The following is a 52,318-nucleotide window of genomic DNA, read 5'->3' as shown; positions in this document are numbered from 1 at the left end:
CGCTACGCTACATCCAGGCTACAACACCCTCAAAGTAGCCTGGATGTAGCGTAGCGAAATCCAGGGAAATTCAGTTTGATGCGGTTGCCTTGGGTTTTCGCTTTTGCGATCCGCCCTTCCACGTCGTCTCGGGATGACGGCAAGTAGAACTGCATACTGGGCGCTTGAGGAATTAAGCGGTAGGGCATAAATTTGCCGTAATGCTGATTTGAGATCGCAGATGGCTATAGAATATTGCAACAAGGCTGGATATGTCGCGGACTATGGGTGTTTTAGCGTGACTGGAAACCCGGATTTCGCTTTGCTTCATCCAGGCTACATTGGGTAAGAAAATTTTAAGACTGGCGTCCCCAAGGGGATTCGAACCCCTGTTACCGCCGTGAAAGGGCGATGTCCTAGGCCTCTAGACGATGGGGACATATTTAAGAGCGTTGCATTCTATCGTTTTTGTATGTGTCTGGCTACTATTTTCATCATTTAAAATGGAGCTAGGCGGGATCGAACCGCCGACCCCTTGCATGCCATGCAAGTGCTCTCCCAGCTGAGCTATAGCCCCGAGAGCAGCGATTCTAGGTCTGTACTTCTAAGCTGTCAAGTTGATCCCTCCAAAAACCAGACATAGGGTCTCAGGTAAGGTCAGATACCTTTATGAGGGCTCGGTTGCGAAAGTTGCGGCATGCCAAACGTGACTAACAGTACCACCTTCATTACAATAGGGTTTTTTCAAGGATAGGGAGAGGCTCATGCAAAACATCAGAATTGCATTAATGGCAGGTGTATTGTATGGCTTAGCGGGATGTTCTTCGTATAAAAGTGTCGAGTACCCTGCGGCAATTCCCGGAGGTTATTACAACGCCTATTATAATAAAAATGCTGTTATTTTATACAAAAGACCCAGCGCTAAGTTTGGTTGTTGGCTGGCTCCTGTGGGCTGGGACTGTGTTCGTCGTTAGACAATTTTGTCAGAAAATCGCGCAAACGTTTTAACGTTTTCTCCTTACCTAATAATTGCAATGTGAGATCGATAGAGGGTGATTGTGTACCCCCGGTCACTGCAATTCTGAGCGGCTGAGCAACTTTGCCCATTTTTAAGCCACTGGATTCTGCCACCTCAACAATAGCTGCATGTAAATTTTCTTTATCCCACGTTTGAATGCACGATAACGCATCAAGTAAGGCTTCATATATCACGCCAGAGTCAGGATTTAATTCTTTTTTTATCGCGACTTGATCATATTCTAAATTGTCTTCAAAAAAGAATCGGCTGCGTTCGACCATTTCTACTAGGGTTTTAACCCGTTCCCGTTGAGCTACTACAACATCTACCAATTTTGGGCCATGGGCCGTGTTGATGTCCAACCGATTAAAGTGCCACGCTAATTCAGTTGCAATATAGTCGGGGGAAGATGTTTTTATATAGTGTTGGTTCAGCCAAATTAATTTTTCTGGATTGAAAGTAGCCGCTGAGCGACTGATAGTGTCTAACGTAAACAGCTCAATCATTTCTGCTTTAGTGAAAATTTCTTGATCCCCATGAGACCATCCTAATCGCACCAAGTAATTTAATAAGGCTTCCGGTAGATAGCCCTCGTCTCGATATTGTAATACGCTCACAGCGCCATGACGCTTGGAAAGCCTTTTCCCATCTGCTCCTAAAATCATGGGAACGTGCGCATAAAGAGGTGGCGTGGCGCCAAGAGCATTGAAAATGTTTATTTGTCTTGGGGTATTGTTGATATGATCATCGCCTCGAATCACGTGGGTGATCTTCATGTCTAAGTCATCAATGACGACCGAAAAATTATAAGTGGGCATGCCATCGGTGCGCGCAATGATTAAGTCATCCAGCTCTGAATTTTGCACCGAAATGCAGCCGCGTACTTGATCATCAAAGGTGACTGTCCCTGATTCTGGATTACGAAAACGTATTACAAAAGGTTGATTAGATTCGGTAGGTTGAAGATTGCGGCAGAATGCGTCATACCTAGGTTTTTCTTTTTTGGAAGTTTGTTCTTCTCTCAGTTGCTCTAATCTTTCTTTTGAGCAATAGCAACGATACGCTTTATTTTCTTTTAACAGCTGGTCAATGATTTCCTGATACCTATCCATACGCTTTGTTTGATAGAAAGGTCCCTCATTATAATCTAGCCCTAGCCACTCCATCCCTTCTAATATTGCCACAACCGCTTGCTCCGTAGAACGCTCGCGATCGGTATCTTCTATTCGCAGAATAAAATCACCCTGGTGATTTTTGGCGTACAACCAAGAAAAAAGAGCGGTTCTCGCTCCACCAATATGCAAATAGCCCGTGGGACTGGGCGCGAAACGTGTTCTAACAGTCATGTTACTCTCTTACTAGGGTATTTAATCACTTAAGAAGAGTATACAATTTAAAGAAGGATCAACAAAGGCCAATCATATGGATGTCTTCACCCAAATTCTCGCTTTTATCATCACAGTGCTGGTGCTGGTTTCCATCCATGAGGCGGGACATTTTGTAGTTGCAAAACTACTTGGAATGAAAGTCCTACGCTTTTCTGTCGGTTTCGGTAAAGCCATCTTTAAGTTCCACGATAAAAAAGGGACGGAATATGTCATTGCCTTCATTCCCTTGGGAGGCTATGTCAAATTATTAGATGAAAGAGAAGTCGCGGTTCCGGAGGCTGAAAAACATTTAGCGTTTAATCGTCAACCTCTATGGGCAAGGACGCTAGTAGTTCTAGCGGGTCCCATGACCAACCTGTTATTTGCCATTTTAGCCTTTTGGCTGATGTTTATGGTGGGCATTGAATCGCTTCGGCCTGTTGTGGGCAGCGTCCAGCCTAATTCAATTGCTGCGCGTGCGGGCCTGCAACCAGGCGATGAAATAATCAAAGTCGACGGAACACCTACTTTAACTATGCAGCAGGTGGTGATGCGCGTCGTGGAACGGCTTGGGGAAAAGGATTCAATGGATATTGAAGCAATTAGTGCGCTCACGCATTTACCCGTTCACTATAATTTGAACTTGCAAAACTGGGTGGTAAATCAGTTAAATCCAGCGCCCTTAACCAGCCTAGGAATCGAACCACTTCGCCCAGAAATTCCTGCAATAATTGGAACTATTGCCCCGCAAAGTCCAGCGCAGGTGGCGGGTTTGCTACCGAAAGATAAAATTTTAACCCTCAATAATCAGCGCATTGCAAATTGGTATGATTTGGTGGCGATGATTCATGCCAATCCAGGTAAAACAGTTACTGTGACTTATGCGCGGAATAATAAGAGCGAAAGTAAACGCATAACAATTCAGAAAAAAAGTGCAGGATTACGCTATGTGGGTTCGATCGGAGTCAAGCCGCCACCCATTAGTATTCCTGCCAATATGATTACCCTTAGGAAATATCCTCCGTTCCCTGCATTAGGTGTTGCCACCAATGAGACCTGGCAATTTCTAGTATTTAATTTTGTCGTACTTAAAAAAATGATTATGGGGCAGGTTTCTTTAAGTAGCTTGGGCGGTCCCATCACGATTTTCCAAACGGCTGACGACGCTTTTCGTCAAGGCGCGAGTGTGTTTCTGGGATTTTTAGCTCTAATTAGCGTTATGTTAGCCTTCATCAACGTCCTTCCGATCCCCGGATTAGATGGAGGGCATCTGCTTAATTTTTTAATCGAATTTATTATCAGACGCCCGCTATCGCTACGGTTTGAGATGATTAGCGTTCAGGTAGGCATATTTTTGCTTATTATGCTAATGGTATTAGCCACCTTTAACGATATCCTGAGGCTATTTGGCGGTAGTCCGCCTTCTTAGACAGCCGCTTTTGTATGCATAAACCTTCCTCCCCTGTGAGAAATTTGCTCTTCTCTTTGTCAGAGAAATAGCGTTTATAAAAGGTTCATGATGTATAAAATATAATTTCTTTCATAACTGATTGAATTATAAGTTTTTTATTCAGCCCCCTATCTTTTGCGGTATTTTGTCCTCAGAAAAATGGCTTTTTTGGTATTGTTGCCTAAAATTAATTTGCTAGAGTATTTATTCTTTTAAGACAATTCATGTGGTTACAGGATGTAGCTACTGATCAAGGAGGATCAACATGAAGCGTGCAATTAGTAATATTATCACGTTCATTTTTCTAGGTTTTCTGCTCATTGGGTTACTGGGTGTATTTCAAAATATAGTCCAAGATATTCATCAATCCTTTGCTCAGCAACAACCTAAATACCACGTTTTAGCATATGATAGAGCGTGATCAAGTTCTTGCACATGCTGGCGTAAAAGGTTTGTAGGCACTTTTTCGTCAGCAGAATGCAGGTGCGCTTTTGCATGTTGGCCTCTATATGCTAACATCCCGTGTTCATAACTTTCCGCAGTAATTACCAATAAGTTTGTTTCTTAATGAATGATATAAGTGACTTGAATAATCGCCCAAGTTTGCGAGCCTATCTCGTCTATGCGCTAGCGGCTGCATTTCTTTTTTATGAGATGGCACTTCAAGCTTCACCCAGTGTGATGACCCACTCATTGATGCGCGATCTGAGTTTAGATGCAGCTGGCCTAGGAGTTATGGCGAGTTTTTATTTTTACTCTTATACATTTATGCAAATCCCTGCCGGCCTTTTGTTCGATCGCTATAATGCCCGCATCCTTATAACCTTAGCTGTATTTGTATGCTCCTTGGGGGCTTTTTTCTTTGGCACTACCACTACTGCAACATTGGCAGCATCGGGGCGCTTTTTAATGGGGGTGGGTTCCTCCTTTGCCTTTATCAGTGTTCTCGTAATAGCTGCACGCTGGTTTCCAGTGCGGTATTTTGCTTTCTTGGTAGGTGTTGCCCAACTCTTGGCTGCAGTAGGCGCAATGGGGGGTGAAGTACCTCTTGCTGCGGCGGTCACACACTTTGGGTGGCGACAAACCATTACTTTCCTTTCTTTAATCGGCTTCGTTTTAACCGTGCTGATCTGGTTAGTTATTCGTAATCAGCCTAAAACTACGCTAAACAAAGTGATGCCTCCCGTCGAGGGGGTAGTTAAAAGCTTGCAACATATAATGGGCAGTTCTCAAACATGGTGGGTGGCTTTATATGCTTTTTGTAGCTGGGCGCCGATCACTGCCTTTGCTGAGTTGTGGGGAGTCCCTTATTTAATGACGGTGTACCACATAAGCAATACCCTTGCAGCAACGGCAATAGCCATGACTTGGCTAGGGCTGGGAATAGCCAGCCCTATTTTGGGGTGGTTGTCAGATCGCTTAGGCCTTAGAGGGGCGTTGTTAGGAACTTGCGCGGGATTAGGCTTAATCACTACCGTTCTAATACTCTATATACCGTACTTACCTTTAAGTTTAATGTTCGTCCTATTATTTGGATTTGGCATTGCAACGGCGGGCCAGATACTCACCTTTGCTATCGTGAAAGATAATAATAAACCCAGCGTGACCGCCGCAGCAATGGGATTTAATAATATGGCAGTCGTCGCTGGTGGCGCCCTTTTTCAACCCCTGGTCGGTATTTTATTACGTCAGTACTGGGAAGGAAGTATGTATAACAATGTGCAGGTATATTCGGCGCATTCTTACAGAATAGCGTTAATCGTTATTCCACTTTGTTTCTTTATTGCGTGGATTGTCAGTGCTTTTTTTATTAAAGAAACTTATTGCAAGCCAAAATTTACAGAATAAAATGTTTTATCTCGCAAAGGAGCTGTTTATGAAATCTAAATTATCCATACTTTGTTTTGCTGTTGGTCTTTTTACGGTAGGTAATGCATTGGCTACCACCGCCGATATGAATACCAGTAAGACGATGAATACTTCTAAGGCCACTCTTTCATTTGACCAAATTAAAATGGCTGCAGAAAGCGGCGATTCTGATGCGCAATATGCGCTGGGGTACATGTATTATTATGGCAAGGGGGGCGCGCCTAAAGATAGTGGTCAGGCCAAAATATGGATTGGAAAATCCGCAGCTCAAAAACAACCTCAAGCGATTAAAGCTCTGGCTTTAATGACGGCACAGCAGAAATCAGCTCCTGCCTCTACCCCACAACAAACCGTTACACCCAATATGCCAGATAAGACGGCGGCACAAGAAAACAGCGCTGCACCGGAAAGCAAAAATAGTCCCGCTCAGCAAGCGACTGCCGATGCTCGCAATCAAAATATGACCTTGGTTGACATGCGTAAGAAAGAGGTTGAAGAAGAGATTGCAACTGCGGCTCCAACAGGAGGGGAAGGGTATACCGTGCAGTTATTAGGATCTTCTGATCGCGTTCAAATTGCAAAACTTGTTAGAGAGCATCATCTGGGAAATGCAGCGAAAATATATAAAACCACCTTTAAAAACAAAGATTGGTTCGTGTTAATTTATGGTCAATTCAAAACCCAATCCGAAGCAAAGATGGAAGCGAAACGATTAGAAACTGAATTAGCTTTAAAACCTTGGGTTAAACCCTTTGCAAGTGTCAAACGTTTCAATTTAATTGCTGCCTCTTAACATTTAGGAGTTGCAGATTAAAAGGGGCCTCCTCCGCGAATGGGTTGGATAGATGGTAATTTATGCGAGAGAGGGTGATCCCGGATTTCGCTTCGCTCGTCCAGGCTACGATTATAGTAGCCTTGATGCAGCGTAGAGAAATCAAGGTTTCGTAGAGGGGACTTCTGGCTGCTGAATAATGAGTGCCGAGGGTGGGACTCGAACCCACACGGCGTTACCACCACCAAATTTTGAGTCTGGCGCGTCTACCAATTCCGCCACCCCGGCAAGGAAGGGTGAGTATAACAAAGGCTACTTAATAAACAAGTCTGTGATTTCCATGTAATCTCCTGCGGGATATATTGGTAAACAATACCCACATATTGTATAGTTTTTTGCCGTAAAAAAGTGGTGTTTATGAAAACGAGTGATTTTAATTTTATTTTACCTGACGAACTGATAGCGCGTTATCCACTGAATCATCGATCTGAAAGTAGACTCTTGTGTTTAAATCAGAATCGCGGGATTAACCATCATATCTTTTCAGAGCTGCCTACACTTTTGAATGATGATGACGTACTCATATTCAACAATACCCGGGTCATACCTGCACGTTTATATGCTCAAAAAAAGACGGGGGGCAAGGTGGAGATTCTCGTCGAGCGTATCTTGGAAAATGCAATGGCTTATGCACATGTAAAAGCAAATAAGTCTTTGAAGCTACCGTGCACTGTTGTATTACAAAATGAAGTTGAAGTGACTATTTTAGAGCGCAGTGATAGTTTATTTAAATTACAGTTTCATACCGATCAGTGCTTGCAGGATTTGCTGAGTGAAGTAGGCACGATTCCCTTGCCTGGCTATTTACAGCGACAGGCTGAAGAAATTGATAAAGATCGTTATCAAACCGTTTACGCTGCGCAAAGTGGTGCGGTGGCTGCCCCGACTGCTGGACTTCATTTTGATCAGTTGTTGCTGAATGAGTTGCAACAGAGAGGGATAAAGTTTGGCTTTATCACCTTGCATGTAGGAGCGGGCACGTTCAAACCGGTAATGGTTGAACAGATTGAAGATCATAAAATGCACCATGAAATTTTTGAAATTCCTCCTGATGTCTGTGAATTGGTGAATGAGTGTAAAACCAAAAATGGCAGAATTATTGCTGTGGGGACAACAGCAGTTCGTGCATTAGAAAGCGCTATGCAGGGTAAAGACAATTTAGAGCCCTGCTCAGGCGAAACCAATATTTTTATTTATCCCGGTTATCATTTTCGCTGTGTCGATTCATTGATCACTAACTTTCACTTACCCAGGTCAACATTGCTGATGTTGGTATGTGCTTTTGGAGGCTACGAAGAGGTCATGACCACTTACCAAGCTGCCATAAGTTCAGGTTACCGATTTTACAGTTATGGTGATGCGATGTTCATCAGGAATAATAGTTAGTGCAAATCAGCGAGGCTCAGAACAAAGTGAGTAAGAAAATGAAATTTGAGGTATTGGCAGAGGCGGGTAGTGCGAGACGTGGTCGATTAACGTTTGAAAATGGTACCGTGGAAACACCTGCATTTATGCCCGTAGGGACTTATGGTACCGTAAAAGCAATGACTCCTGAGGAGGTGTCTGCAAGTGGTGCACAAATTCTTTTAGGAAATACGTTTCATTTAATGTTGCGCCCAGGAACAGACATAATAAGTGCTCATGGCGATTTGCATGATTTTATGCACTGGAAAGGCCCTATTTTGACTGACTCTGGTGGGTTCCAAGTATTTAGCTTATGTAAATTACGCAAGCTGACGGAAGAGGGTGTTTCATTCCAATCCCCTGTCAATGGCGACAGAGTCATGTTAACGCCGGAAAAATCTATGGAAGTGCAGCGTTTACTCGGATCAGATATTGTGATGGTATTTGATGAATGTACCCCTTATCCCGCGACTCATGAGGAGGCGCTCTGCTCCATGGAAATGTCGTTACGGTGGGCTAGACGGAGTAAGGTAGCGCACCACGATAATAATTCAGCTTTGTTTGGCATAGTGCAGGGAGGTGTTTATCCCGAATTAAGAAGTCAATCAATTGATGAATTGGTAAGAATTGGTTTTGATGGTTATGCAATTGGAGGCCTGTCGGTTGGAGAGACGAAGGCGGAAATGCTGCATGTCTTGAATGATCTTATGCCAAAGATGCCTCAAAACAAACCTCGTTACTTAATGGGGGTGGGAACTCCTCAAGATTTAATTGAGGGAGTATTAAGAGGGGTGGATATGTTCGATTGCGTTTTACCCACTCGTAATGCGCGCAATGGACACCTATTTACCTCAACTGGCGTCGTACGCATTCGAAATACACAGTATAAGGCTGATCTGGGTCCTCTTGATGCTAATTGCGATTGTTATACGTGTCTAAATTACACGCGTGCCTACCTGCACCATTTAGACAAATGTCGGGAGATTTTGGGGGCCAGGCTTAACACCATTCATAATTTGCGTTATTATCAAAGGTTAATGTTTGATTTGCAGAGGGCGATCGAACAAGGTAAATTAGCCTCTTTCCAGCAGGAAGTGGCGTGTATTGGAGATTAATATTCTATGACTCTTTTAAATCTTTTAGGTGTTTCAGATGCATTGGCTGCGACTTCCGCTAATGCTGGGGCAAATGGTGGCTTAGCCTCCTTCCTTCCCATGATTGCTATATTTTTTGTGGGCGCTTATTTTTTGATGATTCGTCCTCAAAATAAACGTGTAAAAGCGCATCGCAAGCTAATGTCTGAATTATCTAAAGGTGATGAAGTCGTCACTGCAGGTGGCCTTATTGGCAAGATTGCAAAAATGACAGACGAATTTGTTACCATTTCCATTGCAGAAAATGTTGATATCAACATCCAAAAATCATCTATTGCAAATGTTCTTCCAAAAGGAACAATAAAGTCTATCGAGTAACGCCAACCTCGAAAGACAAAGTAGGTTAATAGTAAGGAAAATCATGCAAAGACAGTATCCAATTTGGAAGTATGTGGCTTTCGCCCTCATTTTGGTGTTTGGTATTATCTATTCGGTACCCAATTTATTTGGTGATGATCCTGCGGTGCAGATATCTTCTCCTAATACGACTGCTTTGCCTGCTGACTTATCGAACCAGGTAAAACAGATTCTAGAGACAGGACATTTGCCTTACCAATCTATAAAACAGGAAGGTGATAACTTACTCATTCGATTTACTAATCCGGATACCCAATTAAAAGCGAGAGATATCCTTAAGGGTACCCTGAATGAGCAATATGTCGTTGCACTTAACCTTGCTCCCCGGACACCTAAAATACTTCAAATGTTTGGCGCTCAGCCGATGAAGTTAGGATTAGATTTGCGTGGAGGCGTCCACTTATTGGTCCATGTCGATGCAGATTCCTTAGTTAAAACACGTCTGGAAGGTGAAACTCATACATTCACTAATGAGTTGAGACAAGACAATATTAGATATACTTCTGTTAACCTTGATTCATTACCTGATTCAACGCTCGCTATAAACATCCAATTTCCTGATGAAAAGTCGTTGAATGAAGCTTATTCATCATTACCCCGAAAGTTTTCTGATTATTTAATTACGAAGAAAAAAGAAGATGGTTTTGTGTTGAGAGCAACGCTCACCGAAGACGCTATTAAAAAGATCACTGATTTTGCAGTGGATCAAAATATGACGATTCTTAATAATCGTGTTAATGAGTTGGGCGTAAGTGAAGCGGTAGTTCAACGCCAAGGTCGGGATCATGTAAGTGTGGATTTGCCCGGCGTACAAGATACTGCCCGAGCCAAAGATCTTTTAGGCAAAACAGCTACTTTGAAATTTCAAATGGTAGAAACTGAGCATGATGCTTCTGGTAGCGCTCCAATGGGTTCAAAGTTATATGACTACGATGGCCGACCTATTTTATTAAAGAATCAAGTCATATTAAGTGGTAGTTCAATTACCTATGCTACCTCTGCTTTTGGGGAAGATGGTCGTCCTAATGTTCAAGTTAGATTGGGCGGCGGCGGCGAAAGTCTTTTCCATCGAGTGACAGCAGATAATGTCGGCAAGCCAATGGCAGTGGTATATGTCGAATCTAAATCAAATTCTAAACTAATCAATGGCAAGCTGGTGGTAGTGCGACACCAAGTCGAAAAAGTCATTAATGTGGCAACGATTCAAAGTGCGTTGGGTAATAATTTTCAAATAACAGGGCTATCTAGTGAAAAATATGCTGAAAATTTGGCATTGCTACTGCGTTCAGGCGCACTTACTGCACCCGTGGATATTGCGCAAGAACAAACGGTAGGCCCTAGCTTAGGCGCTGCTAATATTGAAAAAGGCATCTTATCCTTGGTTGTAGGTACGTCGCTCGTATTCTTATTTATGATACTTTATTATCGGCTCTTTGGTTTATTTGCCGATCTTGCGTTACTTTTAAACGTGGTATTTATTGTGGCTATTCTTTCACTATTGGGCGGGACACTTACCTTGCCTGGTATAGCAGGTATCGTGTTAACGGTAGGTATGTCTGTGGATGCCAATGTGCTAATTAATGAAAGAATTCGTGAAGAATTGCGCAATGGAATGAGCCCCATTTCCAGTATTAGGGCAGGCTACGAGCGAGCTTTCTCAACGATCGTGGACGCTAACGTCACTACGTTAATTGTGGCTGTAGTTCTGTTTGCGCTGGGTAGTGGTTCTGTAAAAAGTTTCGCAGTAACCTTAACCATAGGTTTGGCAACTTCTATGGTAACAGCCATTTATTTTACGCGTTCCCTTGTTAATTTTTTCTATATGAATAAAAAACAAGTTAAACGTCTTTCCATTGGTATTTAAATAGTCAGGGCTAAATAATGGAATTTTTCAAATCTAATACCAACATCGATTTTATGGGTCAGCGTGTTTATGCGGCCATATTTTCAGTATTATTGTGTGCCTTTTCTCTGGGCGCCCTCATCGTCAATGGTCTAAATCTGGGTTTAGATTTTACAGGCGGAACGCAGCTTGAAGTAAGTTATCCGGCTGCAGCTGATCTAAATTTAATTCGTGAGCAATTATCGGGCGCGGGATTTCAAGATGCTATTGTGCAAGCCTATGGGACATCTAAAGATGTTTTAATCAGGATTTCTTCTCAGCCCAATGCAAATCAAGAACAGATAAAAGCACGTATGTTAAAGGTGTTGCCGGGAGCTACGCTACGTCAGGTTGAATATATTGGTGCTCAGGTGGGCAAAACTTTAATTACGAATGGTGTTCTTGCAATTTTGGTCTCCTTACTTGGTACCATGCTTTATATTGCGCTGCGTTTTGAATATCGCTTTGCGATAAGTGCAGCAGTAGCATTAATTCATGACCCAATTTTAATTTTAGGGGTCTTTGCATTTTTTGGAATTGAATTTAATTTAATTGCATTAGCGGCAATATTAACAATTATTGGCTATTCTCTTAACGATACTATCGTCGTATATGATCGCGTCCGTGAAAATTTCAGGCGGGTACGTAAAGCATCTGCCACTGATATTATGAATTTATCCATCAATCAAACGCTATCACGGACCATCATGACTTCAGGGCTAACACTCTTAGTGGTAATTTCGCTATTTATTTTTGGCGGAGAAATGTTGAGAGGATTTTCGTTAGCGTTGATAATAGGTATTGTGGTGGGAACATATTCATCCATTTACGTGGCAGGTTCGCTTGCTGTGGCCATGGGTTTAGACCGTAAGCATCTATTACCGCAAGCTCGACCTATTGATGATCATCCCTGATCTCTCATTAAAACTGATTATTTAAGATAAGTTTGGGCTATTGGGTGAATCATTTGTAGTAAGCCTTTAAAGACTTTGGGATTACCTGCAATTAGATCGCCTTGCGATAAATAATTTTCTTCACCTGAGAAATCGCAAACTAGACCGCCTGCTTCTTTAATCATCAATACACCCGCGGCCATGTCCCATTGTTGTAATCCCAATTCCCAAAACCCATCAAAGCGTCCTGCCGCCACATAAGCTAGATCTAAAGCCGCTGAACCTGCGCGACGTATACCGCTTACTTGAGGTAATATATGTTCGAAAATTTTCATATACAGAGGGATGTGGTGCAAGTTTTTGAAGGGAAATCCTGTTCCAAGTAAACTTCTTTCAATTTTGATATTACTACTGACTCTTATGCGTCGATCATTTAAGCGTGCCCCTTCGCCACGACTGGCCACAAATAATTCATTGCGTATTGGATCATAAATCACACCGTGTTCCATTTTACCTTTGTATTGAAAAGCGATCGAAATCGCAAAATGTGGAATACCATGAATAAAATTGGTTGTTCCATCCAGCGGATCGATGATCCAAGTAAAATCTTCATTGCCTTCCTGAACACCACTTTCTTCCGCGATAAACTTATGATCTGGGTAGGTCTTCTTAAGGGTTTGAATAATTTCTTTTTCTGCAGCCTTGTCGACTTCAGTGACAAAATCATTTTTATCTTTTTCAGAAATTTGGTGGGCGTCTAGACGGCCAATGGACCGGACAATGACTCGACTTGCATTTCGAGCGGCAGCAATAGCGATGTTGAGTATGGGTTGCATAGGTTACCTAGGGTTCGTTTGATGTGGAATAGCAGTATTCTAAATTAGCTTAACCAAATTACGAACAAAAACCTATCAATTTTTATACTGTTTTTGCTTTATTACACCATGATTACTGTTGCTGATCATTTTTTTGCGTAAGTAGTAAAGCAGGTATTTGTTTTGTCACAAACGTATTGACCTGAGTATATTTGTGAGCGGTATGGGCAGTAGTTTTTGTAGAGATCAAAGGCGGGTGATTGGAATATACTGTGCCGCCATGCTGATTTTTGTATTCGTAGATGTGACCATACGCCAGGGCAGGCAATAAAAGCCCACAAGCAAATATAAAATAGGACTTCATGATTCTCCTCAAGAGTTAACGTTAACTATTCTGCCACTTTTTAGCGCTTATTTAGAGGCTAGCAACAATCCATATGGGCTGGACAGTTCATTATTCTAACAAAGCCATGCTTTAATAAAATACCGTATCAAAGTGGCGATAAAATACTGAGGATATTTCCCTGTATGGATAACGGCAAACATCCAGATTATGCTTGCCAAAACAATGAGGAGTCTGCATGTTTTACCGGATAATAGTATTAGTTTTGATGTTGCTATTTTTGGCAGGGTGTAAAATGCTAGACCTAAATGATCCCAATAATGATGCTTCTGCGGCAAAAGCGAATGTTAATTTAGGATTTGCATTTTTAAAGCAAGGCTTCGCAAAAGAGGCGAAACAAAAATTCTTGTACGCAAAAAAACTGGACGTTTATGAACCCGCGGTGTGGTATGGAATCGCATATTGGTATGAGGTCGTAGGAAACTATGCTGCAGCAAGAAGCCATTATGAAAAAGCAATTTCACTTAATCCTTTGGGTGGAGCGGCACATAATAATTTCGGGGCCTTTTTGTGTCGGATTAAACAATATGAAGTGGCCATGCAGCAATTTGATCTAGCAGTTAAAGATGATAATTATCTGGATATGGGTGTTGCTTATGAAAATGCAGGCATTTGCGCTTTACATATCAAAGATAAAAACTGCGCCCGAGAATATTTTATTAAGGCGCTTAAGTTTGATAGCGCCTTAGTTTACTCCAAACTATATCTGGGTCAACGTGCTAAAGTCTCACTTTGATAACTTATCGTAGTAGCGTTGCAGCTTGTTACTAACGGTAGCATCGCAAAGTGCCACGCCCACCGCTTTTATAATTGGATGAGGATTTTTCTTTGCGGGTACAAGAGCGACTTGGGTTAGTAAAGTCGTCATTTCATCCGGTAGTTTGAGGTTTATTTGAACTATTTGTCCTAAGTAAAATGCTTGCTCAATTGTTTCGATATATAAACCACCCCCCTTTAAGAAGGGGATGTAAACTTCAGCTAGATGTTCCCAAGAGGGAATGGTAAGTCTAATCAACGTATCATCTATCATTATAATCCTACACTATTGTTCCAAGTCGAAAAATTGGCAGATAGAGTGCCAATACAAAACTGCCAATAATAAGCGCTAAAAAAAGCATAATCAGTGGTTCAGCAAGGGCAGTCATCGCATTAAGAGATGTTTCTAAGTCTTCTTCATAAAGAAAGGCTATTCGTTTGAGAATGTCTTGAATATTGCCAGATTCTTCTCCTACTAAAATCATTTGCCCAACCATAGTGGGAAATATTTTCTGTGCATTAAAGAGGCTATAAAGACTATGACCTGAAGTAACGCCACTCCGTAATGCAAGGAATGCACATTTGAAATAATGGTTATTGGCTACTGCGGCAGTTATTTCCAAACATTCAATCAGGGGCATTCCCGCCGATAGGGTGGTGGCCAAGGTTATCATTGTTCTGGTGATAATCGCTTTTTGTACTATTTTGCCAAATATAGGTATTTTTAGGCTCCAGAGATCGACGCAGCGGTTAAATTTTGGGGAGTGATGCGATAAGAATACAAGACCGGCTATGCAAACGGCGACTGCTAGGAAAATTAATGTACCGTTATGTGCCATGGTGCGTGATAACAAAATAATACTCTGGGTAAACCAGGGCAATTCGGCCTCAAAAGATTTAAATAAATTTTCAAACTGAGGGACTATAAATACTAATAATGCTGTGGTCACTATTGTCGCAGTGATAGAGACAAATAGTGGGTAGTACATCATTTTAATAATACGATTTTTGAGTGTTGCAATTTTTTGCAGATAAAGCGTCAGAATTTTAAGCATACTTTCTAGAGTGCCTGATTTTTCACCTGCTGCGATTAAATTGATGAACAGTGGATTGAAGTAATCAGGATGGAGAGAAAGTGATACATGCAAGAGGTTACCTGCTGAAATATTATCTTTTATCTTGCTAAGAATTGTTTTGAAATAAAAGTTAGTATGGCCCTGGGCAATAATTTCTAACGCGCGCACAAGGGGGATTTTTGCAGCAATTAAATCACTTAAATATTGGCTGAATAAAACAATCTCTTTAGCCTTTATGGTTTTATTGAGTCTCAATAACGATGGCAGCTTTTTGCGAGCTTTAATAAGTTTTACATTGCGTAGTCGAAGTTCTGTTTGTAAATTCTTAAAACTAGCGGCGATAGACGTACCTTTAATAAGGTGGCCCAAATCGTTGAGTCCTTTCCATGAATAAGTATGAATATTTTCGTGTTTTGTTTTCATTTAGTGTAGCTGCTCGCCCCTAGAAGCGTCCTAGCCAACTAATCACTGTGGGTGAGTAGTTGCCATTTAGTTTTTTAAATTAATAACCCGATTTACTTCTTCTATACTCGTATGCCCAGCCTTAATTGTTTGCATGGCGCTGGCTGCTAGGTTGAGAATATTTTCATTGCCAGCTTGCTCTGCTAATTGAACAGAATCCTTGCCGGCAATAATTAATTCACTCATTTTTTGCGATATTGGCAGCAATTCATAAATACCGATACGACCTTTATAACCCTGATTACATTCTCTGCAGCCCCTTGCTGTGTAAATCACTTCATTACCCGTTGTGTTAGTCATCAAAACCCCAGAGGTGGCTCTAGAAATGTTAATGACCTCTTTACACTGCAGACATAAACGACGCACTAAACGTTGTGCAATAATTAATTTGATTGAGCTCGCTATATTAAAAGGTGCAACGCCCATGCTGGCTAAGCGGGTTAAGGTTTCTACCGCGCTATTAGTATGTAATGTAGTGAAAACGAGATGACCAGTTTGTGATGCCTTCATAGCGACTTCTGCTGTTTCACGATCTCGAACTTCTCCTACCATAATGATGTCAGGATCTTGACGTAAAAAAGCGCGTAAAGTAGCGGCAAAGGTGAGATTGATTTTGGGATTTACTTGGACCTGATTTATTCCTTGTAAATACATTTCAATTGGATCTTCCACGGTACAAATGTTAACACCTTCTTTATTTAGCATTTCTAATGCGGTATAGAGCGTTATAGTTTTGCCGCTACCGGTAGGGCCAGTCACAAGGATAAGCCCTTGTGGATGAGAGAGCGCTTGGAGAAATAACTCTTTTTGATTTGCGTCCATTCCTAAGCCTTCGACATTTAATCTTTCATGAGATGATTCGAGTATTCTTACTACAGATTTTTCCCCATAAAGAGCGGGACAGGTATTTAAACGAAAGTAAATGATTCTATTTTTGGGAAGTGACAATTGGAATCGACCATCTTGGGGAATGCGACGTTCAGTAATATCTAGGTTGGCCATAACCTTTAACCGTGCTGTTAAGAAGCGAGATAAATGAATGTGTTCACGCCTCACTTCATACAAGATGCCATCAATACGATATCGGATACGATAAAATTTTTCATAGGTTTCAAAATGTATATCTGATGCTTTTTGGGCTATTGCTTCTAATAAAATGTGATTGAGGTATTTAACTAAGGGGGAAGAGTCATAATTGATTTCGGATAAATCATTAAGTGATTGTGTTTCCGCCGTGGGTAAAGCAATGCTTTCTTCCAGCTCATTATTTTTAAGTTGAAATTGATGACTGTAGATCTGCTCAATTATCTTGGTTAGTTTGTCGGTTTCGACCACCAACATGATGGCTACCATACCCGTAATAAAGTTTATTTCGCTAACATCGAATGCGGTGGGATCTGAAACAGCGAGTAATAAATACGTTCCGCTAACAAAAAGTGGCAACACCAAATATTTATGAATGTGGCGAGCACTTAGAATGGTCGTTGGCATTACGTTAAGATCATAGCTATTTAAATCAAAGAGGGGCAAGCCAAAATAATTGGCAGTGGCTTCTGCAAGTTGGAGGTAACTTAAATAGTTACATTGCCCAAGGTAGACAATAAAGGGTATTTTTTTCTTTAATGACTCTATTAAAGTGGAATGAATAACTTGTTCAGTTAGATAGCCCATCTTAACTAGGTAAGATGCTATTCCATTCAATACAATATTTTCACGTCTCATTTAAATTTATTCTATTTTTTTGGTATAAAAGAGAGTGGGTATCTTTAGAGTCTAAAAATAGCGAAATCGCTAACTATTTTGCCATGCCATCATCTACCCCTTTACCAGACGCTGTCCAGGAAATAACCCCGTTTGAAGCGGTTGGAGTGAGAATATATTTTTGATCAGCAGTCAGGCCATTAACGGCATTGGGTTCGGCAACTACAACTCCCTTTGATACATATATTTTTTTAATGGCGCTGGCTTTATTGGGGGGTGTATTAATGGCGGCAGGTATTCCATTGTTAGGCATATCACCTGATGAACAATTATTAAAGGATCCATTGATATTGTAGCAATGCACTACCCCTAGTTTATAAGGTGCCGTAGCGCTTATTAGTTCGCTGTAGTGAGACCTTTTTGTATAATCAATATAAGAAGGAATAGCAATTGCTGCGACAATTGCGATAATAGCAATGGTCACCATCAGCTCTAATAAAGTGAAACCTTGTTCTTTTAGTGATGAAGAGGCTTGGTGGATCATTTGTGCTCCTTTTAAATCCGCGGTCTTATTAAGATGAAAATTATAACATAGCATTGCTTGGTAGCTATATTGGGATTTACCCTATAGTGATAGTATCTACGCCCCCACCAAAATGATTAGTTGGCTAGGCCGCTTCTAGGGGCAAGTAGTTACTAGTGATACAATGAGGCTCTGCCTAGGGTTGACACATATGTTTGATAGTAAAAAAATTCGTTTTGTATTAGTTAATACCACACATCCAGGAAATATTGGAGCCAGTGCAAGAGCCATAAAAAATATGGGCTTTAACGATCTTTGGCTGGTTAATCCTTTAAAATACCCTCATTCAGAAGCCACGGCACGTTCCTCGGGCGCTGAAGATTTATTAGAGAATGCAAGGGTGGTTTCTTCATTACAAGAAGCTGTTTCGGATTGCAATCTCATTTGTGGGACTAGCTCCAGGAGCCGTTCTCTAACGATTCCCTTAATTACTCCTCGGGAATGTGCTGAAAAAACGGTTGAACACCTTGGTAAAGGCAGCACCGTAGCAATTATATTTGGTCAGGAACGTATGGGTTTAACTAATGATGAACTTTCTATGTGTCATTATCATCTGACTATACCCTGTAATCTTAACTTTCCCTCGCTCAATCTTGCAGCTGCAGTACAGATTATTGCTTACGAGCTGAACCTTGGCATTAGTGCATTCGATTTGCCCATCAAACCCAGCGAACCTCTGGTAAATGCGGAGGATATGGAAAAATTTTATGGCCATTTAGAGAGCATGCTAATTAATATTCAATTCTTAAACCCCAGTAATCCTAGACAAATGATGCGAAAATTAAAGCGATTGTTCAATCGTGCCTCTCTGGAAAAGAATGAGATGAATATTTTACGTGGGATTTTATCAACCATCGATAAGGTGACTAAAGTTTAACTGCTTTGCCATTGTCTGAATTTTATAACTTCATAATTCGACTGAGTAACTCATTTTTGTTAAAATAAGTGCTTTTTTGCTGGGGAATTCATGAGAAAACCGATTTATCTTGATTATATGGCGACGACGCCTGTAGATAATCGCGTCGTTGCAAAAATGGTGATGTGTTTAGATAAAGAGGGTGTTTTTGGTAATCCTGCGTCTACTTCCCACCTCTTTGGATGGGAAGCGAAAGAATGGGTGGAAGGAGCGCGCTCACAGGTCGCTAATCTCGTTAAGGCAAGCGAGCAAGAAATTATCTGGACGTCGGGAGCTACAGAATCAAATAACTTAGCGCTAAAAGGCGCGGCATTTTTTTATCAAAGAAAAGGTCGGCACATCATTACCAGTGCGATCGAACATAAATCGGTATTAGATTCGATAAAATATCTAGAAGAACAAAAATTTGAAATTACTTATTTATCTCCAGACCGAAATGGGATCATTCATCCCGAACAAGTAAAAGCGGCGATTCGACCCGATACTATTTTGCTTTCTATCATGCATGTTAACAATGAAATGGGTGTTATTCAGAATCTAAAAGCAATGAGTGAAATTACGCAATCTCAGGGAATTATTTTTCATGTTGATGCAGCTCAAAGCTTAGGCAAAATCCCTATTAACCTGCAAGATCTAGCGATAGATTTAATGTCATTTTCGGCCCACAAAATTTATGGCCCTAAAGGCATGGGCGCCTTGTACGTGAGACGAAAACCTCGCGTACGTTTACAACCTTTAATACACGGGGGCGGGCATGAATCATCGCTTCGATCTGGCACCTTGCCAACGCATCAGATTGTGGGGATGGGGGAGGCTTGTGAGATTGCTAGTAAGGAAATGCAGACTGAAGCTATTAGAATTCGAGCGCTTCGTGACAGACTTTGGCAAGGCATTAACAGCTTAGGTCATGTTTATCTGAATGGTGATTATGAAGCGCGAATACCTGGAAATTTAAGTGCTAGTTTTGATTTTGTTGAAGGGGAATCGCTACTCGTAGGGTTGTGTGATCTCGCTATCTCCTCGGGCGCTGCTTGTAATTCAGCGACCATAGAGCCCTCCTATGTTTTGCGAGCAATGGGAATTCGTGATGAGTTAGCAAATAGTACGATTCGATTCAGTCTCGGTAGATATACAACAGAAGAAGAAATCGATTTGGCGATTTACCAGGTGCGCAAAGTAGTCACCCATCTTCGTGAAATTTCACCGATTGGGGAATTATGAGATATAGCGAGGCAATTTTAGCGCATTTTAATCATCCTAAAAATGTCGGGGTGTTTGCCCCTGATGAGCAAAACGTGGCGAGGGCAGCAGTCGGTAGTTATGAGAACGGTGCCGTCGTTCATTTGCAATTGAAAATCCTTCAAGACAAAATTATGGGTGCAAAATTTAAAGCCTATGGAACGGCGCCGCTTATAGCTACTTGTTCATATCTCACGGAATGGGTCACTTATAAAACTATTGCAGAGGCGGGAGAACTGGATAGTGGTGCTTTAATGCGTGCCCTGGAAATTCCTGAACTTAAAATACATTGTGCCATAATAGCGCAGGATGCATTAAAAGCGGCTATTTCAGATTATTCTAAACAGAATAAAAAATAGCAGGCCTTGTATTTACTCGTGCTTACTACAAGCACACAGCATAGTGGTTACGCCTTTGCTACCCAGCATTTGAACAGCAAAACCAGCAGAAAATGCGAATTGCTTTGCAATTATTCGGAACCTACTTATAATCGCGAATCTATTAAGTAAACTAAATAAATAGAGAGAGAAATATGGCTATAGAAAGAACACTATCTATCATTAAACCCGATGGCGTTTCTAATAATCTAATTGGTGAAATTTATCGTCGCTTTGAAAAAGACGGTTTGAGAATTGTTGCCGCTAAAATGAAGCATCTCGATCAAAATGAAGCTGAAGCGTTTTATGCTGTTCATAAAGAACGTCCATTTTATAATGATCTCGTTAAGTTTATGATTTCTGGTCCTGTGATGATTCAAGTGCTTGAAGGTGAAGATGCTGTCAACCGTAATCGCGAACTTATGGGTGCCACTGATCCTAAACAAGCGGAACCAGGGACTATTCGACGCGATCTTGCGAAATCTATTGATGAAAATACAGTGCACGGCTCAGACAGCCAAGAAAATGCGCAGCAAGAAATTGCTTTCTTTTTTAAGTCGGATGAAATTTGTAGTGGCTAAAGTCAATCTGCTTGATCTGTCACGCAAAAAAATGGAAGAGTTTCTGCTCCAAATGGGGGAGAAACCCTTTCGTTCCGCGCAGATTATCAAATGGATTCACCAGATGGGTCTTGACGATTTTGAGGGCATGACCAATTTAAGTAAATCTTTGCGTCAAAAATTGGCAGAGTGCACCACGATAACTTTGCCAGAGGTAGTGTGGGATCAAGCTTCTTCGGACGGTACTCATAAATGGTTGATCCGTTTATTTGATGGTAATTGTATCGAAACTGTTTTTATTCCCGAAAAAAATCGTGGCACGCTCTGTATATCATCCCAAGTTGGCTGTGCTCTAAATTGCAGTTTTTGTTCAACAGGTAAACAGGGATTTAGCCGAAATCTCTCCGTTGCTGAAATTATTGGACAATTATGGATTGCCTATCGCATGCTCTCTCAAGATAAGACGACTAAAGACCGAGTGATTACCAATGTTGTTATGATGGGTATGGGTGAACCTCTGTTGAATTTTGACAATGTCATTGATGCTATGGAATTGATGCAAGATGACCTTGCTTATAATTTGTCTAAGTATCGTGTAACAGTAAGTACTTCTGGATTAATACCTCAAATGGAACGTTTGAAAGCCCTAACGAATGTGGCGCTTGCGGTTTCCTTACATGCGCCGAATGATGAATTACGCAATGAGCTAGTTCCAATTAATAAAAAATATCCCTTAGACCAGCTGATGGAAATGTGTCGCAACTATTATGAAGATGAACCAAGGCGTGTCGTGACTTTTGAGTACGTAATGCTAGAAAACATTAATGATACTGAAATGCATGCAAAACAATTAGTGCGATTGTTGCGCAATGTTCCTTGCAAAATGAATCTGATCCCTTTTAATCCTTTTCCTAACACCGACTATCGTCGGTCAAAAAAAGAGACTATCTTACATTTTCAAAAAATACTGGCCGGTGCGGGTATTAATACCACTATACGTAAGACAAGAGGGGATGATATCGATGCGGCTTGCGGACAGCTCGTTGGTCAAGTGCAAGATAAAACTAGACGCAGCGAAAAGTGGCAGCAAACCCTCTCTTCAAAACGAACTATCGATATAGAACTAGTTAATTGATATTTCTGTCATTTACTTCGTACTAGGGACAATAATCCTTTTGCATACTCAATAACCTTCGCTATAATTCCCCTCTAAAATTAGATATTTCGAAGGGAGCGCATTACACCTAATGGAAAACATGGATATCATTCCCTGCATTGGCAATCATCTCAAGAAAATACGTGAGCAAAAATTATTGTCTCTCGATGATGTGGCGAGCCAATTGTATTTAAAAAAAGCGCTGATAGATGATATTGAAAACGGTAATTTTGAAAAGATACGACCAACTTATTTGAAAGGTTATTTGCGTTTATATGCGAAGTTATTATCGGTTTCTGAAATTGACATAGTGCAAACCATGCATTTTGCTGCAGAAAATGCGGTAGATAATAAGAGCTGGAAACCTTTTTATAGCCATAAACAAGTGAAGGCCAGCGATAAATTCATTCAATGGATAACCTATAGTATTATTTCAATTTTGGTGGTGTTGGTCACGCTGTGGTGGAAAAGCGACAATTCTTTATCAATTAAATTAACTGATAATAATCTGACTGAACCGAATTACATGATGGCTAACAATGCCATCGGGGACAAAATAGAGGAACCCAATGGCTAATTCTATCCAAGCAGTGCGGGGAATGAATGACATTCTCCCTTCGCAAACAAGTTATTGGTGTTATTTAGAAGAAACACTACGTCAAATTGCAAGTGCCTATTGTTATTCAGAGATACGTTTTCCCTTGTTAGAACAAACAGCTCTCTTCAAGCGAACTATTGGCGAAGTTACCGATATCATCGAAAAAGAAATGTATACTTTTGATGATCGCAATGGAGACAGTTTATCGTTACGTCCTGAAGGTACGGCAGGCTGTGTTAGAGCCGGCATTCAAAATGGTTTGTTCCACAATCAGCAACAACGGCTTTGGTACTTGGGCCCCATGTTTCGATATGAAAGGCCGCAACTTGGACGCTTTAGACAATTTTTTCAATTTGGTATCGAAGCATTTGGAATGGCGGAAGCCATCGTCGATGTTGAACAAATTTTAATGACATCTCGAATATGGCAAAGCCTCGGATTAAAAGATCAAATTAAGTTACAAATTAATACACTCGGTTCGAGCAGTTCTCGAGAAAAATACCGCGAAAAGCTTATAGAATTCTTTTCAGAAAATATTGACACGTTAGATGAGGACTCAAGACGTCGTTTAACATCAAACCCATTGCGTATTTTAGATAGTAAAAATCCGGACATGCAACTTATGCTAACGGGAGCTCCCCGCATGTTGGATTATTTGGATGATAATTCCAAAGCGCATTTCGATAATCTTAGAAGATACCTAGATAAATCTGGCATCGATTACGAAGTTAACCCGCGTATTGTGCGAGGGCTGGACTACTATAATATGACGGTTTATGAGTGGGTAACTGATCGTCTCGGTGCTCAAGGAACCGTTTGCGCAGGTGGTAGATATGATGGGCTAGTCGAGCATTTAGGAGGCAAGTCGACTCCAGCGGTTGGTTTTGCAATGGGCCTTGAACGAGTAGCGACTCTTTTGGAGTCTGTTTATAGTCCTGATGCTTCTCCTCAAGTATATATAATTATGGTGGGTCAAGAAGCATTTGATCGGGGGCTTAGCGTCTCTGAAAAATTACATACTCTTTTTCCGGAAATTAGAATCGCCTGTGATTATTCAGCGGGCAGCTTTAAAAACCAATTTCGACGTGCTGATAAAAGCGGCGCTAAATTAGCCTTGATTTTCGGTCAAGATGAGATTCAGAACCATACTGTCTCACTTAAATATTTGCGCGAGGATCGTCCCCAGTGTACATTGCCAGAAGACGAACTACATCAATGTCTGTTAAAGGCACTAGTTGATTGATATCCCCGTTATGTGCAATTAAGCGTCTGATCACGCAAAGCATACAAGAGGTCAAACATGAATATCTATGTTTCTGATAAAGAACAAATTGAGATGATAAAAACTTGGTGGCGAGAAAATGGTAGATTCACCATTTTATCTGTGGCGGCAGCACTCATCATAAGTGCAGGCTGGCGCTTTTGGCAGAATAATAAGTTACAAGATTCGGCAAATGCCTCGGTTATTTATGAGCAGATGCTTAACCAAGAATCACATCAAGATATAAGCGCAGCAGAATATGAGGTAACCAATTTGCTTACCAACCATCCTCGTACCCCTTATGCTTCATTAGCCTCTTTTGTATCAGCGCAGAATGCAATAAACGCAAATAATTTGGAAGGCGCTTCCGAAAAATTCGATTGGATTATCGCTAACTCTAAAAATGCCGATTTCAAACAAATTGCAAAAATCCGCAAAGCAAGATTAATGATCGCAATGCAGAAATATGATGAAGGATTGCAGTTGCTTAATAATCCCTCTTCAGAAACCTATTTGCCGCTCATCAACGAAGTAAAAGGGGATCTCTTGGCAGCGAAAGGTGATATTAAAGGTGCCTTAGGCGCCTATCAAAATGCATTAAATTCATTGCGCAAAGATGCTTCTAATCGTGAATTTCTTCTAATGAAATACAACCACCTCAAATCAACTTCATAAGATGATACCTGTAATAGCCATAATCGGTCGCCCCAATGTGGGTAAATCTACCTTGTTCAATTGCTTGACCAAGAGTCGCGATGCTTTGGTAGCGGATCTCCCAGGTGTAACCCGTGATAGAAAATATGGGGAAGGCGAATGCGAGTCGAAACGTTATATTGTAATTGATACAGGCGGTATTGAATCTGACGTCGATTCAGAAATGTATCAACTGATGACACAACAAACCTCGCAGGCAATTTCTGAAGCGGATGCAATTTTGTTTGTGGTAGATGCAAAGAAAGGGTTGACGCCTAACGATCAAAAAATAGCTGAAACACTACGGCATACCGCAAAACCCATTTTTCTGGTAGCGAATAAATCAGAAGGCATGGATGAAGAAATTGCAAAGTCAGATTTCTTTCAATTGGGTTTTGACAAGGTAAATGCAATAGCCAGTGCGCATAACCGAGGTATAAAAAAATTGCTGGGTGAAGTTCTCGCTACTTTCCAGGTGCAAGAACCCGCCTCCGAAGATCTCGCTTATTCCAATGCAATAAAAATAGCTGTTATTGGTCGCCCTAATGTCGGTAAATCCACCTTGATCAATCGCATCCTCGGGGAAGACCGTGTGTTAGTTTATGATGAGCCTGGCACGACGCGCGATAGTATTTTCATCCCTTTTGACCGATACGATAAATCTTATGTGCTTATCGACACGGCGGGCGTGCGAAGAAGAACCCGAATTACAGAAGAGGTTGAAAAATTCTCTGTCATAAAAACATTACAAACAATTGAAGCGGCAAATGTAGTAGTTTTTGTTCTCAATGCAAGAGAGGGTCTTTCAGATCAAGATTTACGCTTACTAGATTTCATTATTGATGCCGGTAAAGCGCTGGTGGTCGCTGTTAATAAGTGGGATAGAATGTCAATTGAGGACCGTAATAGCGTAAAAAGTGAAATAAATAGACGGCTTGAATTTGTGTCATTTGCGCGCATGCATTTTATTTCTGCCCTTCATGGAACGGGTGTGGGTGATTTATTTAAATCCATTGATGAGGCGTATGCGGCTGCAACCAAAAAACTTTCCACCCCACTTTTAACGCGAATTTTAGAGCATGCTATAAAACAACATCAACCTCCACTCGTCCATGGTCGCAGAATTAAATTACGTTATGCTCATGCGGGCGGCTCGAATCCTCCCATTATTGTTATTCATGGCAATCAGACAGAAGCGCTGCCACTCGATTATTCTCGCTATTTAATTAAGTTTTTTCGAAAACGTTTGAAGCTGGTGGGTACGCCACTTCGCCTTGAATTAAAAAGTGGTGACAATCCTTTTAAAGATAAAAAGAATATTCTCACTCCTCGTCAGCAGCAGAAAAAGCAACGCATGCTAAAATATGTGAAAGGTAAAAGGCACTAATTCACAGTGTATCCCTTTGCATCTTCTAAATAATTTATTGACTAAATGATTGAATCAGAATAATAATGCGTTTTACTAGGTATCGCACATTTTTATTATTTTTATAGGAGATTTATATGGCAAAAACAAATGGCTCAAAAACTGAAGTGAAGAAATTACAAAAAGAAATTATGGTTCTCAGAAATAAATTGAAAGCAGCTGATAAGAAATCAATTGCTTCTGAAAAAAACTGGGAGAAAAAACACAAGGCTTTTAATAAGGAAATGATGGTTCGATTAGAGTCTGCTCGAGGTGAAGGCTATCAATCGGGTGTTTCAGAATTCGCAAAGAAAGCTGCTGCTCGTAAAAAAGCATTACATTCTGCTGAAATGTCTTTTGAGAAAGATTATCGGTCAAAAGGTACTAAAGCAAAACCTGCTAAAAAAAGTGGTACCAAAGCAAAAAGTAAGAGTGCTAAATCAACCGCTAAATCTGCTAAAACGACTAAGTCTGTGAAATCAGCAAGCGCAACAAAAGCTGCAAAAAATAGCAAAAAAGCGATGAGTAGTAAGAGTTCAAAGGCACAAAGAACAACTAAGTCTACAAAGACAACCAGTGCTAGAGCAAATGCTAAACGTCGTGGTCGTCCTAGCAAGCAATCTGGTTCAAGAGGAATGGAAGGACAACAATTAAATCACCATAATGAGATGTCATCTCATCATGATTCTGAACTTAATTAGTCTATCCTTATAAATCGTCTCCCTTTCGCAATCTTATTGCGAGAGGGATGATTTAGTCCCCTCATTATCCCTGCTTTTTGCCTCTTTAATTTTGGTTTCTTCTACATTACAGAATATAAACCCTGACTTAATTTCAATGGTAAGCTTATCCGCCGGCTTTATTTTAGCTATATCTCCTACTATGTGATTATTTTTAGAAACAATGCTGTAGCCGCGCTCTAAGGTATTAAGAGGGCTGACGCTATTTAGTAATCGAACCGCTGCTTGAAGATTTAATGTTGCAGACGAAAGTGTGTGCGAAATCGAGCGCATTAGTATTTGTGTCTTATTTTGTAGAGCTAATTTATGCTCCTTTAAGCGTCGGGTGGGGCTAAGGTGGTTGAGCTTCAATAACGCTATTTTTAGTAGACGACTCTTATTTTCTAATTGCTGAGCAAGTGTTTTTTTCAACGTCTGCTCTAATAAATCGATGGTTTGACTATGCTGTTGTAATAGAGCGCCCGGCTGTAAAAATCGCCGCTGAAAATTTTCTAAATGTAATCTTTTGTGTCTTAGCTCTGAGCGAGTGAGGTGAGAAATCCTTGCTATAAACTCTAATAGACGCTGAGCATATTCTTTTTTCTCAGGACTCAAAAATTCTGCTGCTGCTGAGGGAGTGGGCGCACGTTGATCCGCTACAAAATCTGCGATTGTGAAATCCACCTCGTGGCCGATCCCGGTTACGGTAGGCAGTTTGCTATTAAAAATAGCTCTAGCCACCACTTCGTCATTAAACGCAAAAAGATCTTCTAATGAGCCGCCACCACGACAGATAATGAGAACATCACATTCATTTCGTTGGTTGGCGAGGGCAATAGCGTTAGTAATTTGTGCTGCGGCTTGCTCGCCCTGAACACTTGCGGGATAGATTACAACAGGAATATTAGCGAATCTTCTTTTTAAGACACTAATAACATCGCGTATGGCAGCGCCCGTAGGAGAGGTGACCACGCCAATACATTTTGGATGCAGGGGTAAGCTTTTTTTATAAATGCTATCGAACAATCCTTCGGAAGCTAGCTTATTTTTTAACACCTCAAAGCGTCGTCTTAATGCGCCTTCTCCACGTTCCTCGAGATGCTCAATAATAAGTTGGTAATCACCTCGGCCTTCATAAAGACTAATCTTTGCAGCGGCTAAGATGTGCATACCATTTTGTGGTTCAAACGGTAATGTAACATTGCGCAGACGAAACAGGGCGCATCTTACTTGTGCCTGTTCATCTTTAAGAGAGAAGTAAAGATGGCCTGAAGTGGGCCTCGAAAGATTTGAAATTTCACCCTCAATCCATAAGACATGGAAATGAGTTTCCAGTAATCGTTTGACTGTTCGGTTGAGTTCGGTAACGGTCAGTATTTTTTTCTCAGTGAGCGAATCTGGCATGGCTTTCCTTTGAGCGGAATTTTACAGGGGATATTGGACTTTTTTTATCAAGAGATTGTATAATATTCGGTTATTTTAAGTAAGATCAAAGGTACAATTTATGCGCGTTTTTCAAGAAGCCCTTACGTTTGATGATGTTTTATTAATGCCTGCCCATTCTACTGTCCTGCCCAAGAATGCTTCACTCGCTACCCAATTAACGCGGGGTATTACACTTAATATTCCTTTAATATCAGCGCCTATGGATACCGTTACTGAAGCTAACCTTGCTATAGCATTAGCGCAGGAGGGTGGCATTGGTATCCTACACAAGAATATGAGTATTGAAGATCAGGTGAATCAGGTCAAAATGGTTAAAAAGTTTGAAAGTGGTGTTATTAATGATCCTGTCACTGTTTCTCCTCAAACAACGGTTCAAGAACTGCTAAAGCTTTCACAGCATTATAAATTTTCGGGTATGCCGGTTGTTGAAGGTGAAGAATTAGTCGGTATTATCACGAATAGAGATGTTCGGTTCGAGACGCATCTAAACCAACCGGTTTCAAACCTAATGACTCCCAAAGAGAGATTGGTAACCGTACGCGAAGGCACGTCTAAAGAAGAAATTACCCACCTATTACATAAACACCGTATTGAAAAAATACTCGTTATTAATGATCAATTCCATTTAAGAGGAATGATAACGGTCAAGGATATTCTAAAAGCCAAAGAAAAACCTGATGCGTGCAAGGATGATTCTGGCCAATTGCGCGTAGGCGCTGCAGTGGGAACGGGGGCAGAAACCGAAGATCGTGTTGCAGCCTTAGTGGGTGCAGGCGTTGATTTACTCATTGTGGATACAGCCCATGGGCATTCTCAAGGGGTAATAGACAGAATTAAGTGGGTCAAAAAACATTTTCCCGACGTACAGCTCATCGGTGGCAACATTGCCACCGCACAAGCCGCCCTCGCATTAAAAGAAGCAGGGGTTGATGGGGTAAAAGTGGGTATTGGGCCTGGTTCAATCTGCACCACCCGCATCGTGGCGGGAGTCGGAATTCCCCAAGTGACAGCAATATCGAATGTTGCCGAAGCTTTAAAAGGATCGGGTTTACCCGTCATCTCTGATGGCGGCATCCGATTTTCGGGCGATATTTGTAAAGCAATCGCAGCAGGTGCCTGGGCAATAATGATTGGAAGTCTATTTGCCGGCACCGAAGAAGCCCCAGGTGAAGTAGTCCTTTACCAGGGACGTTCCTATAAAGAATATCGTGGCATGGGTTCTGTTGGGGCAATGTCAGCACGGCATGGTTCACATGATCGCTACTTTGTGCCTGAAGAAAATTTAACGGATAGTGAAAAATTAGTGCCTGAAGGCATTGAGGGAAGAGTCCCCTATAAAGGCACCTTAGTGGCAGTTGTTCATCAACTCATGGGGGGCATCCGCTCTGGAATGGGATATACGGGCTGCGCAACTATCGAAGAAATGCGAACTAAACCGCAATTTGTCAGAGTGACCAATGCGGGCATGCGGGAAAGTCATGTGCATGATGTTATTATCACGAAAGAAGCGCCTAATTATTGGATAGATTAGAAGGCTATTTCCACTTTTATATTATTTAAGGGTTCCCAATGTCTATTGATATTCATGATCAGCGTATTTTAATTTTAGATTTTGGCTCCCAATATACACAACTCATTGCACGTCGGGTGCGTGAAATTGGTGTTTACTGCGAAATTCGTGCCTTCGATATGCCTGCAGAAGAAATCGAGTCGTTTGCGCCAAACGGGATAATTTTATCCGGTGGGCCAGAAACCGTTTTAGGCAGCGATACTCCCCGAGCACCCCAACTAGTATTTGAAATGGGATGTCCCGTTTTAGGTATTTGTTATGGAATGCAGACGATGGCGGCCCAACTAGGGGGCGAGGTTGAAGAATCCACTCACCGAGAATTTGGTTATGCTGAGGTTGAAGTACAGGAGCCAAATAAGCTGCTCGCCAACATCGAAGATAAAATATCCGCAACAGGACATCCTTTACTTGACGTCTGGATGAGCCATGGCGATAGAGTAATAACCTTACCACAAGGTTTTCGCTGTATTGCTAGTACTTCCAATGCGCCATTAGCCGGTATGGGCGATGAAGAGAGAAACTTTTATGGAGTACAATTTCACCCTGAAGTCACCCATACCCGTCAAGGAAATCGGATTATTTCTCGATTTATATTGGATATTTGTGGCTGTCAGCCCCTTTGGAATTCAGAGAATATTATCAATGACAGTGTAGACCGCATACGTCGTCAAGTGGGAAATGATGAGGTAGTACTCGGATTGTCCGGCGGAGTGGATTCATCCGTAGTCGCTGCACTATTGCATCAAGCGATCGGTCAGCAGCTCACTTGTGTGTTTGTCGATACGGGTTTATTACGCTATCAAGAATCAGAACAAGTCATTATAACCTTCAAAAAACATTTAGGTGTGCGCGTTATCCACGTCGATGCAAAAACGCTTTTTTTTAATGCGCTGCAAGGGATTTCTGATCCCGAGGAAAAACGTAAAGTCATCGGGCATGAATTTATTAAAATATTTGAGCAAGAGGCGAATAAACTTCCAAATGCACGCTGGTTAGCGCAAGGCACTATTTATCCGGATGTTATTGAATCAGCAGGCTCAAAAACGGGAAAAGCGCACGTGATTAAATCCCACCACAATGTGGGTGGCTTACCCGAAACCATGAATCTCAAGTTGCTCGAACCCCTACGCGAACTGTTTAAAGATGAGGTTAGGAAGTTAGGTGTCGAATTAGGGTTACCTTATGAAATGATTTATCGCCATCCGTTTCCTGGTCCCGGTTTGGCAGTAAGAATTTTAGGTGAAGTGAAACCGGAGTATGTAGATATTGTTCGCGCCGCAGACGCAATCTTTATCAATGAATTACGTCACAATGATTACTATGACAAAGTGAGCCAAGCGTTCTGTGTTTTTCTTCCCATCAAGTCAGTCGGTGTCATGGGTGACGCACGAAAATACGATTATGTGATTGCGCTTCGAGCCGTTGAAACTATTGATTTTATGACTGCACATTGGGCGGAATTACCCTATAGCCTCCTCTCAAAAATTTCTAATCGAGTGATCAATGAAGTGCCCGGTATTTCACGAGTTGTCTATGATATTTCTGGAAAACCCCCTGCCACGATTGAGTGGGAATAATGCAAGTAAACGACATTGATCAGCGCTGGTTGCAATATGCATTAGATCTTGCAAAAAAGGCCGCTAATCAAAATGAAGTGCCTGTTGGCGCGGTGGTGGTACTCAATAATGAAGTTATCGGTGAGGGATATAATCAACCGATTACGTTGAAAGATCCCACCGCCCATGCGGAGATAATTGCTTTACGCGATGCTGCAAAAAATGTGGGAAATTATCGACTTAATGATACAACCCTTTATGTGACGCTCGAGCCTTGTGTCATGTGTGCAGGTTCCTTAATTCATGCTCGAATCAAACGCTTAGTGTTTGGTGCGCATGATCTAAAAGCGGGCGCGATTGAAAGTCAAATTCAGTTATTGTCGATGAAAAGTAATCATCAAGTTGCATGGCAAGGCGGTTTGATGGCGCCGGAGTGCCTACTTGTTTTGCAGGATTTTTTTCGAGCGAAGCGGTGAACACTTTAGCCGATCACATCGCTGAAATCTGCAAGGTATATAATTTAGGTCAGCCTTTAAATAACATCGAACGAGTCCCGGGCGGGTTATTACATCAATTATATTACGTGCGAACAGAGCGCGGTGAATATGCTATTAAATGCATGGAAAATAATGTCTTAAAAAATCTGCAACACACTCTTTTGACGCCCGAGCAAACACAACAAATCACCCAATACATGTTCCAAAGATCAATACCAACAGTTGTGGCATTAAAACATAATCACCATTTCACGCTAAATCTTGGGCTAAACACGTATCTTGTTATGCCATGGATTAAGGGGGAAGTTTTGCAATCCAGCGAGATCACCCCTTCTATGACACGCTTGGTAGGGCAATGCTTAAGGAAGGTTCAAATAGACGCCTCGCTACTTCCTGACTTCGCCCCCTTGTCATGCCTTGTTTCGGCTCCAGACTCCTCTGCACCGTCGTCCCTTGTTTCGGCTCCAGACTCCTCTCCACCGTCGTCCCGCGACTTGTTCGCGGGATCCAGGTTAGAAAAACTGAATTCGCATTTTCCGCTGCCACACTGGATTGGTCATAAAAAAAATGAGTGGCAAACCTTACTACGGCCTTACTGTGGAATTTCTTCACCGATCATCGAAAAATTAAATGCTGCTTTAGTGAATTTAACGCAGTGGAGTGAACAAGCAAGGTCGGTACAAACAAATTTAAACCATGAGCTGGTGTTGAGTCATCGAGATTTTGATCCGAAAAATGTTGTATGGCAGGCGAGGGATCATCCTATCTTGCTTGATTGGGAATATGCTGGCCTCATTAATCCAAAATTAGATTTATTTATCGTGGCCTTAAATTGGAGCGAGGTTACTTCGGGTAACATTCATACCGATAAATTTAATTCCGTAATTGAAGGCTATTCTAATAGCCAACAAGAAAGTGTTTCCTTCCCATTTGAAATAATCGCTGGATATAAAGGATACTGTTTAGATTGGTTAGCGTATAACCTGCAACGGTTAAACTCTTCTCCTCTAGCAGAAAATGAAATAGCTAAAACGCTCAATGCAATTTATGCAGTTGAGGAGATATATAATTAGTAGCATGGTGTAACCACTGCAATTTCGGAACGCTCAATTTCCCTAGGCTGGCTCCAGCGACGATTCAATCGTGATTTCTGAGTAAAAATTGTTATAATCCCCTTTTTCTAAATTGTAGTTACTCTAAATCAAAGGACCTTTGTATGTTTGAAAAAGTAAGCCCTGGAAAAAATTTACCAAATGACTTAAATGTTATCATCGAGATTCCCGCGTTTAGTAATCCCGTAAAATATGAAGTTGATAAAGAGTCAGGCGTATTATTTGTAGACCGTTTTATGGCGACTTCTATGCATTATCCTTGCAATTATGGCTATGTTCCAGGCACTCTTTGTAAGGATGGCGATCCACTTGATGTGCTGGTTATGGCCCCCTTTCCCCTATTAAATGGTTCTGTGATTCGATGCCGTCCCATTGGTGTTTTGGAGATGACAGATGAAGCTGGGGAAGATAGTAAATTATTGGCTGTTCCCATTGATAAGTTATCCAGTCTCTATAAAAATATTAAATCTTATGGCGACATTCATGAAACAACGTTGAACAGTATTGCTCACTTCTTCGAACATTATAAAGATCTAGAACAAGGAAAATGGGTTAAGATCGGAGGTTGGAAAGATGTAGAAGCAGCCTACAAAGAAGTGCTTATGAGTGTGGAACGTTATCAAGACTACTTAATGACCGCTGTTTAACGGAGATTTTTACAGGGACGGTAATTTTGGCTGAATCCTATCAAGTTCGCCTGTAAAGGCCACGATTTATATCAGGAGCAATGATGATTTTTACCGAATCCATAACCGAGCAATCGCCTCTGCGTAAAGAACTTGATGCCATATATAGGGCGGATGAAACCGCGTGTGTCAATAAATTACTGGATAGTCTCGATTTGACCGAAGGTCAGCTGAATCATATTCAACAAACAGCACGCGAGCTAGTCATAGAGGTACGAAAAGAAAGGGTTGGCAAGGGTGGATTAGACTCGTTCTTATATCGTTACGATTTATCGAGCGAGGAAGGCATTGCCTTGATGTGTTTGGCCGAAGCGTTATTGCGTATTCCTGATAATAAAACCATTGGCTTGCTTATAAAAGACAAAATCACGTCTGCTGACTGGCAATCTAACGTCGGTAAAAGTGATTCTTTGTTTGTTAACGCGGCCACCTGGGGGCTGATGTTAACCGGCAGAGTTCTTAGCCGTGATCAAGAAAATCCTAACCGCTTGCGGAACGTGCTCAAACGTTTTATAGAAAAAACGGGTGAGCCCATTATCCGCAGAGCAGTTGGTGAAATGATGAAGATTTTGGGCAAACAGTTCATCCTCGGAGAAAATATCGAAGAAGCATTAAAAAGATCGGTTGAACGTGAGGAAATTGGCTACCGTTTTTCTTATGATATGCTCGGCGAAGCAGCTAGAACCCAGAAAGATGCAGAACGCTATTTTACCGCCTACCAAAATTCAATTCAGGCAATTGGTCAACATGCTAAGGGACGGGGTTATATTGCCGGTCCCGGCATTTCAGTTAAGTTATCTGCATTGCATCCTCGTTATGAGTTTTCCAAACGATTTAAAATAGTTCCTGACCTCGTTGAAAAATTAACCTCGTTGGTATTGCAAGCGAAAGAAGTTGGTATAGGACTTACGGTAGATGCAGAAGAAGCAGATCGATTAGATCTTTCGCTCGATATTCTAGAAGCAGTGTTTGCCGACCCTCGTTTAGAAGATTGGGAAGGTTTAGGGTTAGCCGTACAAGCATATCAAAAGCGTGCTTTCTATTTAATTGACTGGCTGGCAGACCAAGCAAAAAAACACAAAAGAAGGTGGATGTTACGACTTGTTAAAGGAGCCTATTGGGATTCTGAAATTAAAGAAAGCCAGGTGAAAGGTTACAATAGTTATCCGGTTTATACGCGTAAAGTAAATACCGATCTTTCCTATATTGCCTGCGTCAAAAAAATTATTGAGTCGCCTACTGCTTTTTATCCTATGTTCGCTACCCATAATGCGCATACCGTCGCTGTCATTTTAGAATTGATGGGCAACAATAGAGACTTTGAATTTCAGTGTTTGCAAGGAATGGGACGGGCACTTTACGACCAAATTGTCGCTAAAGATAAACGGGATATTCCATGCCGTGTCTATGCACCTGTCGGATCACATGAAGATTTATTACCCTACTTAGTGCGACGATTATTAGAAAATGGCGCTAACACCTCTTTTGTTAATCGCATTGTCGATGAACAGTTGCCTATAAAAGATATTATTGGCGATCCTATTTCTAAGGTTAAAGAAAATATAACTAAACCGCATCCGCACATTCCTTTGCCAGGGGATCTTTATGGTTCTGAACGCAGAAACGCTAAGAGCTATGATCTCAGCAATATTGAAGTAGCTAAAACACTGGATGCTGAAATGTCCAAATGGCAAACGCATCAATGGCAAGCAAAGCCATCGCTTAGAGATGCCACCGTCCAACACGCATCAAAAGAAGTGTATGAACCTAATAATCGCACTCGAATCTTAGGTAAGGTAAGCGATGCAACGACTGACGAAATTGAATTTGCAATCGATAAAGCATTTAGTGCAAGAGAAGCGTGGGATAGGACGCCAGTTGCAAATCGTGCCCATCTCCTGCAAGTAGCGAGCGATCTACTAGAAGAGCATATGCCTGAATTAATGGCATTGATCATTCGAGAAGGGGGTAAAACATTGCCTGATGCTATTGCAGAAGTACGCGAAGCTGTCGATTTTTGTCGGTATTATGCGGTTAAAGCTCAAGAAGATCTTGCACCAAAATCATTAGTGGGTCCTACCGGGGAAACTAATCAATTACAAATGCATGGTCGAGGGGTATTTGTTTGTATTAGTCCTTGGAATTTCCCGCTGGCTATTTTTAGTGGTCAGGTAATGGCTGCCTTGGTGGCGGGCAATTCTATTATTGCAAAACCTGCTGCTCAAACACCCTTAATTGCCGCACGTGCTGTGGAAATTTTTCATCAAGCAGGCATTCCAAAACACGTATTGCAACTGCTACCCGGTGAAGGACGTACTGTGGGCAATACTCTTATTTCTGATGAGCGTATTAGTGGTGTTTTATTTACGGGTTCAACAGAAACTGCGCGTCATATCAATAAAACCTTAGCTGAACGTAAAGGCCCTATTATTCCATTTATTGCAGAAACTGGCGGTCAAAACGCAATGATAGCGGATTCTTCTGCATTGCCAGAGCAATTGGTCATGGATGTGCTTTCTTCTGCATTTTATAGTGCAGGACAGCGTTGTTCCGCACTTCGAGTGTTATTCATTCAGGAAGAATTAGCAGATAAAGTCATCAAAATGTTACAAGGCGCTATGTCGGAATTAGTCATTAATGATTCGACTTTTCTAGAGACGGATATTGGTCCAATAATTGATGAAAAAGCGGTAGCAGGGTTAGAAGCGCATGCTCAAAAAATGCAAACAGTCGGTAAGTTAATTCATGAAGCAACATTAGGGCCGCAGACAGAAAATGGTGCTTTTTTTGCGCCACGTGCTTTTGAAATTGCAAGTTTGAGTATGTTGGAACGTGAAGTATTTGGTCCTATTTTGCATGTTATTCGTTATAAACAAAACGCGCTTGATCAGGTCATTGCTGCCATTAATGAAACAGGGTACGGATTAACCCTGGGTATTCAAAGTCGTATTGATGAAACCATTCGCTATATTCAACAACGTGTGCACGCAGGTAATACCTACGTCAATCGTAATATGATTGGCGCGGTGGTAGGAGTGCAACCTTTCGGAGGCGAAGGCTTATCTGGAACAGGGCCAAAAGCAGGCGGACCACATTATTTGTCAAGGTTATGTGTTGAACGAACAGTGACTGTGAACACTACTGCAGCAGGGGGGAATGCAAGTCTTCTTTCGCTTCTTGAGTAGCTTCTGAAGCGGGATTGTTTTGTTCATACTTAAGAATTTCATTCCATATTTTATGCAAATCCCGAGAGATTGAGTCTAATACTATAGAAGTGGTGCCTTCCGAATGAAAAATATTTTTAAAATTGAACCAGGTAGAGGTAGTGCGAGTAACTTTGGTAAAACCTGAATTAATTTCTTTTGCCTTATCAATAATGACTTTAAGATCTTCTATTGAATTCGCGCCTTTTAATTGCTTAATAACGCCCTCTAATAACTGTATTTTATCCTTTGTAAGAGATGAGCTTTTAAATGTATTCTTGAGCGAATTGGAAGTCAGTAAATCTTTTTCTCTTTTTATCTGTATGTTAAGTACATGAATAATAGAGCGGCGCTGAATGTCTACGTCAGTATTGCCAATAGTAAAGTAGATAAGATCTTTTGCCATATCTAATACGCGAATTTCTTTATTATAAGATGCAGTTAGTTCGATTAAAATATCCCTTACTTCACGAGGAAATTCATGTTTGGGAATACTATGCTCTGAATCTTTTTTAACGCCGAATGTGCCACAGCCACCACCTCCTAATCCCGGTAATAAATTATAATGTTTCGCATTGGCAAGTAATAAAATATTATTTTTAATGATTTTTTGGATTTGCGGGTTTTGGGAATCTAGTGTATAAGTTCCAAAAATCTCCCGACAAAATGAAACCATGGCGGTTCTAAACATGAGTAATCCGTCGCGATCCTTGCCGCTTTCACAAGAAGAGTTAATAGCAATATTAATATGATTTTGCAGCAAGGAAACGAGGATATTGGTATAGCAGGCAATGAGAAGATTTTGATTATCCTCATCGAGAACTGATAATTTCTTCCCCATGAGAAAACGCATGGCGCATGAAACTTCAATAATACTGCAGAGATTTGTAATATTTTCTGTGTCGTTTGGGTGCTCTCTAAGTAGTCTTTCTCTTAGTAAATTTAAAGGTGTTAGTAAGCGTGCTTGGTAGCTTTTCTCATCAAGTTCCTCTTTTGCATTTACATATTCTTTGAAAGAGCTAAAAAAACTTTTCTCTTGGTCGGTTAAATCGTATTTGCTTTCAAAAGTAGCGGGAATTTTTTCGGTTACTAACGATAAAACCTTGGTTATACCCGTGAAATCATTGACGGGAAGGAGGCCGCCCATCTCAGGCGCTAATCTACCAGGGTTTTGAGGGAGATTAGCATGAAGAAAGCCTGCTTTTCCTGCAAGCCAATGAGTGCCCTCCACTATTTTTTTATCATTTCCCACGGGATTTATTCCCGTGTTTAGTGTGAGTGCGAGAATAACTTCTGCGTCAGTAATAGATTTGAGTTGTTCTGCATTAAGCCTAGCCAAACGTTTATTTTCTTTTTTAAATTCTTTTTGATGTTCTTTATTTTTTCCCAAGGTAATGAGAGTTCCCGAATGGTAAGCATCTGTTGTAACCACCGCTTTATTTTCTTCTGGGTACAAAACCCCAAACACAGAATGATACCAATTGCGTAATCCTGGAAGGGGAAAAGCGCGTGATTGGGTAGTTATCATACGGTCGTCATCCAAGATAAAGCCTGCGTGTTGATCAACTAACGTTTGTTGCCACTTGGGTAAAAAATCAAACCATTTTTCCTTATTTTCTTTATTTTTAATATGACGATTTTCATATTCACTTTTTAACGCGGGGGTTAAGCGGGTGAGTGCACAATCAGCTTGAAAAACTGTAACGTTTTCATCGTTCTCATCTTTTAAGTTTAATACGGTGACAATGTTTTTTGCTGCTGTTTCGAGATTAGTGAAATCTTTGGCTACTTTTAATCGGTAACGCGCATCTTCGAACGAAATTGTGGCGTTATTATTGTTTTTTTCTGCATCGATATTAAGTTGATGCGCAATATTATTGATGAGTACCGTATTGAATTGGGCAAAAAGAGTTATAACTTCCTGAATATCTACATCATTCTTCATATTGGCTAGAATGGTCCAATAATTACGTAACATGTCTGCAAGATAGGTTTGAATTTCTTGATATCTCTCAGGAGGCAATAGTAATTTTGTGGCACGGATATAATTAATGCCCATGATGATGTAGGGTTCGATAGGGTTTTTTTGCGGTGGCTGACAATACCTTGCATCTCTCACCAGCGTTTCAAGTTTGGTTAGATCATCGGCGGGTAATCTATGCCATTTAATGCCTTGCTTAAAATCCATCAATTCGGTTAAGAGATCAATGGCGACACTGTAATCCTCCCGCTTAATTGCGGTCATGATTCTAACCTTATAGTCTCTTACATCACTCAGTGGTGGAATGGCGTTTTGTGGATCCACATTTACCAGATCAGTTTTGGCAAAATTAAGCATATAATCTGCGTATTGCTGAGCAAAAGGTAATTTAGCAGGAAGAGTTGGATCTACCATTCTCGACTTCTCTCTTTATTGGAAATGGCTATTATAATCTAATTTTATTAAATATAGATTTTCAGATTTGAAATTAAAGATCGGTTACCTTATGGGAAATTTTGCACTCAGTGAAGTGCCAAATTTATTCATATTATCATTACCTTTCGATTTTTTTATATGGAAATATATAAATCCACCTAAGTTTTTTGCCATATTGGGAAGCGCTACATTAACAATGGTGACATCAATTATCATCATGAAAAAACCAAAGCACAGTGCAATTAATGAGCATCGATTTATTTTGTTTTATATCTGTGGTTAATGACTGATTCATGCTTTTGATGCAACTTTTTTACAGTTTTTAGGCGCTAAGGTGCGGAAGCTGCGATTTGCCGCCACTTTTATATTTTGGGGTATTGGAGTTTAATTATTCTATTTTAGGATTTATCAAATCGAGCAATGAACTCACCTAATTTGCCATCCTCTAGAATTTTATTATCATCTTGCAATTCTTGATTAATTAAAAGCCTTTCAACAGCCTTAGTTTTTTTTTCCCAACTGTAGCCTTTGAAAATGGATAGCCCAGTTCGTAGAAGGTCAAGGATCGGATGCTTTTGATGATATTCATTTCTATATGAGAGATAAGCGGTTAATCCAGCCTTTTTATTCTCAAACGATGGGTCATATGGGTTGAATTTCATTTTAGAACTTGAATCCGATAAATTTGTCTTTAATTTGGACTGTTCATGGAGTGTCAGTTGATCCTGAGCAATTTTTAAAAAGAATGCATTAATTCCATCACCTGTTTTTGCGGACACTTCAAAATAATTATCTTTTCCTGAAATCTGGCGGATTGTATCAATAGCTTTTTGTTCATCTGTTTTATCCCTATTGGAACCAATAATTGATTGATCAAGCAAATCTTTTTTATTTCCGATTATATAAATTGGAACTTTAGACTGTAGTGCTTTCGCTCTTTGTATCCATTCAACTTGAGAATGAAATGTCTCCGGTCTACTTAAATCAAAGACAAAAACAAAAACAGATGCCCCCCGAAAATAGGACTCCTGCATCTTCATGAACTCTTGATTGCTCGCAATATCCCAAATTTGCAATTTGATTGCTTTGCCCTTGACAGTCCTGGTTATTGAAGCAAACTCCACTCCAATAGTAGGTTCATATTTATCTGGAATCTCATGATCTGTTAATTGAAGACAAATACTCGATTTACCAACTTTAGCTGAACCCCCTAAAACAATTTTAAAGAGGTGATCATACAACATAAGATTTACCTTTATTTCAGTGGTTGTTAGTGTACTTCGATTTTTATTGTAACTTAATTATTACCGTATAAATATTAATAAATTATTAAATTTGTTTTTGTAGAGTACCGAATGAGTTGCCTCACCTCACATCTCCAAATAGCTCATTGATGCGCGCTATTTGGAACTTGCTATATCTTACATTCCAATGATTAAGGAAACCTTACAAACCACAGAAAACTTTTGGAGACGAGTTGCCTCACATTAAAACTAACCGAACGGGCTGCTAACAGCCTCTAAAATACCCAACGTTGCCTCATAATTCACCTAACCGAAGCAAAAAGGTGAATTTTTATGAGTGAATCAATAAAGAAGCTTAATATTGAGCTATTCCGCCGTCGCTACTTTCGTTCTACCCGCAAAGACAAGACCAAACTCTTGGATGAGCTGTGTGATTTACATGGGTTTAATCGTAAGTATCTTTTGCAAGTTTTTAACGGGCTGACCAGAAAACAGCACCTAAAAAGAGGTCCCAAGCGTCGTTATATTGCAAAAGATTTGTTGGAACCCCTGATCCGAATTTGGCTTGCCACAGATCAAATGTGCAGTAGAAAATTAACGGCAGCCATTATGTTGTGGTTACCGTATTATGAAAAGGAATACGGTTATTTAGAAGAAGAAATAAAAAATAAATTATTAACAATGAGTCGTTCGACAATAGATCGTCTGCTTAAATCTTCACGATTGAAATTTAAAAGACACGGACTGACTGGAACAAAGCCCGGTTACCTATTAAAAAATCAAATCCCTATCAAAACTGATCATTGGGACGTGACAAAACCTGGCTTCATGGAAGCAGATACAGTTGCTCATTGTGGCAATACTATGGCAGGTAATTTTGTTTGGAGTGTTACGCTAACTGATATATTTTCAGGTTGGATGGAGGCTAGGGCTATTTGGAATAAAGGTGCGGAAGGTCTTGTAAAACAAGTAAAAATATAGAAGACCTGTTACCTTTCCCACTTTTAGGATTTGACTGTGACAATGGCAGTGAATTTTTAAATTGGCATTTAATGCGGTATTTTACGGAGAATCGTAAAGAAGAAGTGCAATTTACAAGATCACGTCCATATAAAAAAAATGATAATGCTCATGTTGAGCAAAAGAATTGGTCTTATGTTCGACACCTACTAGGCTATGATCGATTTGATGATTCGAAAATTGTATTACTCCTAAATGATCTGTATACCAATGAGTGGAGCCTTTATCAGAATTACTTTTGTCCTACGATGAAATTATTGGAGAAAGAAAAGATTAATTCGAAATATCGCAAGCGATACGATAAACCTAAAACGGCACATCAGCGATTAATCTCTTGCTCCGATATAGCAAACGAAGTTAAGAATAAACTGAATAGACAGTATGAGAAATTAAACCCATTTTTGCTAAAGAAAATAATAGAGCAGAAGCTAAAACGTATTTTTAAATATGTAATCGTCTCTTCAAAAGTTAGAAAAAGAATTTAAATCCCTGTGGACTTTGTTAACATGTGGATAACCTAGAAGGTTACCCACGAAGTTAACAAGGGCCCACAGGCAACAACAAAAGTCTCATTTTTAATAAAAATTTGGGTTAGGTGAATTGTGAGGCAACGTTAGTTGGCTATAAGCAGTCCTAAAGTTAGGTATTTCCGTGAGGCAACGCGCAGCCTCATGACAACCGCATCAAACCCCCCGTGACAAACATTTGAGGCTTGAATTTCCCTGGATTTCGCTACGCTACATCCAGGCTACTTTGAGGGTGTTGTAGCCTAGATGTAGCGTAGCGAAATCCAGGGTTTATTCAGTTTGATGCGGTTGCCATGAGATAGCCTTTTGTACTGGGCAAAAAATGAGTTTTACTTGCTGTCGTCCCGCGACACTCCCCCACATCCCGCGACTTGATCAATTAGCGTTATTTTTACATTCCATCTTCGAGGCGATCGAAGATAAGTTGACGATCAGAGGCTGTTTAATTTTGCTGGCGTATTTGAAATCATAATTTAGCGTATGGATTTCTTGGCAAGTGGTGTTATTGTTGCCCGCGATAGGAGCAGATAAGAAAATAATGTCGCCTACCCCCACCCCTTGGGTAAGAGGTTTAACCGTAAATCGTTTCACTTCACCCGCAAATAAGTGCTTACCATTGAAGACAACTTCGCCCGAAGAGGCTTTGCTCTCGAGAGTATATTCGGTGGGAGTATCATTCATCACATCGATCATAAGATCGGGAATAGCTGTCATATCAACACGGCCCCCTGCAGCGACAACTCCTATTTTATTTGCCATGCTAGTGGTTGCGGTATATGCCTTTTCTATGCCTAAGGCATTATAGCTCCAGTGCCCGATACTCTTGCCGAAAATTAAAAATAGACTTGACCAGATAATAATACGCCATTGCCAGTTTTTTGTTTTTTGAGAATGCAAGGGTTGGTTCATTGTCTCGTCCTGAGTTTTTAGATGACATTATTCAAGTTTAGCAGAAATTAAGGGGGTCACCACTATGCTTGCTGGCGGGAGAGGTATTCTTTGAAGGAGGACAGGGCTTACCAAATAGGGTGATGGACTTTCAATAATATGCGGGTATCATTGTCAAAATCTTTTCAATTAAGGTGGTATTATGCTGGTTTATCGAGGCAAAAGCCCTCATTCTACTTTTCGAAAAAAAAAACTCCTGCAAACCTTACAAAAATACTCCTCTACCTTAATTGATATTGATGCGCGCAATCTTTACTTCATTGAATCAGAACCTCTTTCGCGAGAAGAACTTACTCAACTGATCAAAATTGTGGACGATACTTCCATACCCTGGTCCAGTGAAGGCCTTGCCAATGTGGTTTATGTGACGCCACGTTTTGGCACCCTTTCACCCTGGTCGTCAAAGGCAACCGATATTCTGCATGTGTGTGGCATAACTAAGGTGAGGCGAATAGAAAAGGGAGTAGCTTATCAATTTGAGTATTCTGCAATGCCTGCTGACCCTGTCTCTCCCCTTATTTTACCTTTATTACATGATCGTATGACTGAGGTAGTTAATTTTGATTTTACCGCATTAGAAAATTTATTTTTGCATCATGATTCAATGCCGAGTACTAGTATTTCCTTGGCGGGAAATGGAATAGAAAAGCTAAAAACTGCTAATGATGCACTGGGTCTTGCTTTATCAGATCAGGAAATTAATTACCTCAATCAAAGTTATGGCGAATTACAGCGTGACCCTTCAATTGCTGAACTAATGATGTTTGCTCAAATAAATTCTGAACATTGCCGCCATAAGATCTTTAATGCATCTTGGACGCTAGAAGAGGCTAGGAGCGAACGAAGTCTATTTGCCATGATTCGTAACACTTACCAGGTGACCCGTAAGGGAGTGTTGTCTGCTTATAGTGATAATGCGGCTGTCATTGAAGGGCATACCATAGACCATTTTTTTGTGCATCCCATTCACAAGCAGTATGAATATTTGCGTGAACCCTTGCACGCCGTGATCAAGGTAGAAACACACAATCATCCCACGGCCATTGCTCCTTTTGCAGGAGCGGCTACGGGAGCGGGCGGAGAGATTAGAGATGAAGGGGCCACCGGCATTGGTGCTAAGCCCAAGGCGGGTTTGGTCGGTTTTTCAGTTTCCAACTTACATCTCCCGGGGTTACCTCAGCCTTGGGAGCAAATATCTTGCTACCCTGAACACATCGCTACGTCCTTAGATATTATGCTCCAAGCGCCCATTGGCGCCGCCGCATTTAATAATGAATTTGGTCGCCCAAATATTTGCGGATATTTTCGCACCTATGAAATGCAACAGAGTTCTTCAGAAGGTGACAATTACGTCTGGGGTTATCATAAACCTATCATGATTGCAGGTGGGGTGGGCAATATACGTCCAATGTCTATCAAGAAGAAGGTTCTCGAGGCGGGCGCCAAGCTTATTGTTTTGGGTGGGCCAGCCATGTTAATCGGTTTAGGAGGAGGTGCAGCTTCCTCTATATTCTCAGGCAGTAGCCATGAAGAACTCGATTTTGCGTCTGTTCAGCGCAGTAATCCTGAAATGCAGCGACGGTGCCAAGAGGTGATTAATGCCTGTTTTGCGCTCGGTGAAGAAAATCCTATTATCTCCATTCATGATGTGGGCGCAGGCGGTTTATCTAATGCCCTCACTGAATTGGTTCATGACTCAAACAAGGGTGCATTAATTGAGCTGCGGGCTATTACTATTGCTGATGCCAGTATGAATGCAATGGAAATATGGTGTAATGAATCTCAAGAGCGTTATGTATTGGGAATTGACCCTAGAGATCTCAATCTGTTTCAAAGAATAGCTCTCCGAGAACGTTGCCCTTTTGCAGTGGTAGGGGACGTAAATGAAGCAAAGATAATCGAATTAAGAGATAGTAAATTTAATGAATCACCTGTTAATTTACCTTTAAATATTTTATTCGGTGAAGCTTCAAAGTTACATAAAACCATCGATACAGCGACAGACTTTGCCCCCCAACCCTTAAATATTAATCTTCCTATAAAAGAGTTAGTGCATCGTGTACTGCAACTTCCCAGTGTTGCTGATAAAAGTTTTTTGATCACGATAGGGGATCGTAGCGTTACCGGCTTAGTTTCACGGGATCAAATGGTAGGGCCTTGGCAGGTGCCGGTGGCGGATGTCGGTGTCACCGCAACCGGATATAACGATTATGTAGGCGAGGCTTTATCGATGGGCGAGCGATCACCGGTCGCATTAATCAATGCGCGGGCTTCTGCACGGCTTGCGGTGGGAGAAGCAATTACCAACATCATCGCCGCCGATGTTAAAAATCTATCAGATATAAAGTTATCTGCGAATTGGATGGCAGCTGCAAACTACGAAGACGAAGCAAGAAAGTTATATGAGGCAGTCCATGAAGTAGGTATGGAACTTTGCCCCGCACTTGGCATTTGTATTCCAGTAGGTAAAGATTCTCTTTCTATGCAAATGAAATGGAGTGATGAAACTAGAGAATATAATGTCGCTGCGCCACTTTCATTAGTCATCTCTGCATTCTCACCCGTAGAAGATATTCGGCGCACTTTAACACCCCAATTAGTCAATGTAGATTCTGAATTGTGTTTGATTGATCTAGGGTGTGGCAAAAATCGCTTAGGCGCTAGCGCACTAGCTCAAGTAGTGGGACAGATTGGCGGCGAAGCGCCTACTATAGATGACACGCACATCATCATCCACTTTTTCAATACCATTAAAGAGTTACGTGAAAAAAATCTTTTGCTTGCCTATCATGACCGCTCAGATGGTGGACTTCTTGCAACACTCGCAGAAATGATGTTTGCTTCGCATCTCGGCATAAGTGTCGAACTCGATAATATTGGCGATGATTTTATTGCCAATTTATTCAATGAGGAATTAGGTGCTGTTATTCAATACGAAATAAAAAATAAAAATGCAGTAATCGCCATCCTTGAAAAAAATAATTTAGCAGATTGTTTCCATCAATTGGGATCGCTTAACGACGATGATAAACTTAACATTTATTATAATAATCAGATGATGTTTTCCGAGTCGCGTATTCAATTGCATCGGCTCTGGTCAGCAACGAGTTATCAATTGCGTTCTCTAAGAGATAATCCGGTTTGTGCAGAGCAAGAGTTTGATCGGTTGTTGGATGCCTCTGACCCAGGTTTAAATGCGAGTTTAACGTTCAATATTCCTTCTTTAGCAATTATTAAAGGCGTAAAACCCAAAGTGGCAATTATTCGAGAACAAGGGGTGAATGGTCACGTTGAGATGGCAGCTGCATTTGATCGGGCAGGTTTTGCAGCGATGGATATTCATATGACGGATATTTTGTCAGGCGCTATTGAGCTACACAAATTTCAAGGAATAGTGGCTTGTGGTGGGTTTTCTTATGGTGATGTATTGGGGGCGGGAAAAGGCTGGGCCAACTCCATTTTATTTAATGAACGTGCACGAGAACAATTTTATAAATTTTTTAATTTGCCAAATGTATTTGGTTTAGGCGTTTGTAATGGTTGCCAAATGATGTCTCACCTAAAAGAATTAATCCCTGGTGCGGAAAGTTGGCCTACCTTTGCTCAGAATATTTCTGAGCAATTTGAAGCGAGATTATCAATGGTTCGTATTAATCCATCACCTTCAATTTTATTTCAAGGCATGGAAAACTCTGTTCTCCCTATCGTGGTATCCCATGGAGAAGGTAAGGTAGAGTTTGAAAACCCACAAGATATGCATCAATTAGTGAATGCTAACTTAATACCTTTACAGTATGTTGATAATAAGGGCCAGGTCACCGAAGCTTATCCATCGAATCCTAATGGCAGTGCGATGGGCATTACAGCATTAACGAATGCAGATGGACGATTCACGATCATGATGCCCCATGCTGAACGCATTTTTCGCAATGTCCAGTTCTCGTGGCGCCCCAGTGAATGGCAAACAGAAAATTCGCCTTGGTTGCAATTGTTTGTAAATGCCCGAAATTGGTTGCAGTAATAAAAACGAGAGAATCGTTACAAATAAACAAATACAAACACCGCTACGAGAAGTTACTGATGCAAAAAATTGATACCCTAAGTTCAACTCTAAAAAAATCTTCTTCAATAACTCCCTGGTTAATATGGGCCACTTCTGCAGTCTTCGTGTTATTTCAATTTTTTTTACAGTTAAGTAGTGGCGTAATAGTAGAAGATTTAATGAAATCTTTTGCGATTAATGCGTTGGGTGCGGGGATATTATCCAGCACCTATTATTATGTGTATGTGGCGTTACAAACCCCTGCTGGTATTTTTGTCGATCGTTTTGGCCCGCGAAAATTGTTAACGGGTGGCGCAATAATTTGTGCGGTGGGCTGTTTTCTGTTTGCGAGTGCTAAATATATATTAATGGCTGAGTTGGGTCGATTATTCATGGGCGCGGGCTCTTCATTTGCATTTGTGGGTTCTCTCTATTTAATCAGTCAATGGTTTGCGGTGGAAAAATTTGCGTTAATGGTAGGCATCGCAGAAACCATTGGCACCATCGGAACGCTAGTAGGCAACATTTTTTTGGCATCCCTATTAACCAACTATGGGTGGCGAAAATGTATGATGGTTTCTGCATTGATTGCTATATTGATAGGAATAGCGTCGTGGTTAATTATTCGTGACAAGCCTGAAAAATCCTCGACACAAAGACCTGCCATTCAAACTGATACGCATTTTTTGTATCATACCCTGCAATTATTAAAGTCCAAAAAAGCCTGGTTAAATGGTATTTATTCTGGATTATTATTCAGTGTCGTAACGGTCTTCGTAGCATTGTGGGGAATTCCTTTCTTAGTTAAGGTACATCATACAACCATTACTATGGCGACTATTATGGGTTCTTTTGTCTTCTTAGGGCTCGCGGTGGGTTGTCCTATCATCGGAATTTTCTGTAATCGTATACGTAATAGAAATTATTTAATGGCGGGATGCGCCTTGGTGGCATCAATATTAATGACTATTATATTATTGGCTACTTCTTTATCTATCCCTGTCATTTGTGTCGTTATGTTTTTCTTGGGCCTAGTGTGTAGCAGTTATGTAATCAATTTTGCAATTGCAAAAGAATTAGCTCCACCGGAAGCGGTGAGTACCAGCATCGGTTTTACTAATACCTTATCAGTCATCACGGCCCCCTTAATGCAGCCTTTAGTAGGTGGCATTCTACACTTGATGAATCACTCGAAAACATTGTCCGGCATCGAAATTTATTCTGTATTTGATTATCAAGTAGCACTTTTTATTGTGCCCATCGGACTTATTGCCGCTGCTATAATTGCTTTATATATTGACTAGTATCTTTCTTGAGCCCTCACTCCCGCGACTAGGCTTGTGATAATTAGTTGAGCCATTTCTGGGCTATCTAAATCTTGAAAGCAAGGGTATTTCATCATTCTCTTCATTTTCATCATCAGCGCTAGCGTAATCATCTCTAATAACAAGAATATTTGCTGGATCGTCTTCATGATCAGAATCATTATCCTTAGTTGCAACGATTTCATTTTCTGTTTCTTCAGTAATCTCTAGAATGACTTTTTTCGAGAAACGCTCTACAAGTTCCGTGTGATTTTTATCAGATTTATTATTCAAACACTCTGTATTAAGTGGAAAAAAGGTAACTTTTCGATGACTGTGCGTGCTTAAGTTAGCAATCTTATTAGCTTTAGGTAAATCATCAGATGGATTTGATATGATCTCATTTAGCCTGGCAATCATGTCCAAAAATTCTTGACGTAAATCCGTTAGTAATTTTATGAGTTCTTTAATTTTTAGATTAGGATTATCTAATTTTGACAATATATCAAAAATACTTTTCGCGTGAGGATTGTCCCTGTCCATTTGCCAAATAATGTCTTCGATTAAAGTCACTAAATTCTCAAATGTTTCCTTATGTTTAGAGTACATGTATGCAATATTGAGTAATGTATAAACACGGTAGAATATGAGGGCCACTGGATTTGATTTTGAGGCTGGATTATGAGGAGTGGGATTAGGGCTAGGGGGTGCATAAATTTGACAAACAAAAAAAGTTGATCTCATCAGTATATACATTCCGCCAAATATTGCTGTAAGTAAGCTAAAGATACTTTCCACTACACGCAGATCTGAATGTTTTTTAGAGTTAGAATCTTTCATGGTTATTGCTGTACCGTAAATTCCAAGTGCAGTTATCACCAGCAATAAGAGGTATGTAGTAGCATCAATTACTTCAACCCTTGGCCATAGGGTTTTAGACAGCTCATCGTTAAAGGAATCAATGCTATCAACCGATTTTTGGAGATAATAAATACAAAAAGTAATATCGGTGGCATTAACGGGTTTATTAGTTGCTAAATCTCCGATCTTTGAAATAAACTCTTCTGAAAGAGTGACTGTCATATTTTGTCTAACTTGCCTCCATCCGGGATTATTTCTAGTTGTTCTAATCCGACCAATAATCAAGTCTTGTAAATGCGCAGGTTGATGCAATTTCAATATATCTAAAAATATTTCTAACGATTTTTCAGATTGGATTTTTGCGGCTTCATCTGTTTTGGTGGCTAATATTGCTGTGGCTAGAGTATAAAGGTCAGCAGGCTTATAGCCAAACTGGTGAAGTCTTTTTTCAATGCTATCCAATAAACTCTCAATAGATTTGTAATCATTAGGTTGCTCTAAGTCATCACTAAGAGATTTTAATTTATGATATAGACTAAATAATAATTGAGTAATTTCTTGAGGCAGTTTTGACCAGTAAGACCAATTGAGTGTTAATGAACTTAATAATATTTTATAAGTCACATATGTTTTATTTGTATCTTGGAAATTGCGCGATCTAACTCGGTGCAGTAATTCTTTGGCGGTTTGGAATTGGGATAAATTAGTAATTGCAACCGCACAATTTTTGTCTGCTTCAGAGACTATTGATAATTCTTCTCCATTTTCAGGCTGAATTTTGTGGAATGAACCTATAAGAAATTGATAGTCTAAATTAAGATTCATCGCAAATAACTCTTTTGGCAATACTTTTCCTGACAAGCCTCCAAATAATGAAAGAAGTTCGATTATTTCATGGTTTGGAGCGTGCCCGCCATTTGATGTAATTAATTGACTAAGTTGTTCATTCGATAAATGTATTTTGCTAGACTTATCTTTATTAAGCTCGTCGAGCAACAGGGAAAACTTTTCAAAGTCATCCAGTATTATTGTTTCAGCTATTCCACTCGCGTTAATATAATTAAGATCGTGGTTCACTAGAATATAACTATCCTCATATTTGTGCCAAGTGAGTGGCAAAGAGGGCATTATGTACAGGTCATGTCCATTGCTTGTATTTGCCATCGCTAAATCTAAAGTGGTCCTCCCTGCATTTATAGTGGAAGCATCAGGATTAATTCCTTGTACCAATAACCATTCAACTGTCTTCGGGTCATTGTTTTCAATGCCCAGATGTAAAAGATTTTTACCCTCATTATGCGTAAATACATTAGCTCCCTTTGCTTGTATTAATTTAGCGATTGCTAAACTTCTTTTAGAGATGGAACAATATAATGGAGTTTCTCCTCTTAAATTTTTGGTATCCACGTTAATATGCGGTAGTTTTAAAAGTAACAGAGTGATTTCAAGATTGTTATTTCGAGCTGCATGATGAAGAAATGTGTCGCCTTCATGGTCAGCCCCATTAATATCAATTTTGTTTTTTATCTTCTTTGGAAAGTTTGGACTAGTTGTGGAGATTAATAATTCTGCAAGCATATTATCTTCATCAATTATTGCGGTCTTCAACATTGATTCTATCTGATTAAAACCCATAGATACATCTCAATTTTTTTGTTGGAAAAATTACGCAGAAGGTGGTTTTTTTATAAAAAATTCAGGTAGTCTTAGAGTATTATCAATTATCACAAATAAAGCAATTTTTAAAATATTAAGCTAGCATTAAAAAAATGCGATATCTTTATAATAAAAATCAGCTAATGTTTATTATGATCGATAATAGGCAAGCGAAATGAGATAACTGGCAGTAATAAAATCAAAACAGCGATCGCATTCCAACCGGTCGAAAACATTATTAAAAAATCCTTTCTCAAAGTAAATGCTATTTTTTCGGAGCTAAAAAATTCGCACAACGATCACATCTTAAATTATCCGTTATACTTATTCCGATAAAACGAATCATTTAATGTGATCCCTCCTTCATATTCCGCGTGATTCGTTTAATGCAACATAGCCTATAAACAAAGTTGAATTTATTCTGGATTATTATTATGTGTCGTAACGGTCTGTGTGGCATTCCCTTCATTATCAGCTTTTTCTAAATTACACGTGTTAATTATCATTAATATCGCTAAAAGTATGTTGCGTCACTACTATACGCTTCTCAAAAAAAATTATTATTACATTTTTTTTCGCATAATAATTGGCGGGTTGACGTGTAAAACAAAAATATATTTGACGCATCGTTTAAATAATTGTATCGTGATGAACTGCTAACAGCATCTAACGAAAAAAACGCAACTCGGCAAAAAGCTTTATATCGCTTTTTCGCATGTGTGTCTGGTTTTAAATATTATGGCTCACCAGCATAATCCGCATTAATTTTATTAATCTCAAAAACTAATAGGGGAAAATAATGCCTGCTAAACTAAAGCTTAATGAGGGTGCAAATATAGATGATGATCTATTAAAAGAGAAGGTTCAAGGAGAAAAAAGAAGCCCCTTCAAAAAATTTTTACGAGTGTGCGCAATAGGTCTACATTTACTTGTACCAGTTATAGGATGGGCAAGACTTTGGAAAAAAACGGTTACTATTTATCCTGGTGAACTAGGGCTAAGTCAAAATTCCAATACAGGCGAATATATTCTTTTACCTCCTGGTCGGTATATATTATTGTCTCCCTTTCATAATTTTACTCAACGCGTACAAGTTAATCAAAAGGTAGTTAAACTAGGTCCCTTTGCAATAGTCACGGCTGATAGCGGTGAAGTGGCTGTTACAAATAAGAATGGAGTATAATGACCCCCACATTTTAGACCAGCAAAGAAATAAATTTTGAGAGATAATACCCTCTAACCGGAGGTAAAAATGGCAAAGAACAAGAAGTGGTCGGCAGTAGCAAAATTTGAAATTGCATTACT

Annotated in this window: 42 protein-coding genes, 3 tRNA genes and 1 pseudogene; 31 read left to right on the top strand and 15 right to left on the bottom strand. The window is 40.4% G+C overall.

Annotated features, from left to right (window positions below; genetic code table 11):
* Window positions 1-342: 342 nt before the first annotated feature.
* Together H0U71_07780 and H0U71_07775 are read right to left on the bottom strand one after the other, a co-directional pair.
* Window positions 343-418, bottom strand: a tRNA-Glu gene (locus H0U71_07780).
* 65 nt (window positions 419-483) lie between these two features.
* Window positions 484-556: transfer RNA gene (locus H0U71_07775), tRNA-Ala, on the bottom strand.
* Between the two features lie 187 nt (window positions 557-743).
* Here H0U71_07775 and H0U71_07770 point away from each other — a divergent pair.
* A complete protein-coding gene (locus H0U71_07770) occupies window positions 744-953 on the top strand; it encodes a hypothetical protein (GenBank protein MBA2654942.1) in 210 nt (69 codons plus the stop codon).
* Here H0U71_07770 and gltX read toward each other — a convergent pair.
* Window positions 901-2,343 carry a glutamate--tRNA ligase gene (gltX, locus tag H0U71_07765; protein ID MBA2654941.1) on the bottom strand — a complete coding sequence of 481 codons (1,443 nt, stop codon included), beginning with the start codon at window positions 2,341-2,343 and terminating at the stop codon, window positions 901-903. The genes H0U71_07770 and gltX overlap by 53 nt on opposite strands.
* A 76-nt stretch (window positions 2,344-2,419) precedes the next feature.
* Here gltX and rseP point away from each other — a divergent pair, with 76 nt between their 5' ends.
* From rseP to H0U71_07745, 4 genes are all read left to right on the top strand, one after another.
* Entirely contained in the window at window positions 2,420-3,793 is a 1,374-nt protein-coding gene (gene rseP, locus H0U71_07760; protein MBA2654940.1) for an RIP metalloprotease RseP, read from the top strand.
* 286 nt (window positions 3,794-4,079) lie between these two features.
* Complete coding sequence (locus H0U71_07755; GenBank protein ID MBA2654939.1) at window positions 4,080-4,235, top strand: hypothetical protein; 156 nt, start codon at window positions 4,080-4,082, stop codon at window positions 4,233-4,235.
* A gap of 146 nt (window positions 4,236-4,381) precedes the next feature.
* Window positions 4,382-5,662: an MFS transporter gene (locus tag H0U71_07750; protein ID MBA2654938.1), complete on the top strand. Its 1,281-nt coding sequence runs from the start codon at window positions 4,382-4,384 to the stop codon at window positions 5,660-5,662.
* A 28-nt stretch (window positions 5,663-5,690) separates the two neighbouring features.
* Window positions 5,691-6,476, top strand: coding sequence for an SPOR domain-containing protein (locus H0U71_07745; protein MBA2654937.1), 786 nt, complete (start codon window positions 5,691-5,693; stop codon window positions 6,474-6,476).
* 183 nt (window positions 6,477-6,659) lie between these two features.
* Here H0U71_07745 and H0U71_07740 read toward each other — a convergent pair.
* Window positions 6,660-6,743 (bottom strand) — tRNA-Leu (locus tag H0U71_07740).
* A gap of 129 nt (window positions 6,744-6,872) precedes the next feature.
* Here H0U71_07740 and queA point away from each other — a divergent pair.
* The 5 genes from queA to secF are packed head-to-tail and all read left to right on the top strand — an operon-like array spanning window position 6,873 to window position 12,226.
* Window positions 6,873-7,901 carry a tRNA preQ1(34) S-adenosylmethionine ribosyltransferase-isomerase QueA gene (gene queA, locus H0U71_07735; GenBank protein MBA2654936.1) on the top strand — a complete coding sequence of 343 codons (1,029 nt, stop codon included), beginning with the start codon at window positions 6,873-6,875 and terminating at the stop codon, window positions 7,899-7,901.
* A gap of 38 nt (window positions 7,902-7,939) precedes the next feature.
* Window positions 7,940-9,034: a tRNA guanosine(34) transglycosylase Tgt gene (tgt, locus tag H0U71_07730; GenBank protein ID MBA2654935.1), complete on the top strand. Its 1,095-nt coding sequence runs from the start codon at window positions 7,940-7,942 to the stop codon at window positions 9,032-9,034.
* A 6-nt stretch (window positions 9,035-9,040) separates the two neighbouring features.
* Window positions 9,041-9,391, top strand: a complete 351-nt coding sequence (yajC, locus tag H0U71_07725; protein ID MBA2654934.1) for a preprotein translocase subunit YajC — start codon at window positions 9,041-9,043, stop codon at window positions 9,389-9,391.
* Between the two features lie 43 nt (window positions 9,392-9,434).
* The gene (gene secD, locus H0U71_07720; protein ID MBA2654933.1) at window positions 9,435-11,294 is read left to right on the top strand and encodes a protein translocase subunit SecD; all 1,860 of its coding nucleotides are present in this window, start codon (window positions 9,435-9,437) and stop codon (window positions 11,292-11,294) included.
* A gap of 17 nt (window positions 11,295-11,311) precedes the next feature.
* The gene (secF, locus tag H0U71_07715) at window positions 11,312-12,226 is read left to right on the top strand and encodes a protein translocase subunit SecF (GenBank protein MBA2654932.1); all 915 of its coding nucleotides are present in this window, start codon (window positions 11,312-11,314) and stop codon (window positions 12,224-12,226) included.
* A gap of 17 nt (window positions 12,227-12,243) precedes the next feature.
* On the opposite strand, the gene H0U71_07710 is transcribed toward secF, so the two are convergent.
* Both H0U71_07710 and H0U71_07705 read right to left on the bottom strand, forming a co-directional pair.
* A complete protein-coding gene (locus H0U71_07710; GenBank protein ID MBA2654931.1) occupies window positions 12,244-13,041 on the bottom strand; it encodes an inositol monophosphatase in 798 nt (265 codons plus the stop codon).
* 112 nt (window positions 13,042-13,153) lie between these two features.
* A complete protein-coding gene (locus tag H0U71_07705) occupies window positions 13,154-13,384 on the bottom strand; it encodes a hypothetical protein (protein ID MBA2654930.1) in 231 nt (76 codons plus the stop codon).
* 217 nt (window positions 13,385-13,601) lie between these two features.
* Between H0U71_07705 and H0U71_07700 the strand changes: the two genes are divergently transcribed.
* On the top strand, window positions 13,602-14,159 hold the full coding sequence (locus H0U71_07700; GenBank protein MBA2654929.1) for a tetratricopeptide repeat protein: 558 nt from the start codon (window positions 13,602-13,604) through the stop codon (window positions 14,157-14,159).
* Here the strand turns inward: H0U71_07700 and H0U71_07695 are convergent.
* The 4 genes from H0U71_07695 to H0U71_07680 form a co-directional block, all read right to left on the bottom strand.
* The gene (locus H0U71_07695) at window positions 14,151-14,453 is read right to left on the bottom strand and encodes a hypothetical protein (GenBank protein MBA2654928.1); all 303 of its coding nucleotides are present in this window, start codon (window positions 14,451-14,453) and stop codon (window positions 14,151-14,153) included. The genes H0U71_07700 and H0U71_07695 overlap by 9 nt on opposite strands.
* Before the next feature lie 7 nt (window positions 14,454-14,460).
* Complete coding sequence (locus tag H0U71_07690) at window positions 14,461-15,678, bottom strand: type II secretion system F family protein (GenBank protein ID MBA2654927.1); 1,218 nt, start codon at window positions 15,676-15,678, stop codon at window positions 14,461-14,463.
* Between the two features lie 66 nt (window positions 15,679-15,744).
* Window positions 15,745-17,439 carry a Flp pilus assembly complex ATPase component TadA gene (gene tadA, locus H0U71_07685; protein ID MBA2654926.1) on the bottom strand — a complete coding sequence of 565 codons (1,695 nt, stop codon included), beginning with the start codon at window positions 17,437-17,439 and terminating at the stop codon, window positions 15,745-15,747.
* A 73-nt stretch (window positions 17,440-17,512) separates the two neighbouring features.
* Window positions 17,513-17,962, bottom strand: coding sequence for a prepilin-type N-terminal cleavage/methylation domain-containing protein (locus H0U71_07680; protein ID MBA2654925.1), 450 nt, complete (start codon window positions 17,960-17,962; stop codon window positions 17,513-17,515).
* Window positions 17,963-18,152: 190 nt separating this feature from the next.
* Between H0U71_07680 and H0U71_07675 the strand changes: the two genes are divergently transcribed.
* The 10 genes from H0U71_07675 to H0U71_07630 all read left to right on the top strand — a co-directional run bounded on the left by H0U71_07675 (window position 18,153) and on the right by H0U71_07630 (window position 26,907).
* Window positions 18,153-18,878, top strand: a complete 726-nt coding sequence (locus H0U71_07675) for an RNA methyltransferase (GenBank protein MBA2654924.1) — start codon at window positions 18,153-18,155, stop codon at window positions 18,876-18,878.
* Window positions 18,879-18,968: 90 nt separating this feature from the next.
* On the top strand, window positions 18,969-20,138 hold the full coding sequence (locus H0U71_07670) for an IscS subfamily cysteine desulfurase (protein ID MBA2654923.1): 1,170 nt from the start codon (window positions 18,969-18,971) through the stop codon (window positions 20,136-20,138).
* Window positions 20,135-20,515 carry an iron-sulfur cluster assembly scaffold protein gene (locus H0U71_07665; protein ID MBA2654922.1) on the top strand — a complete coding sequence of 127 codons (381 nt, stop codon included), beginning with the start codon at window positions 20,135-20,137 and terminating at the stop codon, window positions 20,513-20,515. Before H0U71_07670 ends, H0U71_07665 begins: the two co-directional genes overlap by 4 nt.
* A 173-nt stretch (window positions 20,516-20,688) precedes the next feature.
* The gene (gene ndk, locus H0U71_07660) at window positions 20,689-21,114 is read left to right on the top strand and encodes a nucleoside-diphosphate kinase (protein ID MBA2654921.1); all 426 of its coding nucleotides are present in this window, start codon (window positions 20,689-20,691) and stop codon (window positions 21,112-21,114) included.
* Entirely contained in the window at window positions 21,095-22,228 is a 1,134-nt protein-coding gene (rlmN, locus tag H0U71_07655) for a 23S rRNA (adenine(2503)-C(2))-methyltransferase RlmN (protein MBA2654920.1), read from the top strand. The genes ndk and rlmN overlap by 20 nt, the downstream gene beginning before the upstream one ends.
* Before the next feature lie 112 nt (window positions 22,229-22,340).
* On the top strand, window positions 22,341-22,826 hold the full coding sequence (locus H0U71_07650) for a helix-turn-helix domain-containing protein (GenBank protein ID MBA2654919.1): 486 nt from the start codon (window positions 22,341-22,343) through the stop codon (window positions 22,824-22,826).
* Window positions 22,819-24,090 carry a histidine--tRNA ligase gene (hisS, locus tag H0U71_07645; protein MBA2654918.1) on the top strand — a complete coding sequence of 424 codons (1,272 nt, stop codon included), beginning with the start codon at window positions 22,819-22,821 and terminating at the stop codon, window positions 24,088-24,090. Before H0U71_07650 ends, hisS begins: the two co-directional genes overlap by 8 nt.
* A 57-nt stretch (window positions 24,091-24,147) precedes the next feature.
* Window positions 24,148-24,783 (top strand): tetratricopeptide repeat protein, encoded by a 636-nt coding sequence (locus tag H0U71_07640; protein MBA2654917.1) that lies wholly within the window; start codon window positions 24,148-24,150, stop codon window positions 24,781-24,783.
* A gap of 1 nt (window position 24,784) precedes the next feature.
* Window positions 24,785-26,188, top strand: coding sequence for a ribosome biogenesis GTPase Der (gene der / locus H0U71_07635; GenBank protein ID MBA2654916.1), 1,404 nt, complete (start codon window positions 24,785-24,787; stop codon window positions 26,186-26,188).
* 116 nt (window positions 26,189-26,304) lie between these two features.
* Window positions 26,305-26,907 carry a hypothetical protein gene (locus H0U71_07630; GenBank protein ID MBA2654915.1) on the top strand — a complete coding sequence of 201 codons (603 nt, stop codon included), beginning with the start codon at window positions 26,305-26,307 and terminating at the stop codon, window positions 26,905-26,907.
* Between the two features lie 33 nt (window positions 26,908-26,940).
* Here H0U71_07630 and H0U71_07625 read toward each other — a convergent pair whose 3' ends face one another.
* A complete protein-coding gene (locus tag H0U71_07625) occupies window positions 26,941-28,329 on the bottom strand; it encodes an exodeoxyribonuclease VII large subunit (protein MBA2654914.1) in 1,389 nt (462 codons plus the stop codon).
* Window positions 28,330-28,429: 100 nt separating this feature from the next.
* Here H0U71_07625 and guaB point away from each other — a divergent pair, with 100 nt between their 5' ends.
* From guaB to putA, 6 genes are all read left to right on the top strand, one after another.
* The gene (guaB, locus tag H0U71_07620) at window positions 28,430-29,902 is read left to right on the top strand and encodes an IMP dehydrogenase (protein ID MBA2654913.1); all 1,473 of its coding nucleotides are present in this window, start codon (window positions 28,430-28,432) and stop codon (window positions 29,900-29,902) included.
* 38 nt (window positions 29,903-29,940) lie between these two features.
* Window positions 29,941-31,518: a glutamine-hydrolyzing GMP synthase gene (guaA, locus tag H0U71_07615; GenBank protein MBA2654912.1), complete on the top strand. Its 1,578-nt coding sequence runs from the start codon at window positions 29,941-29,943 to the stop codon at window positions 31,516-31,518.
* Entirely contained in the window at window positions 31,518-31,973 is a 456-nt protein-coding gene (gene tadA, locus H0U71_07610) for a tRNA adenosine(34) deaminase TadA (GenBank protein MBA2654911.1), read from the top strand. The genes guaA and tadA (H0U71_07610) overlap by 1 nt, the downstream gene beginning before the upstream one ends.
* Complete coding sequence (locus tag H0U71_07605; GenBank protein MBA2654910.1) at window positions 31,904-33,067, top strand: aminoglycoside phosphotransferase family protein; 1,164 nt, start codon at window positions 31,904-31,906, stop codon at window positions 33,065-33,067. Before tadA (H0U71_07610) ends, H0U71_07605 begins: the two co-directional genes overlap by 70 nt.
* Before the next feature lie 143 nt (window positions 33,068-33,210).
* Window positions 33,211-33,753 (top strand): inorganic diphosphatase, encoded by a 543-nt coding sequence (ppa, locus tag H0U71_07600; GenBank protein MBA2654909.1) that lies wholly within the window; start codon window positions 33,211-33,213, stop codon window positions 33,751-33,753.
* Between the two features lie 83 nt (window positions 33,754-33,836).
* A complete protein-coding gene (gene putA, locus H0U71_07595; GenBank protein MBA2654908.1) occupies window positions 33,837-36,977 on the top strand; it encodes a bifunctional proline dehydrogenase/L-glutamate gamma-semialdehyde dehydrogenase PutA in 3,141 nt (1,046 codons plus the stop codon).
* Here the strand turns inward: putA and H0U71_07590 are convergent.
* A complete protein-coding gene (locus H0U71_07590) occupies window positions 36,931-39,390 on the bottom strand; it encodes a hypothetical protein (protein MBA2654907.1) in 2,460 nt (819 codons plus the stop codon). The genes putA and H0U71_07590 overlap by 47 nt on opposite strands.
* Before the next feature lie 419 nt (window positions 39,391-39,809).
* The gene (locus tag H0U71_07585) at window positions 39,810-40,655 is read right to left on the bottom strand and encodes a GTP-binding protein (protein MBA2654906.1); all 846 of its coding nucleotides are present in this window, start codon (window positions 40,653-40,655) and stop codon (window positions 39,810-39,812) included.
* A gap of 333 nt (window positions 40,656-40,988) precedes the next feature.
* On the opposite strand from H0U71_07585, the pseudogene H0U71_07580 reads away from it, so the two are divergent.
* Window positions 40,989-42,160 (top strand): annotated as a pseudogene (locus tag H0U71_07580) (integrase).
* A gap of 417 nt (window positions 42,161-42,577) precedes the next feature.
* Here H0U71_07580 and H0U71_07575 read toward each other — a convergent pair.
* On the bottom strand, window positions 42,578-43,111 hold the full coding sequence (locus H0U71_07575) for a hypothetical protein (GenBank protein MBA2654905.1): 534 nt from the start codon (window positions 43,109-43,111) through the stop codon (window positions 42,578-42,580).
* 181 nt (window positions 43,112-43,292) lie between these two features.
* Here H0U71_07575 and purL point away from each other — a divergent pair, with 181 nt between their 5' ends.
* Entirely contained in the window at window positions 43,293-47,171 is a 3,879-nt protein-coding gene (gene purL, locus H0U71_07570; protein MBA2654904.1) for a phosphoribosylformylglycinamidine synthase, read from the top strand.
* Between the two features lie 59 nt (window positions 47,172-47,230).
* Window positions 47,231-48,496 (top strand): MFS transporter, encoded by a 1,266-nt coding sequence (locus H0U71_07565; GenBank protein MBA2654903.1) that lies wholly within the window; start codon window positions 47,231-47,233, stop codon window positions 48,494-48,496.
* Between the two features lie 63 nt (window positions 48,497-48,559).
* Here the strand turns inward: H0U71_07565 and H0U71_07560 are convergent, their stop codons facing one another.
* The gene (locus H0U71_07560; protein ID MBA2654902.1) at window positions 48,560-50,968 is read right to left on the bottom strand and encodes an ankyrin repeat domain-containing protein; all 2,409 of its coding nucleotides are present in this window, start codon (window positions 50,966-50,968) and stop codon (window positions 48,560-48,562) included.
* Window positions 50,969-51,812: 844 nt separating this feature from the next.
* Between H0U71_07560 and H0U71_07555 the strand changes: the two genes are divergently transcribed.
* The gene (locus tag H0U71_07555) at window positions 51,813-52,196 is read left to right on the top strand and encodes a hypothetical protein (protein MBA2654901.1); all 384 of its coding nucleotides are present in this window, start codon (window positions 51,813-51,815) and stop codon (window positions 52,194-52,196) included.
* Window positions 52,197-52,318: the final 122 nt, after the last annotated feature.

This window comes from Gammaproteobacteria bacterium, assembly GCA_013697705.1.
Lineage (GTDB): Bacteria > Pseudomonadota > Gammaproteobacteria > UBA6002 > UBA6002 > UBA6002.
This window is presented reverse-complemented; position numbering and strand designations above follow the sequence as displayed.

Coding starts and splice junctions, on each gene's coding strand:
- H0U71_07770 (MBA2654942.1), top strand. CDS start 744: ATGCAAAACATCAGAATTGCATTAATGGCAGGTGTATTGTATGGCTTA.
- gltX (MBA2654941.1), bottom strand. CDS start 2,343: ATGACTGTTAGAACACGTTTCGCGCCCAGTCCCACGGGCTATTTGCAT.
- rseP (MBA2654940.1), top strand. CDS start 2,420: ATGGATGTCTTCACCCAAATTCTCGCTTTTATCATCACAGTGCTGGTG.
- H0U71_07755 (MBA2654939.1), top strand. CDS start 4,080: ATGAAGCGTGCAATTAGTAATATTATCACGTTCATTTTTCTAGGTTTT.
- H0U71_07750 (MBA2654938.1), top strand. CDS start 4,382: ATGAATGATATAAGTGACTTGAATAATCGCCCAAGTTTGCGAGCCTAT.
- H0U71_07745 (MBA2654937.1), top strand. CDS start 5,691: ATGAAATCTAAATTATCCATACTTTGTTTTGCTGTTGGTCTTTTTACG.
- queA (MBA2654936.1), top strand. CDS start 6,873: ATGAAAACGAGTGATTTTAATTTTATTTTACCTGACGAACTGATAGCG.
- tgt (MBA2654935.1), top strand. CDS start 7,940: ATGAAATTTGAGGTATTGGCAGAGGCGGGTAGTGCGAGACGTGGTCGA.
- yajC (MBA2654934.1), top strand. CDS start 9,041: ATGACTCTTTTAAATCTTTTAGGTGTTTCAGATGCATTGGCTGCGACT.
- secD (MBA2654933.1), top strand. CDS start 9,435: ATGCAAAGACAGTATCCAATTTGGAAGTATGTGGCTTTCGCCCTCATT.
- secF (MBA2654932.1), top strand. CDS start 11,312: ATGGAATTTTTCAAATCTAATACCAACATCGATTTTATGGGTCAGCGT.
- H0U71_07710 (MBA2654931.1), bottom strand. CDS start 13,041: ATGCAACCCATACTCAACATCGCTATTGCTGCCGCTCGAAATGCAAGT.
- H0U71_07705 (MBA2654930.1), bottom strand. CDS start 13,384: ATGAAGTCCTATTTTATATTTGCTTGTGGGCTTTTATTGCCTGCCCTG.
- H0U71_07700 (MBA2654929.1), top strand. CDS start 13,602: ATGTTTTACCGGATAATAGTATTAGTTTTGATGTTGCTATTTTTGGCA.
- H0U71_07695 (MBA2654928.1), bottom strand. CDS start 14,453: ATGATAGATGATACGTTGATTAGACTTACCATTCCCTCTTGGGAACAT.
- H0U71_07690 (MBA2654927.1), bottom strand. CDS start 15,678: ATGAAAACAAAACACGAAAATATTCATACTTATTCATGGAAAGGACTC.
- tadA (MBA2654926.1), bottom strand. CDS start 17,439: ATGAGACGTGAAAATATTGTATTGAATGGAATAGCATCTTACCTAGTT.
- H0U71_07680 (MBA2654925.1), bottom strand. CDS start 17,962: ATGATCCACCAAGCCTCTTCATCACTAAAAGAACAAGGTTTCACTTTA.
- H0U71_07675 (MBA2654924.1), top strand. CDS start 18,153: ATGTTTGATAGTAAAAAAATTCGTTTTGTATTAGTTAATACCACACAT.
- H0U71_07670 (MBA2654923.1), top strand. CDS start 18,969: ATGAGAAAACCGATTTATCTTGATTATATGGCGACGACGCCTGTAGAT.
- H0U71_07665 (MBA2654922.1), top strand. CDS start 20,135: ATGAGATATAGCGAGGCAATTTTAGCGCATTTTAATCATCCTAAAAAT.
- ndk (MBA2654921.1), top strand. CDS start 20,689: ATGGCTATAGAAAGAACACTATCTATCATTAAACCCGATGGCGTTTCT.
- rlmN (MBA2654920.1), top strand. CDS start 21,095: ATGAAATTTGTAGTGGCTAAAGTCAATCTGCTTGATCTGTCACGCAAA.
- H0U71_07650 (MBA2654919.1), top strand. CDS start 22,341: ATGGAAAACATGGATATCATTCCCTGCATTGGCAATCATCTCAAGAAA.
- hisS (MBA2654918.1), top strand. CDS start 22,819: ATGGCTAATTCTATCCAAGCAGTGCGGGGAATGAATGACATTCTCCCT.
- H0U71_07640 (MBA2654917.1), top strand. CDS start 24,148: ATGAATATCTATGTTTCTGATAAAGAACAAATTGAGATGATAAAAACT.
- der (MBA2654916.1), top strand. CDS start 24,785: ATGATACCTGTAATAGCCATAATCGGTCGCCCCAATGTGGGTAAATCT.
- H0U71_07630 (MBA2654915.1), top strand. CDS start 26,305: ATGGCAAAAACAAATGGCTCAAAAACTGAAGTGAAGAAATTACAAAAA.
- H0U71_07625 (MBA2654914.1), bottom strand. CDS start 28,329: ATGCCAGATTCGCTCACTGAGAAAAAAATACTGACCGTTACCGAACTC.
- guaB (MBA2654913.1), top strand. CDS start 28,430: ATGCGCGTTTTTCAAGAAGCCCTTACGTTTGATGATGTTTTATTAATG.
- guaA (MBA2654912.1), top strand. CDS start 29,941: ATGTCTATTGATATTCATGATCAGCGTATTTTAATTTTAGATTTTGGC.
- tadA (MBA2654911.1), top strand. CDS start 31,518: ATGCAAGTAAACGACATTGATCAGCGCTGGTTGCAATATGCATTAGAT.
- H0U71_07605 (MBA2654910.1), top strand. CDS start 31,904: ATGGCAAGGCGGTTTGATGGCGCCGGAGTGCCTACTTGTTTTGCAGGA.
- ppa (MBA2654909.1), top strand. CDS start 33,211: ATGTTTGAAAAAGTAAGCCCTGGAAAAAATTTACCAAATGACTTAAAT.
- putA (MBA2654908.1), top strand. CDS start 33,837: ATGATTTTTACCGAATCCATAACCGAGCAATCGCCTCTGCGTAAAGAA.
- H0U71_07590 (MBA2654907.1), bottom strand. CDS start 39,390: ATGGTAGATCCAACTCTTCCTGCTAAATTACCTTTTGCTCAGCAATAC.
- H0U71_07585 (MBA2654906.1), bottom strand. CDS start 40,655: ATGTTGTATGATCACCTCTTTAAAATTGTTTTAGGGGGTTCAGCTAAA.
- H0U71_07575 (MBA2654905.1), bottom strand. CDS start 43,111: ATGAACCAACCCTTGCATTCTCAAAAAACAAAAAACTGGCAATGGCGT.
- purL (MBA2654904.1), top strand. CDS start 43,293: ATGCTGGTTTATCGAGGCAAAAGCCCTCATTCTACTTTTCGAAAAAAA.
- H0U71_07565 (MBA2654903.1), top strand. CDS start 47,231: ATGCAAAAAATTGATACCCTAAGTTCAACTCTAAAAAAATCTTCTTCA.
- H0U71_07560 (MBA2654902.1), bottom strand. CDS start 50,968: ATGTTGAAGACCGCAATAATTGATGAAGATAATATGCTTGCAGAATTA.
- H0U71_07555 (MBA2654901.1), top strand. CDS start 51,813: ATGCCTGCTAAACTAAAGCTTAATGAGGGTGCAAATATAGATGATGAT.